This is a genomic window from Pantoea sp. UBA6567, from assembly GCF_002434165.1.
Classification (GTDB): Bacteria; Pseudomonadota; Gammaproteobacteria; order Enterobacterales; family Enterobacteriaceae; genus Pantoea; species Pantoea eucrina.
In genome coordinates this window covers 1,409,800-1,464,890 of sequence record NZ_DJJN01000006.1, presented here as the reverse complement: position 1 = coordinate 1,464,890, position 55,091 = coordinate 1,409,800, and the positions used below count along the sequence as shown (strand labels likewise).

Genomic DNA, 55,091 nt, shown 5'->3' with positions numbered 1-55,091 from the left:
GAGGTGGGTGAAGCCACGGCAGCTAACCTCGCCCGTCACTTTGGCGAGCTGGAGCGGGTGATGAATGCCGATCTCGATGCGCTGATTGCCGTGCCGGATGTGGGTAAGGTTGTTGCCGCTCACGTCCGCAATTTTATGGAAGAAGAGAGCAACCGTGAGGTGATCCGCGAGCTGACAGAAGAGATCGGCATTCACTGGCCTGCCGTCGCGGTAATCAAAGCAGAAGAGATCGACAGTCCCTTTGCCGGTAAAACGGTGGTGCTTACCGGCTCTCTGTCGCAGATGAATCGCGATGATGCGAAAGCGCGTCTTGCCGCGCTGGGCGCTAAAGTCAGCGGCAGCGTATCAAAGAAAACCGATCTGCTGATCGCTGGCGAAGCGGCGGGCTCCAAGCTGGCTAAGGCGCAGGAGCTGGGTATTCCGGTTATTGACGAAGCGGAGTTGATCCGCCTGCTGGACGCATAATATGGAGAAACAGCAGCTGCTGGCTATCGCCAGCACGGTGATGCCGTTTGGTAAATATCAGGGCCGGCTGCTGATCGATCTGCCGGAAGAGTACCTGCTCTGGTTTGCGCGCAAAAATGCGTTTCCGGCGGGTACACTGGGCGAGCTGATGCAGCTGACGCTGGCGATTAAAATAGAGGGGCTGCAGGGGCTGATCGCACCGCTCAGGCGCCCCCCGCAATAAAAAAGCCCGCTTGCGCGGGCCGGTTTTTATGACTTCTGCACCTCTGGCTGCTGTGCCAGCCGCTTTTCATTACCTGCTTTATAGCGCTGGGCAATGAACGAGCAGATCATCAGCTGTACCTGATGAAAAATCATCAGCGGCAGCACAATAATGCCCACCGCACTGGCCGGGAAAAGAATATTAGCCATCGGCACGCCGTTCGCCAGGCTCTTTTTCGAACCGCAGAACAGCACCACAATCTCATCAGCCCGGCTGAAACCAAACAGCCGTGAAGCACCGATATTGATTGCCAGCGCAATCAGCAGCAGCAGCAGGCTGCCTGCCAGAATCCACAGCAGGGTATCGACGCCCACGCGATGCCAGATGCCATTTACCACCGCTTCACTAAAGGCTGAATAGACAACCAGCAGAATCGAGGTTTGATCGGTTTTGCCAATCAGGCTGCGATGCTTTTCCACCCAGCCGCCGATCCAGCGGCGGGAGAGATGACCGACAACAAACGGCACCAGCAGCTGCATCACAATCTTACCAATCTGCTCCAGGCCGTTACCCGGCGCCGCACTGTGCACGTTCATTACCAGATTGACCAGCAGAGGGGAAATAAACACGCCCAGCAGGCTGGAGGCGGACGCAGCGCAGACCGCCGCCGCAACATTCCCGCCTGCCATAGAGGTAAAGGCGATAGAGGATTGTACGGTGGCAGGCAGAATGCAGAGGTAGAGGAAGCCGGTATAGATTTCAGGCCCGACGTTAACCGGGTGCCACCAGACCAGCAGCAGCCCGAGCGCCGGAAAAATCACAAACGTGCTGCACATAATCCACAGATGCAGACGCCAGTGGCTGCTGCCGGCAATAATCTTCTCGCGCGACAGTTTGGCACCGTGCATAAAGAAGAGCAGGGCGATAGCGGCAGTGGTGAGGTATTCAAAAAAGTCGACAAAACCGCCGCGTGCCGGCAGAAAGCTGGCCAGCAGTACGGTAATGATGAGTTTGATCATCATTGGATCGAGTCGTAAAAAGCCCATTGTTAACGTCCGGTTAAAAGAAAAAGTCTGGCAGAGATTGTGCGCTAAGCGCGTTTAGAAATAAAATTGATTTATTGCATTAATCTATGAGCAGAATCGATGAATTATACGTTACGCCAGCTGCGTACTTTTGTTGCTGTTGCCCGACAGGGAAGCTTTAGCCAGGCGGGGCAGCTGATAGGGTTAAGCCAGTCGGCGGTAAGCCATAGCGTGAAAGAGCTGGAGGCGGAAATAGGCGTGCGCCTGCTGGACCGCACGACGCGTGAAGTATTACTCACCGGGGCAGGGCAGCAGCTGGCAACCCGGCTGACGCGCCTGCTGGAAGAGCTGAATACCACGCTGCTGGATGTGCGCAGTTACGGCGAGCAGCGCAGCGGGACCGTACGGGTTGCGGCCAGTCAGACGCCCTCTGCGCATCTGATGCCGCAATGTCTGGCCAGCACGCAGCAGCACTATCCCGATATCCGCGTGATCCTGCACGACAGGGTGCAGCAGGCAGTGTTGCACAGCGTGCGTAATGCGGAAGTTGATTTCGGGATTGTGATTGGCCCGCTGGGTGACGCAGAGTTTGACGCCGAAGAGATCCTGCAGGAGCCTTTCCTGCTGCTCTGTCACCAGAATGATGCGCTGGCGCAAACCGAGAGCGTTACCTGGGCGATGCTGACAGATCGCAATATGGTACTGCAGGACTACGCCTCAGGCAGCCGGATGCTGGTGGACGCGATACTGCAGCAGCTCGCTGTCAGGGTGAATGTGGTACAGGAGATTGGTCATCCGGCGACCCTCTATCCGATGGTGGAAGCGGGCATCGGCATCAGCATTTTACCGGCGCTGGCGCTGCCGCTGCCTTCGGGACGTAAGCTGGTGGTACGCCGGCTTTATCCGGAGATGAACCGCAGTCTGATGCTGATCAAACGTAAAAACCGTTCGCTTACGCCCGCTGCGGAGGCGGTCTGGCAGGAAGTGCGTCAGCAGGCTGAGCTGCTGACGCAGACTCGCTCACTCTATCCGGCGTTTTAGATATAGACGTCGAGCTGGTTGTCTGGCGTTGGCCGGTTAATGCCATCCGCCCGGGCGCTCACCGGCTGTTCAGTCTGCTGCTGCTGTTCTGCCTTTTCCGCTTCGCGCTGCTGAATCTGAGCAATCTGTGCATAGAGCATCTGGATCTGGCTCTCCAGCATCTGCTGCTGTTCTGATTTTTGCTCCTGCGTCAGCGTATGATTGTCCGCCAGAGATTTGAGCTGGCTGGTAATAGCGGCGATCTGTTTATTAATAGCGGCAATCTCAGAGGCTGCCCCGCCTCCGCTGCTGCCCCCGGCCCCGATAGTGCTAATACCTGATATTGTCGTCATCATTTTCTCCTTGCCATAAACTCTGAAGGTTATCGGCAGCAGAAGTAAAGGCTTCAGGCGTGCAACCTGGAATGTTGAGGGCCGCGCTGATTTCAGGGCCGCATAAATGCGACCCCTACAGGTGCGAGCAGAGCGGCTTATTTGTAGGGGCGGCATTAATGCCGCCCAAAAGAAACAAAAAAAGCGCCCATAGGGCGCTTTTTTCTGAATTTGGTGGGTCGTGCAGGATTCGAACCTGCGACCAATTGATTAAAAGTCAACTGCTCTACCAACTGAGCTAACGACCCGAAGTGGTGGGTGATGACGGGTTCGAACCGCCGACCCCCTCCTTGTAAGGGAGATGCTCTACCAACTGAGCTAATCACCCACTTCGGTACTTCTTTAACAGGCTGTCTGGCTAAGATATGGTGGGTGATGACGGGTTCGAACCGCCGACCCCCTCCTTGTAAGGGAGATGCTCTACCAACTGAGCTAATCACCCATATCTTATCTCTTACTACCTGTTCACTGCGGGCCACCTTAAGAGTGGTGGGTGATGACGGGTTCGAACCGCCGACCCCCTCCTTGTAAGGGAGATGCTCTACCAACTGAGCTAATCACCCCCGCTGTGTGGAGTCGCATTATAGGGATCCTTCGAAGTGAGTCAACGCTTTTTAAAATTAAAATGTTTGTTCGCTTTAAAAATAGTCACCCTGAAGGGGTTTTAGCCAATGTGCTGGTTTTATTAGCAGAAAAAGCCGTTTGCGCTGCGGCAGCGGCGGTGAGAGTGATTGAGGAATCATCTCCACCTGCTAGAATGTGCGCACTGTTTTTTCGCGTTAACCCGTTTTTTTGTCATCCAGACAAGAAAACCTGCGCATCTAAGGCAATGCTGAATGAAAATTAAAACCCGCTTCGCCCCCAGCCCGACCGGCTATCTGCACGTTGGAGGCGCCCGCACCGCGCTTTACTCCTGGCTTTTTGCACGTCATTACGAAGGCGAGTTTGTCCTGCGTATTGAGGACACTGACCTGGAGCGCTCCACGCCGGAAGCGATCGAAGCCATTATGGATGGTATGAACTGGCTGAGCCTTGACTGGGATGAAGGTCCTTACTATCAGACCAAACGTTTTGACCGCTATAACGACGTCATTGATGAGATGCTGGAAGCGGGCACCGCCTACAGGTGCTACTGCTCCCGCGAGCGTCTTGATGCACTGCGTGAAGAGCAGATGGCTAACGGTGAAAAGCCACGCTATGACGGTCGCTGCCGCGACAGCCATGAACATCACGCTGCTGATGAGCCGTGCGTGGTCCGTTTCCGTAATCCGCAGGATGGCTCTGTCATCTTTGACGATCAGATCCGCGGCCCGATTGAATTCAGCAATCAGGAGCTGGACGACCTGATCATTCGTCGTACCGATGGTTCACCGACCTACAACTTCTGCGTAGTGGTGGATGACTGGGACATGGGGATCACGCACGTTATCCGTGGTGAAGATCACATCAATAACACACCGCGTCAGATCAACATCCTGAAAGCGATTGGCGCGCAGGTTCCTGTCTATGCGCACGTCTCCATGATCCTCGGTGATGATGGTAAAAAACTCTCCAAGCGTCACGGCGCGGTAGGCGTGATGCAGTATCGCGACGATGGCTATCTGCCGGAGGCGCTGCTTAATTATCTGGTTCGTCTGGGCTGGTCTCATGGCGATCAGGAGATCTTCAGCATTCCTGAGATGAAATCGCTGTTTACGCTGGATGCGGTCAGTAAATCAGCCAGCGCTTTCAACACTGAAAAACTGCAGTGGCTGAATCACCACTATATTACTACGCTGCCGCCAGAGTATGTGGCGACGCATCTGCAGTGGCACATTGAACAGCAGCAGATCGATACCCGCACCGGGCCTGAACTGGCAAAACTGGTGACGCTGCTGGGCGACCGCTGCAAAACGCTGGTGGAGATTGCCGCTTCCTGCCGCTACTTCTATGAAGAGTTTGACGCCTTTGATGCGGATGCCGCGAAGAAGCATCTGCGTCCGGTTGCGCGTCAGCCGCTGGAGAGGGTGCGTGACAAGCTGGCTGCACTGAGCGACAGCGACTGGAATGCAGAGCAGATTCACCATGCGATTCAGAGCGCGGCGGATGAACTTGAGCTGGGTATGGGGAAAGTGGGCATGCCGCTGCGTGTTGCCGTTACCGGAGCAGGGCAGTCGCCGGCGCTGGATGTGACCGTGGAAGCGATTGGCCGCAGCCGCAGCGTTGCGCGGATTGATAAAGCGCTGGCATTTATTGCTGAGCGCGAAGCTAACGCCTGATAGCTTATCGCTCTCGCACGCCGCGGGAGCGTTATCAGGTACAACAAAAAAGCCGGAAGCAATTGCCTCCGGCTTTTTTATGCATCCTGAATACCCAGCCTTTCCAGAACACCGCGGATCCCTTCACGCAGTAACAGGGCGGCGAGCTGGTCCTGTTCTGTCTGCGTCATTTGCTGGACAGAATTTATTAATAACGCAGGTAACGTATTCTGCTGAGCGGCGTAATTCGCTGCCGGTTCACTCGCGTGGCGGGTGGACTGAATAAAGCTTTTCACCCGCTCATCGATATAGATCAAACGCGCTTTGCCGCCCTGTACGCCGGGCTTAGGCGTGGTGGTCCAGTTTTCGCGTTTGATCCATTTGTTCACCGTCTGCCGACTGTAGCCCGTTTCAAGCGCGAGCTCTTCGGGGGTTAGCCATTCCTTTTTCACGATGCTGTCCCTGTTGAATACATTAGCTCTACATATTACAACAAAACGTTACTGGGAAAAGTAATCCGGACAGAAAATGCTTTTTACGACCAATAAAAGACATTAATAGGTTACGAGGCTTCGCGAGCAACTGCCTGTTCAGGGCGGAACGCCAGGAAATAGGTCAGACCGACGAAGATAGCTCCCCCTACGGCGTTGCCAAGGAACACGGCAATTACGTTAGGCGCAAACTCGGCCCAGCTCATCTGACCCGCAAAGATAGCCGCCGGCACAATAAACATGTTCGCCACGACGTGCTGGAAACCAATGGCCACGAACGCCATCACCGGGAACCACATCCCCATGATTTTGCCCACCATATCTTTACTGGCAAACGCCAGCCATACCGCCAGGCAGACCAGCCAGTTACAGCCCACGCCAGAGATAAAGGCATGCAGGAAATCGGCGCTGACTTTAGCGTGCGCAATCGCAACGGTTTTTTTCAGGTAGTCACCTTCCGTCATGCCCAGCATATGCCCAAAGAACCAGGCGACGGCGACGCTACCAATAAAGTTCGCAATCGTAACCCAGAACCAGTTACGCAGGACGCTCAAAGCGCTGATACGGCGGGCAAACCACGCCACCGGCAGCGTCATCATATTGCCCGTCAGCAGCTCACCGCCAGCCAGCACGGTCAGAATCAGACCGACCGGGAATACGGCAGCGCCCAGGAAGCTGGAGAATGAGCCCCATTCAGCAGGCAGCTGGTTAATGACGTGCAGATCAAGCAGAAAGCCGGTAGCGATAAAGGCACCGGCCATAAAGCCAAGGATTAATAAGGTTGAAACGGGCAGGCGGCTTTTAGCCACGCCAGCCTGAATCGCCAGCTGGGCGATCTCTTTAGGAGTATGTAGTGACATAATTCTCTTTTTCTTTTATTAAACAAAGGGATGATTTTACCGGTTATTAAGGAGCTAACCCTGGCAGGTCAACCGGTTAATTAGCGTGCGAAGTTTTACACGGACCATTAACGAAAACAAGCCTGGCGCTAACATCTTTAACCTGAATTTAACCCGCCAGCGCGCTGCTTTTTGGCCACCATCAGCAGCAGGAGGAGCATAAGTGGCGAAAAAAAGGTCACTACAACACGGGTTTGCCGTCTTTTTCAGCGATTGCACACAGAACGAGAATTTGCCGTTGACACACTCAGAGCGGTTTCATATTATGCCGTCCGTCGGGTCTGCCCGGCAGTTTTTTCGGTACGGGGCTATAGCTCAGCTGGGAGAGCGCTTGCATGGCATGCAAGAGGTCAGCGGTTCGATCCCGCTTAGCTCCACCAAACCGCTCCCAACGGTTTGAACCGAAAGAATAATTCCAGATGTGGGGGTATAGCTCAGCTGGGAGAGCGCTTGCATGGCATGCAAGAGGTCAGCGGTTCGATCCCGCTTATCTCCACCAAATCTTCGTTGTTGCTCTGAATATCTTCCCGTTACTGCGATAAATCTCTTCCTGAATGACCTTTTTCTGTCAGTTCTGCTCCCTGCAACGCACGCTTTATAGCGGCAGCTATTCCGTTGATGAAAATCAGTGATGTGCAGAAAGCGCAGAGAAAAGCGGGAAGCGTGGTGCTGAAGGCGTAACGGCTGAGCAGGAGAGCAGGGCGAGCCGAAGCCCGCCCTGATAATCAGAAAGCGAGTACCAGACCGGCAATGGCAGCTGAGAGCACGCTGACCAGCGTTGAACCGTAGAGCAGTTTCAGGCCAAAGCGTGATACCACGTTGCCCTGTTCTTCATGCAGTCCTTTAATCGCGCCAGCCACAATCCCGATGGATGAAAAGTTAGCGAACGATACCAGGAACACCGAAAGAATGCCCTCTGCGTTAGGTGACAGCTGGCCTGCAACTTTCTGCAGATCCATCATCGCCACAAATTCGTTAGAGACCAGTTTGGTGGCCATGATACTGCCTACCTGCAGCGCTTCATGAGCCGGAACACCCATCACCCAGGCAAACGGATAGAATACATAGCCCAGCACGCCCTGGAAGCTGATACCAAAAATCAGGTCAAACAGCGCATTCAGACCGGAGATCAGGGCAATAAAGCCAATCAGCATAGCCGCAACGATAATCGCCACTTTAAATCCGGCAAGAATATATTCACCCAGCATCTCAAAGAAGCTCTGACCTTTATGCAGATCCTGCAGCTGCAGATCTTCTTCGTTCTCTACGCGGTAAGGGTTGATCAGCGACAGAACGATAAAGGTACTGAACATATTCAGCACCAGTGCGGCAACCACATACTTTGGCTGCAGCATGGTCATGTAGGCGCCAACAATGGACATCGATACGGTCGACATAGCGGTGGCCGCCATGGTGTACATACGACGCTGCGACATTTTGCCGAGAATATCTTTATACGCGATGAAGTTTTCTGACTGTCCCAGAATCAGAGAACTGACGGCGTTAAAAGACTCCAGCTTGCCCATGCCGTTCACTTTTGACAGCACGGTTCCGATACCGCGGATGATCCACGGCAGAATGCGGAAATGCTGCAAAATACCGATCAGCGCAGAAATAAAGACGATAGGGCATAAAACATTAAGGAAGAAGAAGGCGAGTCCCTTTTCGTTCATGCCGCCAAACACAAAATTGGTGCCTTCACCTGCATATTTCAGCAGGTAATCAAACATGCTGGCAAAGCCCTTAACAAAGCCCAGTCCCGCCTCAGAGGTCAGGAAAAACCACGCCAGCAGGAGTTCAATCACTAAAAGCTGTGCGATATAGCGAAAGCGAATACTTTTACGGTCGTGACTGACCAGCAGGGCCAGCACGCCGACGACCACCAGTGCTAAAAGGAAATGCAAAATATGGGACATATCGGCTCCAAATTTGAGGAGGGTTGTATTTTGCTGCGTATTCTATGTAACACGTTACTTAAAAACGAGATCAAACCCGCATTATAAGTATTCAGTATCGCAATTTTTTGCGGATAACTCTGCCTGCTCACATCACCGTAACAAACCGCTCACACAATTTATCCACACAGAGATTGTTTATAATTTGTTCCGGGCGTAGAGTAAATCCGTTCTATGCTTTGTCAGAGGCCGATCTTTGCGTTGATGTATAGCATTGGCTATACTTTATAGCACTATCTATTACTGCGATAAATATAACCAGATTTCACTTGCCTGTAAGGCCCCTTAAACTCAGCGGGTCTACACGCGTCAGGACAGGATCACACTATGTCAGAAAGCCGCACCGTAGAGCGCGCCGCCCGCGGAGCCAGAAAACTTAAGCTCGCCCTGCTGGGGCCTGCGTTTATCGCCGCTATCGGTTATATCGATCCGGGTAACTTTGCCACCAACATTCAGGCAGGAGCCGCCTATGGCTATAAGCTGCTGTGGGTGGTGGTCTGGGCAAACGTCATGGCGATGCTGATCCAGCTGATGTCAGCCAAGCTGGGGATCGCAACCGGTAAAAACCTGGCGGAGCACATACGCGACCGTTTCCCGCGTCCCGCCGTCTGGTTTTACTGGGTGCAGGCCGAAATCATCGCGATGGCGACCGACCTGGCAGAGTTTATCGGTGCCGCGCTGGGCTTTAAGCTGCTGCTTGGCATCTCACTGCTGCAGGGCGCCGTACTGACCGGCATTGCGACCTTTTTGATCCTGATGCTGCAAAGCCGCGGACAGAAACCGCTGGAGCGGGTGATTGGTGGCCTGCTGCTGTTTGTTGCCGCGGCCTATATCGTTGAGCTCTTTTTCTCCCAGCCCAGCGTCAGCCAGCTCGTTACCGGGATGGCCCTGCCTTCGTTACCGGGGTCTGACGCGGTATTTCTGGCAGCCGGTGTACTGGGTGCCACCATTATGCCGCACGTTATCTATCTGCATTCAGCGCTGACCCAGCACGGTAATAAAGGCACCAAAGCCGAACGCTACTCCTCCACCAAACTGGATGTGGCGATTGCGATGACCATTGCCGGCTTCGTGAACCTGGCAATGATGGCCACGGCGGCGGCGGCGTTTCACTTCAGCGGACACACCTCCATTGTCGATCTTGACCAGGCGTATCTGACGCTGGAGCCGCTGCTCGGGCAGGCCGCAGCGATTGTATTTGGATTGAGCCTGGTGGCGGCCGGACTCTCCTCCACGGTGGTCGGCACCCTGGCAGGGCAGGTGGTGATGCAGGGCTTTATCCGGTTTCATATTCCGCTGTGGGTCCGGCGGGTAATTACTATGCTGCCCTCATTTATTGTTATCTGGGCTGGCTGGGACCCGACGCGCATTCTGGTGATGAGTCAGGTGCTGCTGAGTTTTGGTATTGCGCTGGCGCTGATCCCGCTGCTGGCGTTTACCGGGAATCGTGAGCTGATGGGGGATGAACTGGTCAACTCCCGACTGATGCAGAACACCGGCCGCCTGATTGTGATGCTGGTCGTGGCACTGAACATCTATTTACTGGTGGGAGAAGCGCTCGGCTGGTAGCGTAAAAACCGGCGCGAAGGCGCCGGGAGAAGGTTTAGTGATGGTGGTCATGAGGATGCGGCGGGCCACCGTGTCGCCAGTGCGCGCGACGTTCCCGTTCATGATGACGATCCTGTTCACGCCAGCGCTCCCGCTCATGCCGGCGTCGTTCATGTTCGCGGTCTCGCTCCCACGCTTTATGACGCTTCCACTCTTCATGGCGCCACCAGCGATGTTCATTATACTGGTAGCGGTCGTTCCACCAGCGCGGTTCGCGCCAGTTCCCGCCATCCCAGTAATAGCCGCGACGGTCACGTTCTCCCAGCTGTAAACTGACGCCGGGGGCAAGATCGATGGTAGCGCTGGTAGCATGGGCTGTGTGTGGCACCAGCGGCGATAATGTTGCCAGCAAAACGGCAACGAAAAGTGCAGATTTCATGTTATCTCCTTGCGACAGCTTATCACTGCTATCGTCAGACCAGTGTGCCACATCGGACCAGCTTAGCCTTGAGAGTTAGTCTGAAAAAGTACGACGGCAGCAGAATATGCGGTTAGTTAACCGCCCCTGCTGCCGTAAAAGAGAGCGGTTACATCAGGATCCGATCGATCGCCTGCAGCTCTTCAGGAGTCAGCGCCGGCTGGCTTAGCATCGCTACTGCGTCGTCGATCTGCGCAATTTTGCTGGCGCCAATCAGCACTGAAGTGATGCGCGGATCGCGTAACACCCAGCTCAGCGCCATCTGCGCCAGCTTCTGCCCGCGCTGCTGCGCCAGCACCTGCAGCTGCCGGACTTTTTCCATTTTCTCTGCGGTAAGCTGGTCCTCATTCAGGAATTTACTGCCGCTGGCAGCACGCGAATCCTGCGGGATGCCCGCTAAATAGCGATCGGTCAGTATGCCGCCCGCCAGCGGTGAAAAGGCGATGCAGCCGGTTCCCTGTTCGCCCAGCATATCCAGCAGGCCCTGTTCCGGGCCGCGTTCAAACAGCGAATAGCGCGGCTGATGAATCAGACAGGGCGTACCGAGCTCACGCAGCAGCGCTATAGCGCGTGCGGCCTGCTCAGCCGGATAGTTAGAGAGCGCAACATGGAGCGCTTTGCCCTGACGGACGCAGTGATCGAGCGCGCGCATCGTCTCTTCCAGCGGCGTATGCGGGTCGGGACGATGGTGATAAAAAATATCCACATACTCCAGCCCCATGCGTTTCAGGCTCTGATCGAGGCTGGCGATCAGGTATTTACGCGACCCCCAGTCACCATAAGGGCCGTCCCACATGGTGTATCCCGCTTTGGTAGAGATCACCAGCTCATCGCGCAGGCCGGAGAAATCTTCCCGCAAAATACGACCGAAGTTGCTCTCTGCAGAACCGGGCGGAGGACCATAGTTATTGGCCAGATCGAAATGAGTAATGCCGCAGTTAAAGGCGTGGCGCAGCAGTTCGCGACTGGTATCGACGCGCGTCGCGTCGCCAAAGTTGTGCCAGAGCCCCAGTGAAATAGCGGGCAGTTTCAGCCCGCTCTGGCCACTGCGGCGATAGTGCATCTGCTGATAACGATCGGGATGAGGAAAAAGAGGCATGGCTTAGAGTTATCCTGCAATAGAAATGAGTATTCCGGCCAGTTAGTGTATGCGTTTACACTGCGCTAAAAAGCGTGAAAGATCCCATTCTGCAGAGAGATATCACGCCGTAACGAATGCTTGCCATTCAGCCCGGCGCAATCGCGGTTAAAAAGTCGCTTCCTTTCAAAGCCATCGCTGATACTCCAGAACATTCCCCCTGGAAGGAGCATCTGATGAAGAGATTCACCGTAAGCGACTATCTATTACAGAGGCTGGATGAGGCGGGCATCCGTCACCTGTTTGGCGTGCCGGGCGACTACAATCTGCAGTTTCTCGATAGCGTGATCGCGCATCCGGCGATCGCCTGGGTCGGCTGTGCCAACGAGCTTAACGCCGCCTATGCCGCTGACGGCTATGGCCGCTGTCAGGGCGCGGCAGCGCTGCTGACCACCTTTGGCGTGGGTGAGCTGAGCGCGATTAACGGCATCGCCGGCAGCTATGCCGAGTATGTGCCGGTGATCCAGATTGTCGGTGCGCCGGCGCTGACGGTGCAGCAGCAGGGGGAGTGCGTGCACCATTCGCTGGGCGACGGTGATTTTCACCATTTTCTGCGCATGGCGCAGGAGGTCAACGCCGCGACAGCGGTGCTTACCGCAGAGAACGCCGCGGCAGAAATCGATCGCGTGGTAAGCACCGCACTGCATGAGCACCGGCCGGGCTATCTGCTGCTGGCGGTGGATGTGGCCGCGGCAGCGATAACCCCGCCGTCAGCCCGCGCTGAGCCGCACAGCGAAAACGCAGATGCCGCTGCAGCCTTTGCGGCGGCGGCTGAGCGTCTGCTGGCACCGGCACAGCGCGTGGCGCTGCTGGCTGATTTTCTCGCCGCACGCTGGGGGGCTGCCGCACAGCTGGCCGGACTGCGTGAGCTGCGCGCGATCCCGTCAGCGACGCTGCTGATGGGCAAAGGCGTGCTGAATGAACAGCAGTCTGGTTTTGTCGGCACTTACGCGGCGGCGGGCAGCAGCATGGCTATCCGCAGGGCGATTGAGGAGACGGATGTGACGCTGTGCGCAGGGGTGCGCTTTACCGACACGCTGACCGCGGGCTTTACCCAGCAGCTCTCCCCTGAACGCGTTATCGATATCCAGCCGTTTCACAGCTGTGTGGCGGGCGAGCGCTTTGCGCTGCCAATGAAGGCGGCGCTGGCGGCGCTGCAGCCGGTTTATCAGCGTCACTGCCAGCGCTGGCCGACCGGAGAGAGCATGCAGTGCGAGGAAAATCATCAGATTGCTGCAGGGATAATCACTCAGCAGGCATTCTGGCAGGCAATGCAGCACTTCCTGCTGCCGGGTGATATTATCCTTGCCGATCAGGGTACGGCGGCATTTGGCGCAGCGGACCTGCAGCTGCCGGAGGGGGCGCAGCTGCTGGTACAGCCGCTGTGGGGATCGATTGGCTATACGCTGCCGGCGGCGTTTGGTGCGCAGACGGCGCGGCCCGACAGCCGGGTGATCCTGATCATTGGCGATGGCTCAGCACAGCTGACTATTCAGGAGCTGGGCTCCATGCAGCGTGACGGCCAGCGCCCGGTGATTTTCCTGCTCAATAACGACGGCTATACCGTAGAGCGCGCCATTCACGGTCCGGAACAGCGTTATAATGACATTGCGCGCTGGAACTGGACCGCACTGCCGCAGGCGATGAGCCTGGAAGGGGCGGCGCAGAGCTGGCGGGTCAGCGAAACCGCGCAGCTGGAGGCGGCGATGGCGGTGGTCAGCAAAACCGCGCGTTTGTCGCTGATTGAAGTGGTAATGGAAAAACAGGATCTGCCGCCGCTGCTGCGCAAAGTTACCGCCGCCCTGCATCAGCGTAATAGTGGTGCAGTTTAAGAAAGTTGCCTCTATACAGATGGCCTGACAATCGCCAGGCTGTGCATCACACTGGATTAACAGCGTCCGCCTCACCGGCGGGCGTTGTTGTTTTATTGGCAGGCTTCTATAGTGTTTGCCACTATTTATGACCCAAGCGGAGCAGCAGAAGAATGACAAAATACGCCCTGGTCGGCGATGTGGGCGGTACTAACGCTCGTCTCGCGCTGTGTGAGGTAGAGACCGGCGCCATCTCACACGCCAAAACATTCTCCACATCAGACTACGACAATCTTGAAGCCGTTATCCGTTTCTATCTGGCGGAACAGCAGCAGGCAGTGACTGATGGCTGTATCGCTATCGCCTGTCCGATCACCGAAGACTGGGTCGAGATGACCAACCACGACTGGGCATTCTCAACGCGCCAGATGAAACAGAATCTGGGCTTCAGCACGCTGGAAATTATCAACGACTTCACCGCCGTCTCTATGGCGATCCCGATGCTGACGGAAAACGAAGTGATCCAGTTTGGCGGCAAAGCGCCGGTTAAAGATAAGCCGATCGCTATCTACGGTGCGGGCACCGGACTGGGCGTCAGTCATCTGGTACATGTCAATCAGCGCTGGGTCAGTCTGCCGGGTGAGGGCGGCCACGTCGATTTCGCGCCGAACAGCGAAGAGGAAGATCAGATCCTCGAAGTGCTGCGTGCAGAGATGGGCCACGTTTCTGCCGAGCGCGTGCTGTCAGGAGCCGGACTGGTCAACCTTTACCGCGCGATTGTGAAATCTGACGCGCGCGAGCCGCAAAACCTCAAGCCCAAAGATGTGACCGAGCGGGCACTGCAGGACACCTGTATCGACTGCCGTCGCGCGCTGACGCTGTTCTGCGTGATCATGGGACGCTTTGGCGGCAACCTGGCGCTGAACCTCGGCACCTTTGGTGGCGTTTATATTGCGGGCGGCATCGTGCCGCGCTTCCTCGACTTTTTCAAAGCCTCCGGTTTTCGCGCGGCGTTTGAAGATAAGGGACGTTTCCGCGACTATCTGGTCGATATTCCGGTGTATATGATCACGCACGATCAGCCCGGCCTGCTGGGTGCCGGCGCGCATCTGCGTCAGGCGCTGGGCCGCGTGCTCTGACACAGCGGCGGACGGCGCGGGTCGTCCGCCTTACAGCCGCATCAGCTGCCGGAACGGTCTGGCTTTGCTGCGGCTTACCGGTACCTGCGCTTCCAGATCGCGCAGCTTCACCAGATAGGTATTATTAAACCACGGCTCTATCTCGCGAATTTTACTCAGGTTCACACAGTAAGAGCGATGACAGCGAAAAAACAGCGCCTCCGGCAGCCGGCTGCAGAACTCACTGATGGCCACTGACATCACGTAGGCTTCCCGCCGCGTATACACAAACGTCAGCTTCTCATGCGCTTCCACATAGTAAATATCGTTGATATCGGTAACGATGATGCGCTCATCTTTCTGCAGATTCACCGTCTGCGGCGCAACAGCCGGGCTGTTCTGCGGCGGCGGCGGCTGCGTGGTGGCCTCCAGCTTATTCAGCATGGTGATGATGCGCGCCTCATGATAGGGCTTGAGGATGTAGTCAAACGCGTCGAGTTCAAACGCCTCCACCGCATAATCTTTCCAGGCAGTGATAAAAACAATCAGGGGCTTGTGGGTAAACTGATGAATATTCTGCGCCAGCAGCATGCCATCGAGCGACGGAATATTAATATCGAGGAAAATCACGTCGACCCGGTGCGTCTGCAGATATTTCAGCACATCCAGCCCGTCATCAAAGCTTGCTTCAACCGTGATCTGACTATGCTGCTGAATCATCCAGCTGAGCTCCTGGCGCGCCAGAAATTCATCTTCCACTATTATGGCTTTCATACTGTTATTTCCGGTTGAACGCTGAGCGCGGCAGGAAGAGGCTGGCTGTTTTTCGGCAGGCTAAAGGCGATTTCCGTTCCCGGCTGGTGACGCATGATAATCAGCCCCTGGCCGGTCAGCAGTCTGACACGATGGTGAACGTTCAGCAGGCCAATTTTATTGCCCGGCACCTCATTGCGCGCAACGCGACGGATCACCTCGTCGCTGATCCCCGGTCCGGTGTCGCGTACGGCGATACGCACCCGATCGCCCAGATCTTTCACGCTGAGCGTCACCACGCCTTTGCCCCGGCATGGCTGAATGCCGTGCACAATAGCATTTTCCACCAGCGGCTGAATCAGCAGGCTGGGCAGAGTAAAGTGCAGATCGTCGTCGATATCGTAGATCATTGACAGCTTATCGCCGAAGCGCGCCTGCTCAATGGCAATATAATCTTTTACCTGCCACAGCTCTTTCTTGATATCGATCAGCTCATCCTCATTGAGTTCAAGGTTGTAGCGCAGGTAGCGCGACAGGTTGATAACCAGCTGACGGGCAGTATCGGGATTCATCCGGATTGAGGCAGAGATAGCGTTCAGGGCATTAAACAAAAAGTGAGGGTTAATTTTGCTCTGCAGGGCACGGAGTTCCGCCTTATTGGCCATTTCACGCAGCTGCTCAGCGCGCGATACCTCCAGCTGGGTCGAGATAATCTGCGACAGCCCGATAGCCATCTCTTTCAGCGAGCCGGTAATGCGATGCGCCCGGCGATAGTAAATTTTCAGCGTGCCGGTCACCTGACCCTGCTCCCAGAGCGGGATCACCAGCATCGAGTGAATATCGCGCGTGCGATGCGCTTCGTCGTTGTTTTTGATGATGATTTTTCCGCTGGCAATCGCCTGTGCGGTAGTGGGGCTGATGCCATCATCGCCATTATGGTAGTTCTGTTCACCATAGCCGACATACGCCTGAATCTGCTGCGTATTGGTAATTGCAACCGCATCAGCGTGGATGTCGCGCCGGATAATATCGCACACTTCGCGCAGCGCATCGCTGTTTACCTGCCGAAACAGCGGCAGCGTTTTATTCGCTATCTCCAGCGCAAGTTTGGCCTGCCGGGCGGCAATCGCCTCTTTTTCTCCCTCCACGCTCTGCACCAGCAGCACAATCAATCCGATACTGGAGGCACCCAGAATCATCGGCAGGGCGATTTCCGAGACAATCGTCAGGCCGAGCGCTGCAGGCTTTGCCCATAACAGGATCAGCAGCATAGTCAGCGCCTCGCACAGCATGCCGCCCACTATGCCGGCCCCCCAGCGCTGCTCTTTGCTGACCCGGCGATTAATTACGCCAGAGGCGATACCGGCCACAATGCTGGTGATCAGGCAGGGTACTGACGTGACGCCATCTATGTCGATCAGGAAGCGGTGCAGCCCGGCAATGACGCCGGTCGTCACGCCCACCCAGGGGCCAAACAGAATGCCGCCCGCCATCACCGCAATGACGCGGACATTCAGCAGCGAGCCATCCACCGCCACGCCGGACCAGGTGCTGAACAGCGCAAACAGCGAGAAAATCAGGGTGACGATCGCTTTCTCGCTCAGCGTGTGTTCATCTTTCTGCAGCAGCTGGCGCAATACCCGGGTGCGGGTGAGAAAAAAGAGGCAGATGAGCATCAGCGCTGCGCGATCGAATACCGCCAGCAGCATGTCAAAATGGAAGGGCACAGGCATTTCCGGGACAGAATATCGGTGGCGTCATAATAAAAAATGCGCGCGCAATGCGCCAGCATAGCGCTCCGGGTTTAACGGGCCGCATAAATGCGGCCCGTGCGGAGGCGCGTAGGGGCGCCATTAATGGCGCCCTGGCTGTCGCTGCGGCAGTTTGCTATGTTGCACTATTCCCCGTAGCGGAGCGCCGCCATGCAACTTCAGACCCCGCGATTAACCCTGAGCCGGTTGCAGCCGGAGGACTGGCAGATCTTCAAAGCGGTACATGAAGACGCTGCCACCATGACCTGGGTAAGCGAAATTCCCGATGAAAACGACATTCGTCAGCGTTTCAATGAACGCCTGGCGCCGTGGCAGCCCGCCAGCTTTCATATGCTGTGCCTGGTGGCGCGCCTGCAAACAAATCAGGAACCGATAGGCCTGTTTGGCTGCAGCGCCGAGTGGCACCCTTATCGCCAGGCGGAAGTTGGCTATATGCTGCGCCATAGCCACATCGGGCAGGGCTACGGTAGCGAAGCGCTGGCGGCGCTGGTTCACTTTCTGTTCAGCGCAGAATTTCATAAGCTGAAAGCGCTGGTGATTGAGGGTAACTGGCCATCCCGACGTATTCTGGAAAAGAATAATTTTATGCTGGAGGGGACTCTGCGGGATAATTATCTGCTAAACGGAGAGTGGGTAAACGATTGGGTGTTTGGCTGCCTGAATCCCGAAAAATAAAAAAATTTTCTGCTGCTCTCGACAGCGCAGGTCACAGCGCGTTATGTTCGGGGTGAGGTCACAGCAAGTGATCCGCGTCGCTCGGACGGTCCGGGCGCTCACGTAATCCTGAGGACATCATGGCTGATAACAGCATACCCCGTCGTTTCTCGCGTATAGAACGCCTTCCCCCATACGTATTCAACATCACCGCTGAACTGAAGATGGCTGCGCGTCGGCGCGGCGAAGATATTATCGACTTTTCAATGGGGAATCCGGATGGCGCTACGCCGCCGCATATTGTGGAAAAGCTCTGTCAGGTGGCGCAGCGTGAAGATACGCACGGCTACTCCACCTCAAAAGGTATTCCGCGCCTGCGCCGGGCGATTTCGCGCTGGTACGCTGAGCGCTATCAGGTGGATATCGATCCGGAGTCAGAAGCGATTGTGACTATCGGCTCCAAAGAGGGACTGGCGCACCTGATGCTCGCCACGCTCGATCATGGTGACACCGTGCTGGTGCCCAACCCCAGCTATCCTATCCATATTTATGGCGCGGTGATCGCCGGGGCGCAGGTTCGCTCCGTGCCGCTGGTCGCGGGCGTGGATTTCTTTACTGAGCTGGAGCGTGCAATTCGCGAAAGCTATCCAAAGCCGAAAATGATGATCCTCGGCTTCCCTTCTAATCCCACCGCTCAGTGCGTCGAACTCGACTTTTTTGAACGGGTTATTGCGCTGGCAAAACAGTATAACGTGCTGGTGATCCACGATCTCGCCTACGCTGACATCACCTACGACGGCTGGAAAGCGCCCTCAATCATGCAGGTGCCGGGTGCGCGCGACGTGGCGGTAGAGTTCTTTACGCTCTCCAAAAGCTACAATATGGCGGGATGGCGTATCGGTTTCATGACAGGAAACAAAGAGCTGGTAGCGGCGCTGGCACGCATCAAAAGCTATCACGATTACGGGACATTCACGCCGCTACAGGTGGCAGCCATTGCCGCGCTGGAGGGCGATCAGCAGTGCGTGCGCGATATCGCTGAGCAGTATAAGCGCCGGCGTGATGTGCTGGTAAAAGGGCTGCATGAAGCGGGCTGGATGGTGGATCTGCCTAAGGCATCGATGTACGTCTGGGCAAAAATCCCGGAACGCTACGCGCATCTTGGCTCGCTGGAGTTTGCCAAACTGCTGCTGCAGGAGGCCAAAGTCTGCGTGTCGCCGGGCATCGGTTTTGGTGAATATGGTGATACACACGTGCGCTTTGCGCTGATTGAAAACAGCGATCGCATTCGTCAGGCGGTGCGGGGAATTAAGGCGATGTTCCGCGCCGACGGTATCTTACCGGGAGCGGTAAAAGAAGCAGAAGAGACGCGTTAAGCGTGCGTCGGGGCGACTGGTATGGTCGCCCCGTCCGGTACTCAGAGCATCAGCACAAAGGTGCCGACCCAAAGCAACACGAAAAAAGAGATGCCCATCAAAGCGTATTTCACAACATAACTCCTCTGTGCGGTTACCGTGATGGCGATCCCAGACCAGCGTAACCCGAACAGAATAAGAGAAAGGTGGAGTTCATTAACGCTACACGCTTTCTACTCAGGTGGTCCCGGCCAGACCGGAACAGGATCGGGCGCTAATTTACGCGGAATCGATCCAGAAATAAATAGGCCGGTTCTGAGATATTGCTCACAATTTATTGGGTCTGAATGTGCGGGATCGCCGACATGCCGACGCGCAGCTGCGCCAGATCGGGCTGACCCGCATCAAGCACAATCTTTACCGGCAGACGCTGAACCACTTTAGTGTAGTTACCCGTTGCATTATCAGGTGAAATTGCCGAGAAGGTTGCCCCTGTTGCCGGCGCAATGCTGTCGATACGCCCGGTAAAGGTTTTATCCGGTAGCGCATCAACAGTAACGCTGACCTTTTGCCCTGGCCGCACGTCGGTCAGCTGGGTTTCCAGATAGTTAGCCGTAATGTAGAGCTGCTGCAGCGGCACCACTGCCAGCAGGCGGCTGCCGGCACTGACATAGGCGCCCGGACGTACGGTACGCTGGCCGACCGTGCCCTCTACCGGCGCAACAATACGGGTATAAGAGAGATTAAGCTGCGCCTGGTCGACATTCGCCTGCGCGACTGCGACATCCGCCTCCGCCTGACGCACGGCCGCCTGCAGGACATTAACCTGCTTAAGCGCCGCGTCCAGCGCCGCCTCACTCTGTCGTGCCGTCGCCGAAGCGGAACGCTGGTTAGTATCCGCTTTTTGCTGATCGTCAGCCGCAATGGTGCCACTTTTATAAAGCTGATTATAACGTGCGGCGTTCTGGCCGGCGTAGCGGGCCGCTGCCTCACTGGCCGCCAGCGTCGCTTTTGCCTGATTAATCGTCGCCTGCTGCTGCGCCAGCTGCGCCTGGGTGCTTAGCCGCTTAGCCTCGCTGACCTGCAGCGAAGCGCGCGCGGTTTCCAGCGCCACGCGAAAATCGCGATCGTCAAGCGTTGCCAGCAGATCGCCCGCCCGGACGTGCTGGTTATCCTGCACGCTGACCCGGGCGATATAGCCTGAAACTTTGGGGGCGACCAGCGTGTAATCCGCATTAACCCAGGCATCATCGGTGCGATGATCGTTGGTGGTCATGGCACGCCAGAGGAGAAAGGCGAGCGCGAGCAGCAGCACTAACAGGGCGCTTAGCAGCGCCGTTCTTTTTACAGCAGAGAGTTGCATATCAGTTTTCCCGACGTGGCGTAACAGGTTGAATCAATGTTTGAGGCGGCCAGACGCGGTGCGCCAGACAGAGCGTCAGCAGCAGCAGCAGGGCGCCAAAGGTGGTCAGCATCAGCCAGGCGTCGCTCAGGCTGAGTACCAGCGCCTGATGTTTCAGCAGGGCGGCAAATCCGCTCAGGTTCTGCACGCTACTGGCGCTGCCGTCCGGCAGCAGGGGAGTGCTGCTGCCTGCCTGCGCGCTGCTGGTCGCGGTCATCAGCCAGCTACGGCTGGCCGCCTGATCTACCAGTACATGCGAATGGAACTGTTCGCGATGGCTGATAAACCACTCCACCAGCGTGCTGGCCGCAATGCTGGAAAAACCGCGTACGGTGTTGAACATGGCAGAGGCAAAAGGGCCCTCCGGCGGCGCCACAACGCTGGTGGCACTCATCAGCACCGGCAGGATCACCATCGGCTGTCCGAACGCCTGCAGGATCTGCATCAGCCAGAAATTCTGCCGCGCCCAGTCAGTGGTAATCTGCGTTCCCAGCAGGCAGGCGGTGACCAGCAGCAGCACGCCGCAGCACAACACCCAGCGGCAATCGACCCGGCGAATGTTCAGCAAAGCGGCGATCAGCGGGGCAATCAGCAGCTGCGGCAGGCCCACGGTCAGCGCCAGCGGCGCAAACTGCAGCGTGCGAAATCCCTCTACCTGACCAAAATAGAGCGAAGGCAGCGCTGAACCGGAGAGTGCCAGAATCAGCACCGCCATCAGCGCCAGCAGGCCGTGCGCCAGGTTGGAACGGCGCAGCATCTGCAGCCTGAACAGCGGCAGCGGATGAAACCACTCGTTAATCAGAAACACCGTCAGCAGCGCCAGCGCACCCAGCAGCATGGCGGTAAACAGCGGTGAGCTGAGCCAGTCCAGCCGTTCCCCCTGAGTCAGGGCCAGAATCAGCAGCGCCATGCCGGCGCAGCCGGTAAGCATGCCAAACAGGTCGATCTGCCGAAAGCGCTCCAGGCGCAGCGGATCCTGCGGCAGTCCCCAGGCAATCAGCGTCATTGCCAGCAGCATGGCCGGGACTACCTGCCAGAACACAAACGTCCAGCCCACTTCATCGGTCCAGAACGCCGCCAGCGAGGCCGCCATATTGGGGCCAAAGGTGGCGGTGAGCGCATAGGCGCCCAGGCCATAGAGTTTGATCGGCGGCGGCAGAAAGCGCAGCGCCACTGTCATCAGCAAGGGCGGCAGCGCGCCGCCAAAGATACCCTGCAGCACGCGCAGCGCAATAAACAGCGTCGCATCCTGCGTCAGCGGCAGCACCAGGCCGCACAGCATAAAGCCGGCAGAAACCACCAGGGCAAAGCGGCGCAGAGAAAAGGTGACGGCGAACCAGGGCGCGATCATCATTGCGGCGACTTCAGCCGCCTGATAGCCGGAGACAATCCAGCTGCCGCGATCGTGACTGATACCGATAGCGGCGCGGATATCTGCCAGCGCAATATCCGTGACCCGATCGTTGAGTCCTGACGTCAGCGCCGCGATCAGCACGCCCGCCAGCCCGAGAGCCAGGCGCAGTGTAAACGGGTGCGGAGCTGGCGGAGCAGCGGGCGAAGCGGTCATAGCAGAACTCTCATGAAATTATGATGCAGTGTATTACGATGTGATACAGGCCGCGCATCTTACATGCCGGTATGATGTATTGCAATGTGATACGCAGGTACAAAAGTGCGATCATTCGCGCTACAGTAAAGCAGGCTCATAAGGAACGCATTATGGTGGGATCTGCCTCAGGCCGTGAGGATGAAAAAGCGGGTGGCATTCAGGTCATTGCGCGTGCGGCAAAAATTTTACATGCGCTGGGTGAACATCCCGGCGGCATGAGTCTGGGCGAAATTGCGCAGGTGGTGAACCTGCCACGCTCCACGGTACAGCGCATCGTGGCGGCGCTCGACAGCGCTCAACTGGTGCGCAGTAGCGGGGCAGGGGGCCTCAGGCTGGGGCCAGCTCTGCTGAAACTGATCTCCAGCGTCCATACAGATGTGGTGGAGCTGGCGCGTCCGCTGCTGGAACAGCTCTCAGCAACGGTTAATGAAACCGTCTCGCTGGCGCGCGCCAGCGGGACGCAGCTGGCGATCGTTCATTATGTCGTGGCGCCGCGCGAGCTGCGGGTCGTACCGCGGATGGGGCTTAATCTGCCGCTCTACAGTACCTCCGGCGGCCGGGCGCTGCTGGCGCTGGAGAGCGATGAAGATGTACAGCTGCTGGTGGGCGATGCCTGGCAGGAACTCACGGATAAAACGGTAAAAACGCTGCCGCAGCTGATGGCGCTGATTGCTGAAGTACGCAGCAGTGGCCTGGCGATCGATCGCGGTGAAACGCTTGAAGGGATCACCACCCTGGCGGTCGCCATTGACACACTGTTCGGACGTTTCTCTATCTCGCTGCTGGTTCCCGGCGCGCGCTTTGCGCAACATGAAGCGCGCTATCGCAAAGAGATCATCACCTGTAAAGAGGCGCTGCTGCGCGAAATTGGCAAAATAACCGCTGTGGAGAAGAGGTAACGACTCATGAAAATGTTGTTAATGGCTATCGATAACTCACCGGTCGCGGAGAAAGTGATTGCGCTGACCCTTGAACAGGCGCTGGCGCTCAACGCCCCGGTCACGGTGCTGTGCTGTATCGATCCCGCCTATTCAGCCTGCAGCCAGCCTATCGAAATTGACGCCGGTGAAGATCCGGATGATTTTGTCGCGGCAAAAGATGAGCAGAACACCGCCGAGATGGTGGTGCGTCATGCGCTGGCTCCGCTGCTGCGGGCGGGTGTGAATGCCAGAGGCGTCATCCTGGCGGGTGAAGCCGCTGAAACCATTGTGGCGCAGGCTGCGGCACTGCGCGCCAGTATGATTATCATGGGACGCCGGCACCTCTCGCCGCTTAACCGGCTGCTGAAAGGCTCGGTCAGCGCGGCAGTGATCGAACGCGCGACCTGTCCGGTTCTGCTGGACGTGCGTAAGGATTAACGCCGTACTATGACGCTGCTTTTTATTTCGGTGCTGGCCGCTTTTGCACTGCTGGCGCTGGTGATTGTGATGCTGGTACGCACCACGGCGCTGCGAGCCTGGCAGGGGGTGCTGCTGTTTATCCTGCCGCTTGTGGCAGCTAATCTGATCTGGTTTAGCTGGCTGCATCCGCGTCAGGCAGAGAAGATACAGATGGAGGCGGTTGCGCAGCGGCTCAGCGCGGCGCCAGGCTATCGCCTGCTTAGGGTTCAGGAGCCGGAGCTGTGGCAATTACTGAATCGTGAACTGCGGCATAAGCTGCAGCAGGGCGTTTCCGCCGAACAGGCGCTGGGCGACCTGCGGGGCTGGCTGACTGATATCGTCAATAAACGTATGACCCGCGCCAGCGATGATGCAGTGATCGCCTATGTTCAGGTGTCGGTGGAAGAGATGCAGGCGCTGCAGCAGCAGAGTCCGCAGCGCTGTTTTCAGTTCCTCTATCCGCAGGTCAGCGGCGGCATCAATCTGCAGGAGGTGCTCACTCCGGCACTCTATCAGCGCGACGGTCATGCGCTTGAAGCCCTGCTGCTGAGCAGCCAGGGGGCAGAGCAGCAGACCGACCAGACGCTGGCCCGCCGCGATCTGCGTGAGATAGTTGACAGGCTTTATGGAAAATGGGGCAATAAACTTCAGCAGCTTAATCAGCCGGCTGATACCGCCGTCGATCGCAGCGCGCTGTGTGCTATGTCTATCGATCTCTACAGCGCCATTCTCGCATTGCCTGCTAAGCGCGCCGCCGGCCTTTTACGTAATATGGTGCACAGCAACGGCTAACCGGTGAAAAAAAGCCCGCTCAGCGCGGGCACAAAGGTCACTTTGTTACATCTTCTTATTATTGATATTACCTGGTGTGGAGCAGACATCGTGTGGTCTGACTGCACTATCGCAGTTGTCATATGATAAGAAAAGCCGTTTGGTTTTATTGATTCAATTGGCAAAAACACTGGTCTTAACACTGTTTCGCGCGTTTTCCTATAGGCGCGCGGTGGCATCGTTGTTTACACTTCGACGCCTGAAGAGGACACCTGAATGAAAAATATCGTTACCGGCGCGTTAGCGCTCATTATGCTGGCGGGCTGCAGCGTTAATCAGCCTGGCGGATTTGAACGTGTAGATGAAGATAATACGTCCAACACCGTTCAATATCGTTACGACCCGCATAGCCTTAATCGGGATGCCATGAATGTTGACCTGGCAAATTACTGCAGCGAGCGGGGTTTTGATAAAGTGGATTCGCTGCCTGCTCAGGACAGTCATCTGCCAGGATTAAAGAAAGCCTGGTATCAGTGTAATTACGCGATTAAAAGCTAAAAAAAGGGCGGGATATATTCCCGCCCTGCTTATTTATTTTTTTATTAGTGCTGTGTGCGCTTTGCCCGATTATCCGTGACGATGCCCGTGGTGGCCATGATGCCAGCCGCGGTCATGACCCCAGCCAGCGCCGCGGCCACGGTCGTGCTCAATAATACATCCGCTGAGCAAACTGACCATAACCGCTATCGACGTTAACGAAATAAGCTTTTTCATGGAAAGACCTCCTCTTTTCCAGTGAGGTCAGATTACGCCGGAATAGTGGAGTGAAGATGCAGCAAATGTAGAGTTATTTAGATAAATATTGCCAGATGTGTCTAAATAAAAGATCGGGAAAGCGGGTTTTTCTATTTGAATCAGAATAAGCTGAATAGCAGGCTATATTAGCGCGATAATTCTGAAAGACAATAATTCGCGCCTGCGGATGAAAAATAAAAATGCGAGCGCTCAGGATAACAGCGCTCGCCTGTAAGTTAATTATGCAGTGCAGGCCTGTTAATTGCCTGACGGCGCGGCTGACGAACGCTCAGTGAAAGCAGCAGCGAAATAACCAGCAGCGTCATGATCAGACTAAAGGTAACGGTAAAGCCACCGAACAGGGAGGCGACCAGCGAGCCGAGCACGCTGCCAATACCAAACCCGAGGTAGATCAGCCCGTAATTTTTTGTCAGGTTGTTCAGGCCAAAGAAGTCGCTGATCAGCGCCGGGAAAACGGTGATTGTGCCACCGAAGCTGAAGGCTACGCAGGCCAGCGAGACAAAAAAAGTGGTTTCGTTCATACGGGTAAACAGCAAAATACTCATGCCCGCGAGCGCAATACATTGCGCCAGTGAGATCACCCGGATACGGGCCATTTTGTCTGACAGTACCCCCAGCGTTAACCGGCCGCTAAGGTTGGCAATGGCGATAACCGTTACGGCACTGGCGGCTATCTGCGGCGTAAGGTGCACCATTCCTTCGCCGATATCTTTCGCTACGCCGATCACATACAGGCCGCTCATACAGGCGGTGAGGAACATCAGCGCCAGCATCCAGTATTGCGGCAGGCGAACCGCCTGTGCCAGCGTAAAGTCGCGTCCGGCATGCTGTGGATTGTTGCTGGCAGCGCGCACTGGCGCATCGCGCATCAGCAGCGCGCCGCAGAACATCATGCTCATCGCCAGCACGCCCCAGATCATGAAGGTGTTCTCCAGGCCAACAGCATCCAGCAGGGTGCCGCAGATAAATTTGAAGCCGAGACTCCCCAGACCGTAGGCGCCGATTGAACAGGCGGAGATAAGGCCTTTGCGCTCAGGAAACCACTTTACACAATTGGATAGCGTCATCAGGTAGCCCGCACCATCTGCCAGGCCCACCAGAATACCGGCGCTCAGATAAAGCATCATCAGGTTATCAGCCTGCGCGGTCAGCCAGAATCCGGCTGCCATCAGGATGCCGGCTCCGATAGTCACATTACGCACGCCAAAACGCTCCTGCAGCTTGCCTGCCAGCGAGGAGGCGATAGCCAGCCCCAGGCTGAGCAACCCAAAGGAGAAAGCAACCTGACTGACTGATTCGTGCAGTTTATGCGCCAGCGCGCCGTTAAAGAGGCTCCAGGTATACACTGACCCCAGCGCAAGCTGGGTAATGACAGTGCCGATCAGAGTCAGTATGCGGGTGCGCTGGTAGTGCGCCGTTGAGGCTGTGGTCATGGTGATTCTCCCGTCCGGGAATATGGAGTCTGCTGGCAGCTTAGCGCGCACGCGCGTAGCCGCGGCCGGATCCCGCTTCAGCGGTCAGAGAAACAGAATGAAATGCCGTTTTTCCGGTATGAATGGCAGCAGCGTGACAATTCACGTCCCGGTATGTCCTGCGATAAGCATATGTAACCAGGTATGTTAAGCGAGGCGATTTTGCTGCAGAGTCCGGGATGTTTGCCAGGCTTATATTTCAACCAACGGGAGGAAATATGAAAGACCGAGCATATGAATCCGTATCCAGTGGAGATGAAGTCTGCTGTCTTATCGGTCAGGCGGTGATCGAATTGAGCGATGAACATCAGCCTGTCAACAAAGCCACGCTGTCGTTAAAGCTGCTGGCTATGGCCGATCGTGACAGGGATGATGAGCGGGTAATGCTTTACTGGATCGCCAGAAAAGCCCTTAATCAGCCGCAGCAGCTTCAGTCCGGCGCAGGTGGCTGGCGTTAGAGGATGAGCAGAGCGGGCTGCACGCCCGCTTCTGCTGTCAGGCCAGCCGCAGTGCGCGGCGCACCGGCCAGCGCATAAACATCACCAGGTTGCCCAGCAAAATCAGCGTCAGTCCCGCCACGGCATTAGCGTGCCACTGATAGCCTTCATAAATTGTCGAGAGCGTCAGCGCAACCAGCGGAAAAAGTAGCGTACTGTAGGCCGCCTGACTGGCACCGATGCGACCCACCAGCGTGAAGTAAGCGCCAAATCCAATCACAGAACCAAACAGCGCCAGATAACTCATCGCGCCCAGCCACTGCAGATTGCGCGGCAGCTGCAGCGCATCGCCATTAAGCCATGCCATTACCGCCATGATCAGCGCGCCGTAGAGCATGGCGTAACTGTTAGTGGTGAGAATATCGCGCTGGCGGCGCTGATGCCGGGCTGAAATCATATTACCCAGCGAAAAGCCAAAGGTGCCCAGCGCACTCAGGCCCGCGCCCCATAACAGCTGCGGCGAGGGGTGCGCCGCGCGAATATCGCTCCAGAAGAGCGCGACGATACCGCCCATACCGAGCAGCGCGGCAGGCACCAGGCGCAGCGGCGGACGCTGGCCAAAAAAGAGCCAGCCGTTGAGCGCGTTAAAGATCACCGCCATGGAAAAAATCACCGACTCCAGACCGGTGCTGATCCAGGCTGCTGCATAATAAAAGCAGACAAAGTTGAAGCCAAAAACACAGCCTCCCTGCAGCAGACAAAACAGATGATCGCGCCTGTCCAGCGATCGCAGACGGCGGCACAGCGTCAGCAGCGCCAGCATCAGCAGCGAGGCGAAGAGAAAGCGCCAGAAAACAGCCACATAGACCGGCGTGGTGGCTGCGTCCTGCTGCAGAAAGATCGCCAGCCAGGTGGTGCCCCAGATCAGCACCACGCTCAGATACAGCACTACATTCATCGTTAATACTCCGGCAGAGACAGGACGACAGTATCCGCGCAGGCGCGGGCGGGCGCTTGCACCCGATTGCGCAGCACTTGCAAAAACTTGCGCTTTTTTCATTCTCACACCGACTGCCGCGCTGTTTTCCATCGTCCGGACGGGTAAACTGCTGGTTAACCGCTGCCGATGTGATGTGCGCAATGTCCGATTACCAGACCTTTACTATGCTAAAAAACCGAAAGGCTCAGCTGCGTGATAGCGTACCGCTTTCAGGCGGGATCCGGCTGGCAGCCTGGTTTAATAGCGGCGACCGCGTAACCAACCACAGCGATCACCATACCCTGAGCCTCTATATCGAAGAGGGGTATGATACCTGGCATAAAACCGCGCACGGGTGGCGCAACGGTGGCGCCCCGGATCGTTTCTGCCTGATGCCGTCCGGTATGGAGTCCACCTGGGATCTGCGGGCCGACCTCGCATTCGTGCACCTCTACTGCACCGATACCCATTTACGCCAGCTTGGCGAACAGATCTGGGATCGCACGCCAGCCAGTCTGAATCTGCAGGAGAAGATTTTTGCTGATGACGATCGCATTACGCAGCTCTATCGCCATTTTTTGCTCAGCGTCAGCTGGCAGCAGCCCGCCAATCAGCTGATGCTGAGCAGCGCATCGACGCTGCTGCTGACGCATCTGCTGCATCGCTACAGCGATGTGCAGTGGCAGCTGCCCGCCGTGCGGGGCGGCCTGGCACCCGCCGTGCTGCGCCGGATCATTGCCCTGATTGATGCGCAGCTCGATCAGCCGCTGACGCTGGCGCGGCTGGCCGCAGAAGCTGCGCTCAGCGAATATCATTTTGCGCGTATGTTTCGCAGCAGCACCGGCAGCGCGCCGCACCAATATGTGATGCAGCGCCGCATGGCGGTGGCGAAAGAGCTGCTGATGCACAGCACCCTGCCGCTAACGGAGATTGCACTGCGCTGCGGTTTTCACTCCGCCAGCCATTTCAGTAACCGGTTCCGCCAGCTGCACGGCGTGGCGCCCTCCGCGTGGCGGCAGGACTTTAGCCGGTAAAAAGCGCGTCGTCAGGGAAGCACTTCACCCCGCACGATAACTTTGCCCGGCTTGCTGTCGCTTTCGTTAATACGCCGGAGCGCCAGATTCAGCGCCTGCCAGGCGATGCTCTGCAGATCGTGCGCGATGCAGGGAAAGTGAAAGCCATAAATATCCGCCTGCGTGACCTCATCAATGCTGAACAGCTTTACCTGCTGCTGCAGACTGAGTTTGTGTTCGATACAGGCTTTGATAATGCCGAGTGAGATCTGATTGTTACACCCCACGAAGTAATCAGGGGCGGGGTGCTGTTTCAGCCAGCGCCGGGTCTCCTGCCAGGCCGCATCCATAAAAAAGTCGGCATAGAGCACCTCAAGCGAAGCAGCTTTTCCCTGCAGCGCGGCCTGCAGGCCGAGCACGCGCTCACGCGCAACGTTCGACTTTTCCGGGCCGGAGACCACGACAATACGCTGCGCCCCCTGTTCCGCCAGCCAGCGACCGGTCTGCAGGCCGCAGTCGAGGTTATCAATATAGACGCCGCTGCAGTGGGAAACCTGCAGCTCGCGGTCGATCAGCACCACCGGTATATTCAGCGTCTCCAGCCGTCTCATATAGGCCGGGTGATAGTGGAGATCGTTGGAGATCACCGACAGAATAATGGCATCAACGTTATACCCAATCAGCTTATCGATAATACGGTTCTCATTCTCCTGCGACTCACAGGAGTCAAAAACCAGCGTATCGTAGCCCAGCTTGTTCGCCTCCAGCGTCATCAGACGCGTCAGGCCGCCAAAGAAGGGGTTTGCCATATCGGGGTTGACGATCCCGATGGTTTTACTGCTTTTCGCCCGCAGGCTGCGCGCAGCCGTATTCATCACATAGCCCAACTGCTCTGCGGTAGCGTGAATGCGCTGCAGCGTCTCCGGATGCACTTTCTCCGGCTGTGAAAAAGCGCGCGAGGCGGTAATTTTGCTTACGTTTGCCTGGGCAGCAACGCTTGCCAGCGTTGCCTTGCGTCCCCGTCCTGCTGCCAAGTCTGGCTCCTTAATCAACCCTGTCATTTTGTATCATGAGTCAATCATGGCAGATCGTACCGCGTTAAGCGATCTCGCTGCGCTAGGCGAGTCGCCTGACGCGCGGGTCGGTGAAAATATCCAGATCGTCGCGACTTTCTGACGAAAATTCAGAGATAACGGCCCCGTGTTCGCCCGCCTGAAACCAGTGCCGCGTATCGGGTTTAATGGTGTACTGTTCGCCCGGACGCAGCAGGATATAGCGGCTGCAGGTATAGGCGGTTTCACTGCCGGCAGGCACCTGACAGCGCGGAGTGCCGGTCGCATCGTTTGGCGTAAGCTGTTCATCATCGACAAACAGATAGACCTCGCCCCAGCGGCAGCGAAAGGTTTCCTGCTTGCCTGGCGTGCCGTTAAACGGCGGATGCCGATGTTCAGGACAGGTCTGGCGGGGAAACAGCACCAGTTCTTTAGCGCAATAGCGCGGTTCGTTGATATAGGTTAACAGCTGCAAACCTGAGGCGGGGTAATCGTCCAGGCCGAAAGTAGCAATCTCAATCTTCTTCTGCTCTGCAGGGGTGAGAACAATATTCGCCTGCTCTAAAAAGGTCAGGGTGCGCTGAATCGCCTGCGGATAATCGGTCATACGGTTTCTCCTGTAATGATATCGATACCATTAAAGCGTGTTCCGCTTGTGATCTTCTGTGATCCCGATCCGCAATTCGCTGCGACAGGGCTAAATTGCGCTACTGCAGATCGATATTATTCAGCTTGCATCACAGTTTTCATGTTTTTTTTAGGTCAGTATCGCCGCATTGAAATGATATCGATACCATTAAAATGAATCCGGGGGCGTAAATGAAAGCGTTAGTTCTGACTCAGGCAGGCCACATTACGATTGAAGATCGGGAATTTGATGAAGTGCTGGGTGATAACGATGTCAAAATTAAAATTCACTCGGTAGGGATTTGCGGCAGCGATGTTCACTACTACAAACATGGCCGGATTGGTCCGTTTGTGGTGGAGGCACCGATGGTGCTGGGTCATGAAGCCGCTGGCATTGTGCTGGAGACCGGTAAAAACGTGACGCACCTGAAGGCGGGCGATCGCGTCTGTATGGAGCCAGGGATCCCGGATATGCACTCCGATCAGTCGCGCGCCGGTCTCTACAATCTCGATCCCGCCGTGCGCTTCTGGGCAACGCCGCCGGTACATGGCTGCCTGCGTGAAACGGTCATTCATCCTGCGGCGTTCACGTTTAAGCTGCCGGAAAATGTCAGCTTCCGCGAAGGGGCCATGGTGGAGCCGCTGGCGGTGGCGATGCAGGCCGCGACCAAAGCCGGCATCAAACCCGGCGATATCGGCCTGGTGCTGGGGGCCGGTCCGATCGGCGTGGTCACGGCGCTGGCGGCGCTGGCAGGCGGCTGTTCCGATGTCATCATCTGCGACATGTTTGATGAAAAGCTTGCCGTGGCGGCAGCGTATGAAGGGCTGCACGCCGTTAACATCAAAACCGGCGATCTGGCCGGTAAAGTCTCAGAACTGACCAGCGGTAACGGCGCGGATGTGGTGTTTGAGTGCAGCGGAGCCAAACCTGCTATTGCCACGCTGGCGGAACACGCGGCGCCGGGTGCTACCGTCATTCTGGTGGGCATGCCGGTGGACGCCGCGCCAATGGATATTGTTGCGGCACAGGCCAAAGAGCTGACCTTCAAAACGATTTTTCGCTACGCCAATATGTATCCCCGCACGCTGCGCCTGTTAAGCAGCGGCAAGCTGCGGGTAGAGCCGCTGATCAGCCACACCTATAAATTCGCCGACAGCGTTGAAGCGTTTGACCGCGCAGCCGCGGGCCATGCGGCGGATATCAAAATCATGCTGGAGATGGAGTAACGCATGGCGCTCTATGCAGGCATAGATTGCGGCACGCAGGGAACGCGCGTGGTTATCGTGGAGAGCGAGCGGGGGACGATCGTCGGCGAAGGCAGCGCGCCGCACCGGCTGCAGAGCGGGGCGGATGGCGCCCGTGAACAGCATGCCAGCGACTGGATCGACGCGCTGGTCACGGCATTCCATCAGGCAGCCTCAGACGCCGCTATTGATACACAGCAGATTACTGCGCTCAGCGTCTCCGGCCAGCAGCACGGCTTTGTGGCGCTGGATGAAGCCGGAGCGGTGCTGCATCCGGTAAAGCTGTGGTGCGATACCGCCACCGATGCACAGAACAGCTGGCTGCTGCAGCAGCTGGGAGGGGTTAGCGGTGCGCTGGCACAGCCCGGGATTGTTCCGGCTACCGGCTACACCGCCTCAAAAATTCTCTGGCTGAAGCAGCAGCATCCGGCGCTGTGGGCGCGTTTACATACCGTGTTGTTGCCGCACGATTATCTTAACTTCTGGCTGACCGGCGAACGGGTTATGGAGTATGGCGACGCCTCCGGCACCGGACTGCTGGATATCCGCAGCCGCAGCTGGGATCGGCATACGGTGGAGCTTATCGATCCTGACGGCCGGCTGTGGCAGGCGCTGCCGCCGCTGGCTGCCGCGCAAAAGTGTATCGGCACCCTGCAGCCGGAAGCGGCGCAGCGGCTGGGACTACGCCGCACGGTGCGGGTCGCGACAGGCGGCGGCGATAATATGATGGCCGCCATCGGGTCCGGCAATATTGCGCCTGGCACGGTGACGCTCAGCCTGGGAACATCCGGCACGCTGTTCGCCTGCAGCGAGACGCCGGTGACTGACGAAAACGGCCTGATTGCCAGCTTCTGCTCCAGCACTAATTGCTGGCTGCCGCTGATCTGCACCATGAATGTCACCTCGGCGACCACGCTGATCCAGACGCTGCTGGCAGAGGATCTTACCGGCTTTAATCAGCTGCTGAACCAGGCAGAGCCGGGGGCTGAGGGCGTTGAGATGCTGCCGTTTTTTAATGGCGAGCGCACGCCGGCGCTGCCCCACGCGCAGGCGAGTCTGCACAACCTGAACGCCTTGAATTTTACCCGCGCTAACCTCTGCCGCGCCGCCGTGGAGAGTGCCACATACGGATTACGTTACGGACTTGATCTGTTCCGGCAGCAGGGCATCAGCGCGCAGGAGATCCGCCTTACCGGCGGCGGCGCGCGCAGCGCTGGCTGGCGACAAATTGTGGCTGACGTCATGAACTGCCCGGTGGTCTCTTTGCGTATTCCGGAAACCGCCGCGCTGGGTGCGGCAATTCAGGCGATGTGGGCCAGCGCGCTGCTGGATAACCCGGCACAGCAGCCGGATGCGTTACTGCAGTCGCTGTGCCAGCGCTTTGTCACGCCGGATGAAAGTACCCGCGCCGTGCCCGATGCCGCGCGCCATCAGACCTATGAAACGCACTATCAGCGCTATCTGAAGCGTCTCAGCACGACTTATCCGGAGGTGGCATTGTGACCAGAAATAACCAGGAGATGCTGCTGGAAGTCACGGGGATCCGCAAAGCGTTTGGTCCGGTTGTGGCGCTGAAAAACGCCGAATTTGCGCTGCGCCCCGGCTCCATTCACGCGCTGTGCGGCGGCAACGGTGCCGGAAAGTCGACCTTTCTCAGCATCTTAATGGGGTTTATCCAGCCCGACGCCGGAGAGATATTTATTCGCGGCAGGCGCTGCAGCTTTGCCCATCCGCGGGACGCGCTGGCCGCCGGTATCGCGATTGTTCAGCAGGAGCTGAGCGCAATTCCGGACCTGACGGTGGCTGAAAATATCTGGCTGGGACGCGAACCGCGCCGCTTTGGTTTTGTTGACTTTGCCACGCTCAATCAGCGTACTCGCGCGCTGCTGGCAGAGCTCGATTTTGACATCTCTGCTACTGAAAAGATGCGTAACCTCAGCGTTGCCGGGCAGCAGCTGGTGGAGATCGCCAAAGCGCTCTCGCACGCGAATGCTGACATCATCATCATGGATGAGCCAACCTCAGCGATTGGCGAGGAGGATGCGCAAAAAATCTTTCAGACCCTGACCCGGCTGGCGCAAAAGGGCAAAGGCATTATTTATGTCTCCCATCGCCTCTCCGAGATTTTCCAGATTGCCGACAGCTATACCATCTTTCGCGATGGCGCCTGGGTGCAGGAGGGCATGCTGGCCGATATCACGCGCGAGCAGCTGATTGAGCAGATTATTGGCGGAGAATATGAGAGTGAATTTGCCAAGTTTAATCAGCCGGGTAATGAGGTGATGATGGAGGTAAAAAACCTGCGCTGGCGCAATAAAATCAACGATATCAGCCTGCACCTGAAGCGGGGCGAAATCCTCGGCATTTACGGGCTGGTTGGCTCCGGGCGCAGCGAGTTTCTCGATTTACTGTTTGGGATTGAACACGCAGACAGCGGAACCATTCGCCTCGGCGAGGTGGTGCTGGGCCGCCACTCACCGAAAGAGTCGATCCGGCACGGCATCGCTTATGTCACAGAAGATCGCAAAGCAACCGGGCTGGTGCTCTGCCGTTCGATTCGCGAAAACATCAACATCGCCTCATTTGGCGCTATCTCCCGCGCCGGTTTTATCAGTGAGAAGCAGGAGCAGCAGCGCAGCCTGGAGATGATCAAACGCTTTAACGTCAGAACGCCGGATGCCGAACAGCTGGTGGGCAACCTCAGCGGCGGTAATCAGCAGAAAGTCGTGCTGGGACGCTGGGCGTTACTGGACCCGGAAGTACTGCTGCTGGATGAGCCTACCCGCGGTATTGATGTCGGCGCGAAAAAAGAGATTTACCGCTTTATGTCTGAGTTTGCGTTGAAAAACAAGGGGATCGTGATGGTCTCCTCAGAGCTGTCAGAGATCATCGGCATGAGCGATCGCATTCTGGTTTTTCGCGACGGACAGCTGGCGGGAGAGCTGAGTGCGGCTCAGGCAACGCAGAGTGAACTGATGAAGCTGGCGGTTTAACAGAGAGATCACGTTATGAACACCACACATTCCATGCCTTCCGGCATCTCATTTTTTACGCGCAACAAAAGACGTATGCACAAATACGGCATCATCATCGCGTTCTTTGTGCTTTGCCTGATTGTGGCTGCCGTCGGCGAGCTGCAGGTCGCTAATGGCGCCTGGAGCAGTAACTATTTTCTCAGTAATGAAAATATGCTGATTGTGCTGCGCCAGGTCTCTATCAACGGCATTTTAGCGATCGGCATGACCTTTGTGATTATCACTGCCGGCGTCGATCTGTCGGTAGGATCGGTGCTGGCGCTGAGCGGCATTGTTGCTGCACGTTTCGCCACGAACAACAGCGGTATGGCAATTGGGGATACGGCACATGCGGTGATGGTGCCAATGATTATCGCGCTGGGAATTGGCATTGTCTGCGGCCTGATCAACGGTACCGTGCTGGCGCGTTACCGGCTGCAGCCGTTTATCGTCACTATGGGCATGCTCTCCGCTGCGCGCGGACTCACGATGCTGACCACCGGCGGCAACCCGGTTTCGCAGCTTAACAGCGATTTTCGCTGGCTCGGCAACGGCTACATAGCCGGCATACCCGTACCGGTCATTATCTTTGTCGTACTGTTTGGTCTCGCGTGGCTGCTGCTCAATAAAACTTTGCTCGGGCGCTACGTCTATGCCGTTGGCGGCAACCCGAAAAGTGCCCGCACGTCAGGGATCAGCGTCGTCGGAATAAAAGTCATGGTCTACACCCTGTGCGCCGCGCTGGCCGGAATCGCCGGGCTGATCCTCACCGCACGCACCGGATCGGCACAGACCAACGCGGGCGCAGGCTATGAACTTGATGCGATTGCTGCGGTAGTGATTGGCGGCACCAGTATGGCTGGCGGTGTCGGTACGCTTGTCGGCACCTTTTTTGGCGTGCTGATCATCGGCGTAATGAATAACGGCCTGGATTTACTGGGGGTGCAGTCTTACTACCAGCAGATCATCAAAGGCGCTCTGATTGTAGTGGCTGTACTGCTCGACCCGTCGCGTAAACAACAGCGCGATTAACCTCTGAATAGATAAACCCTGCCAGGAGAGAACAATGAAAATAAGATCTATCGCTCTGTTAACCTCAGCCCTGACGCTGGGCGCGATTAGCATAGCGCAGGCTGCCCCCGTAAAAATCGCTGTGCTGATGTATGGCAATAAGGCGGAATTCGTTCAGCTGATGGAGCGCTACGGTAAAGCGCATCCGGCAGTAAAAAGTGGCGAAGCCGTGCTCACCTTTTATGATGGTCGTTATGACGCGTCGGTGCAGAATGACCAGGCGGCGACCGCTATCCAGACGCGTGCCGACGCGATTATCGTGAACCCGATGGATTATGAAGCCAACATCGATATTGTGACCAATGCTAAAGAGGCTAAAATTCCGGTGGTGGTCACCAACGCCCGCCTGAATACGGAAGAGATGACGTCCGAAGTTGTCTCTAATGATGAGCTGGGCGGCTATCTGGAAGCCAAAGCGGTACTGGATAAGCTGCAGTGCAAAACCAAAAAGGTCAATGTCGTCATTATTGAAGGGCCGAAGGGCGGCAGCGGTGAGATCCAGCGCGGCAAAGGCAATGATAAAGCGATAGCGGAGTGTGGTCCGGGCCAGGTTACCGTACTGGAGAGAAAAACGGCCAACTGGTCACGCGCTGAAGCACAGCCGCTGATGGAGAACTGGCTGCAGAAGCATCGCGGCAAAATCAACGGGGTGATTGGGCAAAACGATGAGATGGCGCTGGGAGCCATTGAAGCGATTAAGGGCGCCGGGCTGAACGTGAACGACTTCGCCATTGCGGGTGTGGATGGGGTGTCTGATGCGATTCATGCCGTTCAGGCGGGTGAAATGGTTTCTATTCTGCAGGATGCGAAAGGCCAGATGCAGGGCGCTATTGATGTCGCGCTGCGTGCGGTAAAAGGCGCAGGCTATCAGCCGCAGTCTGACATCTGGCAGCAGTATGCCAAAGATCTCGCCTGGGATGGTGGCACGAAAAAACACTATTACATTCCGTGGACCACGGTTACTGCGGATAATGCGCAGCAGCTGCTGGACGCGCGTAAGTAATCAACGCGACGGCGGGCAGGCTGTCTGCCAGCAGACAGCCTGCCAAAGCCGTTTACTCGTTGCCCCACTCATTCAGAAAGTTCGCCACATCATCAATGCGCGCGTCAGCAATTCCCGCCTCGCGCGCCATCTCATGCTGCGCTTCTTCACTGATCTCCTGATGGTTATTCAGGCGGGTGATCAGCAGCTGGAAGTAGTGCGCCAGCGGGTCGCGCTCGGCTTCGCTCACCGGTTTTTCACACTCTTCAGCGTAGGCGTCAGCGATATCGTAATACTTCAGATCAATCTCATGTTTCATAGTGCGCTCCGGAAACGGGAAGGGGTCAGATGCCAGCGGCATCATTTAACGTAAATCATACCACTCCTGCCAGCTTTTTCCCGCCTGCCGGAAAAGGCAGAGACATCGCGCTATTATTGTCATCATGAACCTGGTACCGGGCCAGTATTATCAGCATGCCGGCAACATAATAAACAGACACAGGGCTAAGTGGCATAACATCGTATTCTAAAGTTTTAATAGCGATGTTATCGTGGTGTTGCGCTGATGTACTTTATATACGTGGATACTGTTTTATGGCGAAATTAATGACCTCCCTGACGCTCTGTTCAGGGCGAATGACGCACGGGGAACGACGCGTCGCCCAGCGGCTTGAATCGCATCTCGGCGATGATTGTCTTATCTGGTATGACATTCCGGTCGGGCGCCAGTACAGGCATCCCGATTTTGTTATTATCGATCCTGCCAACGGGCTTATTTTCCTTGAGGTCAAAGACTGGAAGCTAAGTACATTTCAGCATGCGGACCCGCAGACGGTAACGCTGAGACATGCTCAGGGCGAAACGCAGGCGCAAAATCCGCTGCTGCAGGTCAGGGAGTATGCCTGTGCGACCGTTGACCTGTTATCTCAGGATCCGAAACTGCAGCAAAAAACAGGCCTGTATAAAGGAAAGCTGAATATCGCCTGGGCTTATGGTGTGGTGTTTACTAATATTACCCGTCAGCAGCTGACATCACTCTCAGCCGATGGCGTGGTTGAATCTATATTTCCACAGGCGCTGACGATTTGTCAGGATGAAATGACCGAGTCTGTCTCTGTTTCTGCGTTTCGCGCTAAAGTTTCCGGACTCTTTACCACCCGTTTCAGGCCTGCAATAACGCCGGCTGTGCGGGATATTCTGCGCCGGCATCTTTTTCCGGAGATCGCCATTACGGTAAAAAATAAGCGCAGTAATATTTACCGGGTAATGGATCTGCAGCAGGAGGTGCTGGCACGCAATCTCGGCGAAGGGCATCGTGTTATTCATGGCGTAGCCGGTTCCGGTAAAACGCTGATTTTACTCTACCGCTGTTTATACCTTTCCGAGACCACCACACGCCCTGTGCTGGTGCTCTGTTTTAATATCATTCTGGCTAACTATATCCGTGAATGCATCGCGGCCAGAGGACTATCGCATAAAGTACACGTCTATCATTTTCATGACTGGTGCGCGACGGCAGCCCGGACCTTTAAGCTGAAGATGAGCGGGGAAGGGCGCTATTATGATAACTGCTTTGCGGCGCTGGAAAATGCGGTTGATAGCGGCACTGTCGGGGATGCGGGGTATGATGCGGTGCTGGTGGATGAAGGACATGACTTCGACCGGCGCTGGCTTTCACTGATAGCCCGGCTGTTTGATAACACCCGCCGCTCGCTGCTGCTGATGTACGACGACGCCCAGTCTCTGTACCGGCGCGAGAAAGCGCTGAACTTTTCGCTGGCGAGCGTGGGTATTCAGGCTCAGGGGCGCACCTCTATTCTTCGGGTGAATTATCGCAATCCGCGGCGCATTCTCAATTTTGCCTACGCTTTTTCACGCGACTACTTTGACCGGCACCATAATCAGGAGCTTCCGCTGGTGCTGCCGGAAGCCTGCGGCGAAGAGAACAGCGACATTCCCGATATCGAACAGTGTCAGTCTGCAACAGATGAAGCGCGTCGCGTTGTGGCGTGGCTGCGAGAGAAGTATGCGGCGGCAGGCCGCTGGGGCGATATGGCTGTGCTCTGTCCTACGCATTTTTCAGCAGACAAACTCATCGACCTGCTGCAGCAGCATGCGATCCCCGCCGCCGTCAGCTTCACCACGGAAGATAAAAAACGCTATTCGCATCGGGAGGATGTGGTTCATCTGCTGACCTTTCAGAGCAGCAAAGGGCTTGAATTCCCTTACGTTGCCGTGATCAATGCATCATTTGTTCATAAAGGGGCTGAAGATGAGTCTGAAGCTATCCCGGCGCTGTATGTGGCGTTTACGCGCGCAACCCAGGCGTTACTGGTCACCTGCTACAAAGAAAATAGCATCAGTCAGCAGCTGTCGAAATTTGCCGGTATGGATCTGCAGGATGAGGGAGAGATGTCTGTGGCGTCCCCTGCAGGAATCGAACCTGCAACTAGCCCTTAGGAGGGGCTCGTTATATCCATTTAACTAAGGAGACATCCGGAAACGCAGTATACCCGTATGTCTCCCGGATGTTAACCGGGCGCGGCGTGATTGCTCATTCTGTCAGCAGCGCCGCGCCCGGAAGAGCGGTTACTCCGTCTGCTCTCCGGCAGCGTTCTTCGCTTCTGCTTTCTCACGGCGTTTGTGATCTGCCCGCGCCTTCGCTTTGGCCTCTTCGCTCATGTCGTTGCGGATCTGCGCATGGCTGATCAGGGCAAAAATCAGCGTGCCGCCGGTGATGTTACCGAGCAGCGTGGGCAGCGCAAACGGCCAGAAAAACTCCTGCCACGGCACCGTTCCCGCAAAGACCAGATAGAGTACTTCGACCGAGCCGACCACGATATGCGCCAGATCGCCCAGCGCCACCAGCCACGTCATCATAATGATGATCAGCAGTTTGGCATTCTCCGCATGCGGGATCATCCAGACCATAGTGGCGATGATCCAGCCGGAGATCACGGCATTAGCGAACATCTCGCCCGGCGAATTTTCCATCACCTTTTCACTGATGGCCGTAAACGCCTGGCGCGTCGCCTCATCAAAAATGGGCATGTAGTTAAAGGCCAGCGCCGCCAGCCCGGTACCAATCAGATTGCCCAGCAGCACCAGCCCCCACAGGCGCAGCAGCAGCATAAAATTGCTGCCGGTGGGCTTATGCATGACCGGCAGGACCGCCGTCACGGTGTTCTCGGTAAACAGCTGCTGCCGCGCGAGGATCACAATCACAAAGCCAAAGGTGTAGCCGAGGTTCTCCAGCAGAAAGGCGCCGGGGACCCCTTCAAGGTGAACCTGAAAAATCCCTTTCGCCATCAGCGAAGCGCCCATTGAGAGGCCTGCGGCGATGGCTGACCACAGCAGCGCCATGCCGTCACGCTCTAGCTCTTTCTCCCCGTCCTGCCGTATCTCTTCATGAATCGCCGCTGCCCGCGAGGGCAGGGCCTCTTCATCAACTTCAATCTCAGTGCCTTGCTCTTTTTCTTCGCTGTCTACGTCATTGTCGTGTTCAGCATTTGATGGCGATGGCTTCATGTTTGCTCCTGGTGATAGTGCCAATGCGTAATAAGCGTAGACGGTTTTAGCAAGCCTGAAATGTTACGAAGAATTTCTTTAAGCGTAACAAAATTTTAACCGCGCGGCTTTTTTATACAGTTTTCGGATCTGAAGGCGTGAAACAGCGGTGCGCAGCGAAATGAGAGCACGGTCACACTCTTCGGCGCACTGCAACAGTGTGGTATTATCGCCGCCTCATTTTTTGCGGTGATGCGCCCCTCTATGTTCGAAGTCATTAATCTCTCATGCGTTCGCGATGAGCGAATGCTGTTCCATGGGCTGAGCTTCCATGTCCGGCCGGGTGACCTCGTGCAGATAGAAGGGCCGAACGGCGCCGGTAAAACTTCACTGCTGCGTCTGCTGGCCGGGCTTAGCCGGGCAGAAGAGGGCGAAGTGCGCTGGCAGGGCGAAACGCTGCAGCGTCAGCGTGAAATATGGCAACAAAACCTGCTTTATCTTGGCCATCAGCCTGGCGTAAAAGCGGTACTCTCTCCGCTGGAAAATCTGCGTTTCTGGCACGGCGACAGCAGCCAGACGGCGCTGTATGCGGCGCTGGAGCAGGTCAGCCTGACCGGCTATGAAGAGGTGCCGGTGGCGCAGCTCTCTGCGGGTCAGCAGCGGCGCGTCGCGCTGGCGCGCCTCTGGCTCAGCTCAGCCCGACTGTGGATCCTGGATGAACCGCTGACCGCCATTGATAAAGCCGGTGTGGAAGCACTCATGGCGCGTTTTAACCAGCACGCCAGCCAGGGCGGGGCGGTGATCCTCACCACGCATCAGGAACTGCCCGCCGCCGCGCTGCGTAAAATACGCCTGAGCGGGGAGTGGCAATAATGCTGCTGCGTATTCTCCGGCGTGAACTGAAAATTGCGTTTCGCAGCGGGGCTGAAGTGATCAACCCGCTGTGGTTCTTTCTGATTGTCATTACGCTGTTTCCGCTCGGCATCGGTCCGGAGCCGCAGCAGCTGGCGCGCATTGCGCCCGGCGTGGTCTGGGTCGCCGCTCTGCTGGCTTCGCTGCTGGCGCTGGAGCGCCTGTTCCGTGACGATTTCCTTGATGGATCGCTGGAGCAGCTGCTGCTGTTGCCGGCGCCGCTGCCGGTCACGGTGCTGGGTAAAGTGATTGCTCACTGGCTGGTCACCGGCCTGCCGCTGATCCTGCTGTCGCCGCTGGCGGCACTGCTGCTGTCGCTGGATATGGCCGGCTGGCGCGCGCTGGCGCTGACGCTGCTGCTGGGTACGCCGACGCTGAGCTTTCTTGGTGCTATCGGCACCGGCCTGACAACGGGATTGCGGCGTGGCGGCGTGCTGCTCAGCCTGCTGGTGCTGCCGCTGACCATTCCGGTTCTGATTTTTGCCAGTGCGGCTATCGACGCCGCCGGGCAGGGGCTGCCAGTTGGCGGCTATCTGGCGGTTCTGGGCGCGATGCTGGCGGTAAGTGCGACGCTGTCGCCGTTTGCCACCGCTGCAGCGCTGCGGATCAGCCTGCAGTAGCGCGCTTCCTCAGAGAAGCCGTTCCCTCTTTATTATTAGTGTGAGCAATGCAAATGTGGAAATGGATACATCAGTGGGCAAGGCCGGAACGCCTTTACCAGCTATGCGGGCGACTTATTCCCGGCATGGCGATTGCCGCAGCCGGCGCGCTGCTGCTTGGCTGGGGATGGGGATTTGGCTTCGCCCCGGCTGATTACCAGCAGGGCAATAGCTTCCGGATTATGTACCTGCACGTGCCCGCTGCCATGTGGTCAATGGGGATCTACGCCGCCATGGCGATTGCCGCCTTTACCGGTCTGGTGTGGCAGCTGAAGATGGCTGACCTGGCCGCCGCCGCGATGGCGCCGGTGGGAGCCGCCTTTACCTTTATTGCGCTGATTACCGGCTCCGCATGGGGCAAACCGATGTGGGGAACCTGGTGGATCTGGGATGCGCGCCTCACCTCAGAGCTGGTGCTGCTGTTCCTTTATATGGGCGCGATGGCGCTCTGGCTCGCCTTTGACGATCGCCGCACGGCGGGCCGCGCCGCCGGTATCCTGATCCTCGTCGGCGTGGTGAACCTGCCGATTATTCATTTTTCTGTGCAGTGGTGGAACACGCTGCATCAGGGCTCATCCGGTCTGCTGCAGCAGGCAATCGATCCCTCTATGCGCACGCCGCTGCGCTGGTCGATTCTCGGCTATCTGCTGCTGTTTATCACGCTGACGCTGATGCGGCTGCGTAACCTGATTTTACTGACCGAACGGCATCGTCCGTGGGCTATCGCGCTGGCACAGCAGGGAGCAAAAGCATGAGTCCGGCCTTCACCTCATGGAGTGAATTCTTTGCTATGGGCGGCTACGCCTTTTTTGTCTGGCTGTCGGTTGCCTGCACCCTGATCCCGCTACTGGGCCTGGTGCTGCATACGCTGCTGCAGCGGCGGCGTCTGCTGGCGGAGATCCGTCAGCGTCAGGCGCGGGAGCAGCGTGTGCGTGCGGCACAGACTAAACAGCGCGCGCGCGCTGCCGGGGAGGCAGGATGAATCTCCGTCGTCGCAACCGTCTTTTGGTGGTGCTGGCTATTCTTACCGGCCTTGGCCTGGCGACCGCGCTGGTGATGTATGCTCTGCGCTCAAACATCGATCTGTTCTATACGCCGGGCGAGATTATCAACGGCAAAGGCGACGCGCAGCTGAAGCCGGAAGCGGGGCAGCGTCTGCGCGTGGGTGGCATGGTGATGCCAGGCAGCGTGAGGCGCGATCCGCAGTCGCTGGCGGTAACCTTCAGCCTGTATGACGCCAGAGGCGTGGTCAGCGTCAGCTATAACGGCATCCTGCCCGATCTCTTCCGCGAAGGGCAGGGGGTAGTGGCGCAGGGCGTACTGCAGGCGGGTAATGTTATCAGCGCCCGGGAAGTGCTGGCTAAGCACGACGAAAAATACACGCCGCCGGAAATTCAGGATGCAATGAATACCAATCATACCCGCGCCGCAGTGCGCTATCAGCCGGCGGGTAATCAGCCATGATGCCGGAAATCGGAACTTTTCTGCTCTGTCTGGCGCTGGGCCTGGCGCTGCTGCTGAGTATTTACCCGCTATGGGGCGCCGCGCGTCAGGATGCGCGGCTAATGACGCTCGCGCGACCGCTGACCTGGGGCATGTTTTTAGCCATTGCCGCCGCCTTTATGGTGCTGGTGCACGCATTTGTGGTGAACGATTTCACCGTTGCATACGTTGCGACAAATTCAAATACGCTGCTGCCGGTCTATTACCGCGTCGCCGCGACCTGGGGTGCGCATGAAGGATCGCTGCTGCTGTGGGTACTGCTGCTCAGCAGCTGGTCGCTGGCGGTGGCAATTTTCAGCCGCGAGATGCCGCGCGATGCGCTGGCGCGCGTGCTGGCGGTAATGGGGATGATCAACGCCGGCTTTCTGCTGTTTATCCTGCTGACCTCCAACCCGTTTGCCCGCACGCTGCCTGATTTCCCCATCGACGGCGGCGATCTTAACCCGATGCTGCAGGATATCGGCCTGATCTTCCATCCGCCGCTGCTCTATATGGGCTATGTCGGTTTTTCGGTCGCCTTTGCCTTTGCCATCGCCTCGCTGATGACCGGACGGCTGGATACCGCCTGGGCGCGCTGGTCGCGCCCCTGGACCACCGCCGCATGGGTGTTTCTGACCATCGGTATCGTGCTGGGATCGGCGTGGGCCTATTATGAGCTGGGCTGGGGCGGCTGGTGGTTCTGGGACCCGGTGGAAAACGCCTCGTTTATGCCGTGGCTGGCCGGAACCGCGCTGATGCACTCGCTGGCGGTAACGGAAAAGCGCGGCAGCTTCAAAGCCTGGACCGTGCTGCTGGCGATCGCGACGTTTTCGCTCAGCCTGCTCGGCACCTTTCTGGTGCGCTCCGGCGTGCTGGTCTCGGTGCACGCCTTTGCCTCCGATCCGGCGCGCGGGATGTTTATTCTCGCTTTTCTGATCATCGTGATTGGCAGCTCGCTGCTGCTCTATGCGCTGCGCGGCGGGCAGGTACGCAGCCGCGTGCAGAGTGAAATCTGGTCGCGGGAATCGTTTCTGCTGGGCAATAACGTGCTGCTGATTGCGGCAATGCTGGTGGTCCTGCTCGGTACGCTGCTGCCGCTGGTGCACAAGCAGCTGGGGCTGGGCAGTATCTCAGTGGGAGAACCTTTCTTTAATACGCTGTTCAGCTGGCTGATGGCGCCGTTTGCGCTGCTGCTCGGTATTGGTCCGCTGGTGCGCTGGCGGCGTGATGAGCCGCAAAAGCTGTGGAAGCGGCTGAGTGCCGGGCTGGTGGTTACCCTGCTGCTCTCTGTTCTGCTGCCGTGGCTGCTGGAAGATCGCATTGAAGCGATGACGGTAACCGGGCTGCTGATGGCGATCTGGGTCACGCTGCTGACGCTGATGGAGCTGCATGAGCGCGCGACTCACCGGCATAGCCTGCTGAAAGGGCTGTGGCATCTGTCGCGCAGCCACTGGGGCATGGTGCTGGGGCATCTGGGCGTAGCGGTAACGGTAGTAGGCATCGCGTTCAGCACCCAGTACAGCGTTGAGCGCGATGTGCGCATGAAGGCGGGCGACAGCATCGATATTCATCGCTATCACTTTGTGTTCCGCGACGTGCATAACCTGCAGGGGCCTAACTACAGCGGCGGCGTGGCGATCATCGATGTCACCCGCGATGGCAAACCGGAAGCGGTACTGCGGGCGGAAAAACGCTTTTATACCGCTGCCCGCACCATGATGACCGAAGCGGCGATCAGCGGCGGATTTACCCGCGATCTCTATGCCGCACTCGGCGAGGAGCTGGATAACGGCGCCTGGGCCGTACGCCTCTACTACAAACCCTTTGTCCGCTGGATCTGGTTTGGCGGCCTGTTTATGGCGGCAGGCGGCCTGCTCTGCCTGCTGGATCCGCGTTATCGCGCGCGGAAAAAAGTTGCGCGTGAGGAGCGGGCATGAGCAAAAAAATTCTTTTTATTCCCCTGGCGCTGTTTCTGCTGCTGGCGGCAGCGCTGCTGTGGCAGCTGTCGCGTAATGCACAGGGTGACGATCCCTCCCGGCTTGAGTCAGCCCTGACGGGCAAACCGGTGCCACAGTTCAGACTGGAAGCGCTGGATCAGCCAGGCAAAATCTACAGCCAGCAGATCCTTACCGATGGTCAGCCGCTGCTGCTCAACGTCTGGGCAACCTGGTGTCCGACCTGCCGCGCTGAGCATCACTATCTGAACCGGCTGGCGGAGCAGGGCGTGCGTGTGGTTGGCCTCAACTATAAAGATGACCGTACGAAAGCGATAAACTGGCTTAATACGCTGGGCAACCCTTACGCGCTGAGCCTCTACGACGGCAGCGGCATGCTGGGGCTTGACCTCGGTGTCTACGGTGCGCCGGAAACCTTTCTCATTGATGGCCACGGCATCATTCGTTATCGCCACGCCGGTGATATGAACGAGCGCGTCTGGAATGAAGAAGTTAAACCGCTATGGGAAAAATATAGCCGGGAGGCGGGGGCATGAGCAGGCTGCTTATTGCGCTGACGGCGCTGCTGCTTACGCTCAGCGTCCGGGCCACCACCACAGATAGCCTGCAGTTTACCTCGCTGCAGCAGGAGGATCAGTACCGGGCGATCACCGCCTCACTGCGCTGCCCGAAATGCCAGAACAACAGCATTGCAGATTCAAACGCCATGATTGCCGCTGACATGCGCCTGAAAGTCTATGAGCTGATGCAGCAGGGCAAGAGCCGGCAGCAGATAGTGGATTACATGGTGGCGCGCTACGGTCACTTTGTCACTTACGATCCGCCGCTGACGCCCGCGACGCTGATTTTATGGGCCGGTCCGGCGCTGTTTGTGCTGCTGGGCGGCGGGGTGATCCTGCTGCGTAACCGCCGCGCGCGTGAAACGACTGAACTGAATGACGATGAACAACAGCGCCTGGCGGCGATTCTGGAACGTAACGGGAAGCCGTAATGATTGTATTTTGCATGACTCTGATCGTCTTACTGGCGGCTGCGGTAGCGCTGTTTCTGGCTGCGGGATGGCGCCAGCGTGAATACCATGCTGACGAACGCGACCGTCTTAACACCGCCTTTTACCAGCAGCGCCTGCGCGAGCTGCAGCGTGATGAAACGGAAGGCGTGGTAGCCAACCGGGCGGAGATGGAGCGCGATCTGCAGCAGATGCTGCTGACTGACGTCACTGACGGGCAGCACGTCCCGGGGCGGCAGAGCAGCCGCTGGGTACTGCTGCCGGGGGTCGTGCTGCTGCTGCTGGTATCGACCGGGGTCTATCTGCAAACCGGCGGCTACGCTCAGCTGGCCGGCTGGATCGCCGTTCAGCGTGACTATCCGGCGCTGCGCGCCCGCGTAATGGATCCGGATGCGCAGCCGCTGACGATGGAGGAGCTGGCGCGCCTGCAGCTGGGACTGCGCACGGCGCTGCAGCAGACACCCGGCAGCGCCGATGAGTGGGCGATGCTGGGGCGGCTTGGTATGGTGCTGAACAATGCTACCGCTGCCGGACAGGCGTTTGAGCGCGCGCTGCAGCGTGCGCCTGACAGCCTGGAGCTGCAGCAGGATTACGCCGAAGTCCTGACGCGTTCCGGCGATCCACAGGATAACCGGCAGGCGAGCGTGCTGCTGCATGCGCTGCTCAAGCGCGACAGCGCGAATCTGCGTACGCTTAGCCTGCTGGCGTTCAACGCATCCGGACAGCAGAACTATACTGAAGCGCTCGACGCGTGGCGCGCCATGCTGGCGTTGCTGCCTGCCGGCGATCCGCGCATAACGCTGATTCAGCGCAGCATTGAGCAGGCGAAAACCGCTGCCGGGCAGCAGGCGGTTGCGCTGAGCCTGACGGTCAAGCTGTCGCCGCCGGCAGAAAAAATGTTGCCGCCGGACGGAGTGTTGTATATTTCTGTATCTGACGGTGTTTCACCGGTGCCCGTGGCCGTTAAGCGCCTGCCGCTTAGCCACTTTCCGCTATCGCTTACGCTGGATGACAGCAACGCTATGATGCCCGATCGCCTGCTTTCGGCGCAGCATCAGGTTCAGGTCAGAGTGCGTATTGCCCGCGACGGCAGCGCAAATCCTCAGGCCGGGGACTGGTTCGGGCTCAGTGCTATTACCTCGTGGGAGGGTCACCAGCCGCTGACTGTTGAGATCAATCAGCAGCAGCCCTGAAGCGCTACATTTATCATCCGCACAGGGAGAAGAACATGAATAACCGCCTGACCAGTCTGGCACTGGCCAGTTTACTTCTGGTGGGATGCGCCAGCTCAAAACCGGCGGATGACGCCGCCCCGGCGCAGCGCAGCGATCCGCTGGAAGGTTTTAACCGTACGATGTTCAATTTTAATTACAACGTACTTGATCCTTATGTGGTGCGCCCGGTGGCGGTAGCCTGGCGCGACTATGTGCCGGTACCGGCGCGTACCGGCATGAGTAATTTTCTCGGCAACCTGAATGAACCCGCCAGCATGGTTAACTCCATTCTGGTAGGCGAGCCGCGTCAGGCCGGGATCCACTTCACGCGTTTCTTCCTGAATACCGTACTGGGTCTGGGCGGCTTTATCGACGTCGCAGGCAAAGCGAACCCGGCGCTGGCGCGCGAGGTGCCGCATCGCTTTGGCAGTACGCTGGGGCGTTATGGTGTCGGCTACGGTCCGTATGTGGTGCTGCCCGGCTACGGCAGTTTCACCGTGCGGCAGGATGGCGGTGACTATGTGGATACGCTCTATCCGGTACTCAGCTGGCTGACCTGGCCGATGTCGATCGGTAAGTGGGCGCTGGAGGGAGTAGAGACGCGTGCTCAGCTGCTGGACTCTGACGGGCTGCTGAAACAGCAGCAGGATCCTTACTCTTTTATCCGCAATGCCTATTTCCAGCGTAACGATTTTCTGGCTAACGGCGGCAAGCTGAAGCCGGAAGAGAATCCAAACGCCAGCGCGATACAAAACGATTTGCAGGATATCGACGCGCCGTAAAAAAAGGGCAACCCACCGGGTTGCCCTTATTACTTGTGCGGCAGGCGCGATCAGAACTTATAGTTAAAGCTTGCGCCGTAAAGCCAGGCTTTGCCTTCTGAGTTGAAGGTATAAGGGGCTTCATTAACGGTAACGTGCTGACCATGCATATAAGATACGCCGACATCCACTGACGCTTCAGGCGTAAAGGCGTAAGACGCACCGGCGCTCAGCCACAGACGATCCTGATCCGGAATAGAGATAGAGCGTTTATCGGCCGGAACCGGGCTGTCATCGAAGGCGATACCGGTACGGAAGGTCCAGCGATCGTCATAGAAGTAGGTGGTACCCAGCGCAATGCGATAGGCATCTTTAAAGCTCTCATCTTTCTGGAACAGCGTCTGGCCGCGGCTGCCAGTCGCTTTCAGCTCCTGGAACTGGCTCCAGCTGGTATAGGCAAGGCTGTAGTGCACTGCCCACTGCGGCGCAACTTTATGCCAGCCGGACACTTCCCACATTTCCGGCAGGTTCAGGGTCAGGTAGCCGGGCACCGTTGAGCCGCCGGTACCGCCAAACGCCGCCGGGATATCGTTTTTATAATTGCCGTCAAAGTCGACTTTTACTTCAGAGCGGTAGGTAAAGCCGAAACGGTTATTTTTATCCACTTCATACAGCACGCCGGCGTTCCAGCCATAGCCCCACTCATTGCCTTTAAGGTGTGCGACCTGCAGATCGGACGGGAAGCCCACTGCCGGGCCAGCTTCACCGGCATAACGCTCAATTTTGGCGCGGGCATAAACCGCATCAAAGCCAACGCCAACGCTCAGGTGCTCGTTCAGACGATAGGCGGTGCTGAGATTAAGGTTAGCGGTCATCAGATCGGTTTTACCGCCATAGCCTCCTGCGGCATAACCATTATTAAATTCAGTGGCCAGGCCATAGTTTGAGGTCGCGGATGCGCCCACCCACCACCGATCGGTAAGCGGCTGAACGTAGTGAATATTTGGCACCCACTGATTAGGCGCAATGTTATTCGCGTCCAGGCTGTTGCCGGTGAGCGGACTGCGTCCGCTAATATCTACTTCAGGATCGATATAGACTGCGCCGATGGAGAACATCGGGCTATCCATCAGTGCCATGGTAGCGGGGTTGCGACTGGCCGATGCTGCTGTGTCACCCATCGCGCCTTCGCCTGAATAAGCGCGACCTAATCCAATTGCTGAGAATTCGTTAAGTTGAAAGCCTGCGGCGTAAACCTGGGAGGAGACGAGCGCCACTGCAGCTGCCACAGCTGACTTTGCAAACAGGTTCTTATGGTTCATGACCACAACCTCATCAAAATTATTATTAAACGTTGTCACGTCGCGTAACAAAGGACGGCGGATTGTAGGGACTGAGACTAAACAGACATATCAGACCAGTGCGACGAGTATAGGTCTGACCTGTGTGTAAGTTGCAATAATGTTTTTCAAATATTACAGACTTGATCGATAAAATCAGATCTGCTTAACAATTTCTTTATACTGCGCCGTCAGCATACCGGCTCAGGTTTGTTTTGGATCAAATTTTATTGTGATATTCGTCACTTAGCGACGCAATGATAGAGGAAAATGGCCCGCAGGCGTACACTTTATGACAGAACATCCCCTTAGATCGCCCGCTTTTTCAGCCGGAGAAACCTCATGAGTCAGACCATTAATAAATGCAGTGCCCGCGAGACCGCTGCCTGCTGCTGTGTGGATACGGGCATTGTGATTGATAACAGCGACTGCAGTGCCCGCTGGTCAGCGCTGTTTCCCGATCGCGCAGCTGCCGAAGCGATGCTGTTAACGCTGACGGAGAAAGCGCAGCAAACTGCCTCTGAACCCTGTGAGATTACGTCGCAATTTACCTCAGAGCCGGAAGGTATACGCCTGAACGCTGAATTTACCTTTGCCTGTCAGGCTGAAGCGCTGATTTTTCAGCTCGCCCTGCGTTAATTCTGCATCGCCGTCAATCCGCGACGGCGAATCGCTATTTTCGTGTTTTTCCTCGCACTTTTTTCTCTTTGCTATTGGCGAGCCGTCGCCGGATGGTTAACACTGACGATCAGGTCAGACCTCTCTGGCAATGGTGTCAGATCGTCGGTTACAGGGGGAAAAGCATGAGCAGAGCGCAGCCGTTGCTGACGCGTCAGGGCGAACGTATCGCTATTACTCACGGGCTGCGTACGCCTTTTGTCCGGCAGGCGAGCGATTTCCACGGCATTCCGGCGCTGGAGCTGGGGCGTATGGTGGTCAGCGAACTGCTGGTGCGCAGCGAACTGCCGGTTGAGGTAATCGATCAGTTGGTGTTTGGTCAGGTGATACAGATGCCGGAAGCGCCAAATATTGCGCGCGAAATTGTGCTGAGCAGCGGGCTGAGCGTGCACACGGACGCCTACAGCGTCAGTCGCGCCTGTGCAACCAGCTTTCAGGCCGTCGCTAACGTAGCGGAGAGCCTGATGGCGGGCACCATCGATGCCGGAATTGCCGGCGGCGCAGACTCCTCCTCCGTGTTACCGATTGGCGTCAGCAAAACGCTGGCGCGTGCGCTGGTCGATCTTAACCGTGCGCGGACAGTGGGCAAAAAGCTGCAGATCCTGCGGCGTCTGCGCCCGCGCGATCTGCTGCCGGTGCCGCCTGCCGTGGCGGAGTATTCAACCGGACTGCGCATGGGAGATACGGCTGAGCAGATGGCTAAAACCTGGGGTATTACGCGTGAGCAGCAGGATGCGCTTGCCCTGCGCTCACATCAGCGTGCCGCACAGGCCTGGCAGAGCGGCGTACTGCAGCAGGAGGTCATGCCCGCCTTTGTGCCGCCGTGGAAAGCGCCGGTTGAGCAGGACAACACCATCCGCTTTAACGCCAGCGCGGCCGATTATGCCCGACTGCGGCCTGCGTTTGACCGGCGTCACGGCTCGGTAACCGCAGCAAACAGTACGCCGCTGACGGACGGCGCGGCAGCCCTCATCCTGATGCGTGAAGGGCGCGCCCGCGAACTGGGAATAGCGCCGCTGGGCTACCTGCGCAGCTACGCGTTTACCGCCATCGATGTGCAGACCGACATGCTGCTGGGCCCGGCTTACGCCTCGCCGCTGGCGCTGGATCGCGCTGGCGTCACGCTGGGTGATTTAACGCTGATTGACATGCATGAAGCCTTTGCCGCCCAGACGTTAGCCAACCTGAAGCTGTTCAGCGATGCGCGCTTTGCGCGTGAGGTGCTCAACCGGCCGCAGGCGCTGGGCGAGGTTGATGATGACCGCTTTAATGTGCTGGGCGGCTCCATCGCCTACGGGCATCCGTTTGCCGCCACCGGTGCCCGCATGATCGCCCAGACGCTGCATGAACTGCGGCGGCGCGGTGGCGGACTGGGACTGGTAACCGCCTGCGCGGCGGGCGGTTTGGGCACTGCAATGGTTCTGGAGGCTGAATAATGCAGCATACCGCGTTTGAGTTAACCCTGCGCCCGGATCATGTTGGTGTGATCACCATTGATGTGCCGGGTGAAAAAATGAATACACTGCGCGCTGAGTTTGCCGCGCAGATCCGCGCGGTGATCGCCGCAGCCCGTCAGCATCCGCAGCTGGCGGGTCTGGTACTGATTTCCGGCAAAGCGGACAATTTTATTGCGGGTGCTGATATCAGCATGATCGACCGCTGCCACTCATCAGCTGAAGCGCAGGCGCTGGCGAAGCAGGGGCAGGAGGTGATGGCGGAGATTGCAGCGCTGCCGTTTCCGGTTGTGGCGGCGATACACGGCGCCTGTCTGGGGGGCGGTCTGGAGCTGGCGCTGGCGTGCGACGCCCGCATCTGTTCGCTGGATGAGAAGACCCGGCTTGGTCTGCCTGAAGTTCAGCTGGGCCTGCTGCCTGGTTCCGGCGGCACACAGCGGTTGCCGCAATTGATTGGCGCAGAGCAGGCGCTGTCGCTGATACTCAGCGGTAAAGCCCTGCGCGCCCGGCAGGCGCTTAAGCTGGGCCTGGTCGATGATGCGGTGCCGCCGGCCATTTTACTGGCAACGGCGGTGGCGCGCGTTCATAAAGGAAAGGGCGCGGCGCGGACGTTGCCACAGCGGGCGCGCCTGATGCAGAGCTTTGCGGGGCGCCCGTTGCTGTTTGCGCTGGCAAAGCGTCAGACGGATAAAAAAACTCAGGGTAACTATCCGGCGACCGGGCGCATTCTGCAGGTGGTGCGCATCGGGCTGGAGCAGGGTAGCCAGGCGGGACATGAGGCTGAAGCGCAGGCGTTTGGCGAGCTGGCGCTAACGCCGGAATCGGCAGCGCTGCGCAGCCTGTTTTTCGCGTCCACCGCGCTGAAAAAAGCCGCCGCCGCAGAGGGCGAAGTGCGCACGCTGCAGCAGGTGGGCGTACTGGGTGGTGGGCTGATGGGCGGAGGGATTGCCAGCGTGACGGCGCTGAAAGCGGAACTGCCGGTGCGTATCAAAGATATCCAGCTCAGCGGAATCAATCACGCGCTGCGCTACAGCTGGGATCTGCTGACAAAAAAAGTCAGGCGGCGTCAGCTGAAACCCGCAGAGCGTCAGCAGCAGATGGCGCGCATCAGCGGCGGTACCGACTATCAGGGCTTCAGCCGGCGCGATGTGGTCATTGAAGCGGTATTTGAAGATCTGGCACTGAAGCAGCAGATGGTGGCGGAAATGGAGCAGCACTGTCAGCCCGACACCATTTTCGCCTCGAATACATCCTCGCTCGCTATCAGCGCTATCGCCGCGCAGGCGCAGCGGCCGCAAAATATCATCGGGCTGCACTACTTCAGTCCGGTAGATAAAATGCCGCTGGTTGAGGTGATCCCGCATGCGGCAACGTCAGCGGAAACGCTGGCGACCACGCTGCGGCTGGCGCAAAAGCAAGGTAAAACTGCAGTAGTGGTAGCGGATCGCCCAGGCTTCTACGTTAACCGTATTCTCGCCCCCTATATCAACGAAGCGCTGCGCTGTCTGCTGGACGGGGAACCGGTCGAACATATTGACCAGGCTCTGGTAAAAGCGGGTTTTCCGGTAGGGCCATTGCAGCTGCTTGATGAAGTCGGTATCGACACTGGCAGTAAAATCAGCCCGCTGCTTGAGCAGGCTTATGGCGCGCGCTTTGCCGCACCGCAGGCCGCGGTTGATGCTATTCTCGCTGACGACCGCAAAGGACGAAAAAACCGGAAAGGGTTTTATCACTATGAGAAGAGACGCTGGCCCGGCGCGCGTAAAGCGGATCGCAGCCTCTATACGCTGCTCGCTCTGAAACCTGAGGCGCGTCAGAGTGAGCAGCAGATTGCTGAACGCTGCATGCTGATGCTGTTAAATGAGGCCGCGCGCTGTCTGGATGAGTCGGTGATCCGTTCGGCACGCGATGGCGACGTTGCTGCGGTATTCGGCATCGGCTTTCCACCTTTTCTTGGCGGACCGTTCCGTTATATGGATCGATACGGCAGCGCTGCGCTTGTGGAGAGACTTACGGCCCTCGCCCAGCAGCATGGCGATCGCTTTGCCCCGTGCGAGGCGCTGCTGAAGCGGGCAGAAAGCGGCGCGCATTTTTACATTTAATCACATTCAGCAAGAGCGGTGCATATTCAGCCGCTTAGCAGAGAAGATGCAGTACAGGTCAGCCGGTACCGATTTAGCGGGCGCTTATTTAATAAGCAACCGGTTGACTATACTGAAGCCATTGGGGTAAAACACAGCCTTCATTCGCAGAATGAAGCGTCTGGTGCCGTGGTACCGGACGATATCGACCAACAACAGCGGTGCTTTATGCAAGTTTTTATCATGCGTCATGGCGATGCAGCTCTGGAAGCCGCGAGCGATTCTGCTCGCCCCCTTACGCTGTGCGGCTGTAACGAATCACGTCAGATGGCGAGCTGGCTCAACAGCCAGACGCCGGATATCGGAAGGGTGCTGGTCAGCCCCTATCTGCGCGCCGGGCAGACGCTCGCCACCGTGCGCGAGGCACTGGATTTGCCGCAAAACCAGGACGTTCTTTCTGAACTGACGCCGGGCGGCGATCCGGGACAGGTCGCATTGCATTTGCAGGCGCTGGCGGTGCAGGGCGTGAAAGCCGTGCTGGTGATTTCGCATCTGCCGCTGGTAGGATACCTGGTTTCTGAGCTGTGCCCGCAGGAAGCGCCGCCCATGTTCGCCACGTCGGCTATCGCCTGTATCGATTTTAATGCCGACGAGAGTGAAGGTAAGCTTTTGTGGCAGGTGAGTCCGGCCAGGCTTGCTAAAGCTATCTGATTCCCCTTCATAATTCAGGCTGCAGCTGCGTTGGCTGCGCGCCTTCACCCCGGTCACTTACTGATGTAAGCTCCCGGGGATTCATTTGCTTGCCGCCTTGCTGCAACCTGAATTATTTCGGGGAATACGCGCGTACAGGCTGCAGC

The 55,091-nt window shown here is 57.4% G+C and carries 56 protein-coding genes and 7 tRNA genes (1 of these 63 running past the window's edge); 38 read left to right on the top strand and 25 right to left on the bottom strand.

The features are described from left to right. Both ligA and B4M48_RS12975 read left to right on the top strand, forming a co-directional pair. A protein-coding gene (gene ligA / locus B4M48_RS12980) for an NAD-dependent DNA ligase LigA (RefSeq protein ID WP_071668083.1) crosses the window boundary here: on the top strand, nt 1-465 show its 3' portion. Its footprint begins 1,554 nt before the window's first position; only the last 465 of its 2,019 coding nucleotides appear in the window; the start codon falls outside the window, past its left edge; it ends in the stop codon at nt 463-465. Between the two features lies 1 nt (nt 466). Beyond that, nucleotides 467-688, top strand: coding sequence for a DUF3820 family protein (locus tag B4M48_RS12975; protein WP_071668082.1), 222 nt, complete (start codon nt 467-469; stop codon nt 686-688). A gap of 26 nt (nt 689-714) precedes the next feature. Here the strand turns inward: B4M48_RS12975 and B4M48_RS12970 are convergent, their stop codons facing one another. After that, complete coding sequence (locus B4M48_RS12970; protein WP_039379433.1) at nt 715-1,713, bottom strand: bile acid:sodium symporter family protein; 999 nt, start codon at nt 1,711-1,713, stop codon at nt 715-717. 99 nt (nt 1,714-1,812) lie between these two features. Between B4M48_RS12970 and B4M48_RS12965 the strand changes: the two genes are divergently transcribed. Next, entirely contained in the window at nt 1,813-2,733 is a 921-nt protein-coding gene (locus B4M48_RS12965) for a LysR family transcriptional regulator (RefSeq protein ID WP_071668080.1), read from the top strand. On the opposite strand, the gene B4M48_RS12960 is transcribed toward B4M48_RS12965, so the two are convergent. The 5 genes from B4M48_RS12960 to B4M48_RS12940 form a co-directional block, all read right to left on the bottom strand. Then, a complete protein-coding gene (locus tag B4M48_RS12960) occupies nt 2,730-3,065 on the bottom strand; it encodes a FlxA-like family protein (protein ID WP_039379428.1) in 336 nt (111 codons plus the stop codon). The two genes, B4M48_RS12965 and B4M48_RS12960, sit on opposite strands and share 4 nt — an antisense overlap. 211 nt (nt 3,066-3,276) lie before the next feature. Next, a tRNA-Lys gene (locus B4M48_RS12955) sits at nt 3,277-3,352 on the bottom strand. 4 nt (nt 3,353-3,356) lie between these two features. Then, nucleotides 3,357-3,432 (bottom strand) — tRNA-Val (locus B4M48_RS12950). Nucleotides 3,433-3,470: 38 nt separating this feature from the next. After that, nucleotides 3,471-3,546: transfer RNA gene (locus B4M48_RS12945), tRNA-Val, on the bottom strand. Between the two features lie 45 nt (nt 3,547-3,591). Continuing rightward, nucleotides 3,592-3,667: transfer RNA gene (locus tag B4M48_RS12940), tRNA-Val, on the bottom strand. Between the two features lie 5 nt (nt 3,668-3,672). Between B4M48_RS12940 and B4M48_RS12935 the strand changes: the two genes are divergently transcribed. After that, nucleotides 3,673-3,951: a hypothetical protein gene (locus B4M48_RS12935; protein WP_139239658.1), complete on the top strand. Its 279-nt coding sequence runs from the start codon at nt 3,673-3,675 to the stop codon at nt 3,949-3,951. Beyond that, nucleotides 3,941-5,362: a glutamate--tRNA ligase gene (gene gltX / locus B4M48_RS12930; RefSeq protein ID WP_071668079.1), complete on the top strand. Its 1,422-nt coding sequence runs from the start codon at nt 3,941-3,943 to the stop codon at nt 5,360-5,362. Before B4M48_RS12935 ends, gltX begins: the two co-directional genes overlap by 11 nt. Before the next feature lie 77 nt (nt 5,363-5,439). Here gltX and B4M48_RS12925 read toward each other — a convergent pair whose 3' ends face one another. Further along, nucleotides 5,440-5,793, bottom strand: a complete 354-nt coding sequence (locus tag B4M48_RS12925) for a YfeC-like transcriptional regulator (protein WP_071668078.1) — start codon at nt 5,791-5,793, stop codon at nt 5,440-5,442. 110 nt (nt 5,794-5,903) lie between these two features. Next, nucleotides 5,904-6,692: a formate/nitrite transporter family protein gene (locus B4M48_RS12920; RefSeq protein ID WP_071668077.1), complete on the bottom strand. Its 789-nt coding sequence runs from the start codon at nt 6,690-6,692 to the stop codon at nt 5,904-5,906. A gap of 343 nt (nt 6,693-7,035) precedes the next feature. On the opposite strand from B4M48_RS12920, the gene B4M48_RS12915 reads away from it, so the two are divergent. Together B4M48_RS12915 and B4M48_RS12910 are read left to right on the top strand one after the other, a co-directional pair. Continuing rightward, nucleotides 7,036-7,111, top strand: a tRNA-Ala gene (locus B4M48_RS12915). A gap of 43 nt (nt 7,112-7,154) precedes the next feature. After that, a tRNA-Ala gene (locus B4M48_RS12910) sits at nt 7,155-7,230 on the top strand. A gap of 226 nt (nt 7,231-7,456) precedes the next feature. On the opposite strand, the gene B4M48_RS12905 is transcribed toward B4M48_RS12910, so the two are convergent. Next, complete coding sequence (locus B4M48_RS12905; RefSeq protein WP_039379419.1) at nt 7,457-8,647, bottom strand: NupC/NupG family nucleoside CNT transporter; 1,191 nt, start codon at nt 8,645-8,647, stop codon at nt 7,457-7,459. Between the two features lie 366 nt (nt 8,648-9,013). On the opposite strand from B4M48_RS12905, the gene B4M48_RS12900 reads away from it, so the two are divergent. Next, nucleotides 9,014-10,255 carry an Nramp family divalent metal transporter gene (locus tag B4M48_RS12900; RefSeq protein WP_288656863.1) on the top strand — a complete coding sequence of 414 codons (1,242 nt, stop codon included), beginning with the start codon at nt 9,014-9,016 and terminating at the stop codon, nt 10,253-10,255. Nucleotides 10,256-10,289: 34 nt separating this feature from the next. Here the strand turns inward: B4M48_RS12900 and B4M48_RS12895 are convergent, their stop codons facing one another. Together B4M48_RS12895 and B4M48_RS12890 are read right to left on the bottom strand one after the other, a co-directional pair. Continuing rightward, nucleotides 10,290-10,673 (bottom strand): DUF2502 domain-containing protein, encoded by a 384-nt coding sequence (locus B4M48_RS12895; RefSeq protein WP_052246436.1) that lies wholly within the window; start codon nt 10,671-10,673, stop codon nt 10,290-10,292. Nucleotides 10,674-10,821: 148 nt separating this feature from the next. Further along, the gene (locus tag B4M48_RS12890; RefSeq protein ID WP_288656861.1) at nt 10,822-11,811 is read right to left on the bottom strand and encodes an aldo/keto reductase; all 990 of its coding nucleotides are present in this window, start codon (nt 11,809-11,811) and stop codon (nt 10,822-10,824) included. A 215-nt stretch (nt 11,812-12,026) separates the two neighbouring features. Between B4M48_RS12890 and B4M48_RS12885 the strand changes: the two genes are divergently transcribed. Together B4M48_RS12885 and glk are read left to right on the top strand one after the other, a co-directional pair. Further along, entirely contained in the window at nt 12,027-13,682 is a 1,656-nt protein-coding gene (locus B4M48_RS12885; RefSeq protein ID WP_250341271.1) for an alpha-keto acid decarboxylase family protein, read from the top strand. Between the two features lie 152 nt (nt 13,683-13,834). After that, nucleotides 13,835-14,800: a glucokinase gene (gene glk / locus B4M48_RS12880; RefSeq protein WP_039379409.1), complete on the top strand. Its 966-nt coding sequence runs from the start codon at nt 13,835-13,837 to the stop codon at nt 14,798-14,800. A gap of 30 nt (nt 14,801-14,830) precedes the next feature. Here the strand turns inward: glk and B4M48_RS12875 are convergent, their stop codons facing one another. Further along, nucleotides 14,831-15,553 (bottom strand): LytR/AlgR family response regulator transcription factor, encoded by a 723-nt coding sequence (locus B4M48_RS12875; RefSeq protein WP_039379407.1) that lies wholly within the window; start codon nt 15,551-15,553, stop codon nt 14,831-14,833. Further along, nucleotides 15,550-17,241 (bottom strand): sensor histidine kinase, encoded by a 1,692-nt coding sequence (locus B4M48_RS12870; protein WP_288656973.1) that lies wholly within the window; start codon nt 17,239-17,241, stop codon nt 15,550-15,552. The genes B4M48_RS12875 and B4M48_RS12870 overlap by 4 nt, the downstream gene beginning before the upstream one ends. A gap of 213 nt (nt 17,242-17,454) precedes the next feature. Here B4M48_RS12870 and B4M48_RS12865 point away from each other — a divergent pair, with 213 nt between their 5' ends. Together B4M48_RS12865 and alaC are read left to right on the top strand one after the other, a co-directional pair. Next, nucleotides 17,455-17,979, top strand: coding sequence for a GNAT family N-acetyltransferase (locus B4M48_RS12865; RefSeq protein WP_039379402.1), 525 nt, complete (start codon nt 17,455-17,457; stop codon nt 17,977-17,979). Between the two features lie 119 nt (nt 17,980-18,098). Next, nucleotides 18,099-19,334 carry an alanine transaminase gene (gene alaC / locus B4M48_RS12860; RefSeq protein ID WP_039379399.1) on the top strand — a complete coding sequence of 412 codons (1,236 nt, stop codon included), beginning with the start codon at nt 18,099-18,101 and terminating at the stop codon, nt 19,332-19,334. A gap of 41 nt (nt 19,335-19,375) precedes the next feature. Here the strand turns inward: alaC and ypdK are convergent, their stop codons facing one another. The 3 genes from ypdK to B4M48_RS12845 all read right to left on the bottom strand — a co-directional run bounded on the left by ypdK (nt 19,376) and on the right by B4M48_RS12845 (nt 22,282). Next, nucleotides 19,376-19,447 carry a membrane protein YpdK gene (gene ypdK / locus B4M48_RS12855; RefSeq protein ID WP_006120362.1) on the bottom strand — a complete coding sequence of 24 codons (72 nt, stop codon included), beginning with the start codon at nt 19,445-19,447 and terminating at the stop codon, nt 19,376-19,378. A 200-nt stretch (nt 19,448-19,647) separates the two neighbouring features. Then, nucleotides 19,648-20,676 (bottom strand): HlyD family secretion protein, encoded by a 1,029-nt coding sequence (locus B4M48_RS12850; RefSeq protein WP_283340917.1) that lies wholly within the window; start codon nt 20,674-20,676, stop codon nt 19,648-19,650. Between the two features lies 1 nt (nt 20,677). Continuing rightward, a complete protein-coding gene (locus B4M48_RS12845; RefSeq protein ID WP_071668072.1) occupies nt 20,678-22,282 on the bottom strand; it encodes an MFS transporter in 1,605 nt (534 codons plus the stop codon). 152 nt (nt 22,283-22,434) lie between these two features. Here B4M48_RS12845 and B4M48_RS12840 point away from each other — a divergent pair, with 152 nt between their 5' ends. From B4M48_RS12840 to B4M48_RS12825, 4 genes are all read left to right on the top strand, one after another. Further along, complete coding sequence (locus B4M48_RS12840; RefSeq protein ID WP_039379392.1) at nt 22,435-23,223, top strand: IclR family transcriptional regulator; 789 nt, start codon at nt 22,435-22,437, stop codon at nt 23,221-23,223. 6 nt (nt 23,224-23,229) lie between these two features. Continuing rightward, entirely contained in the window at nt 23,230-23,682 is a 453-nt protein-coding gene (locus tag B4M48_RS12835; protein WP_039379390.1) for a universal stress protein, read from the top strand. Nucleotides 23,683-23,691: 9 nt separating this feature from the next. After that, nucleotides 23,692-24,495, top strand: coding sequence for a hypothetical protein (locus B4M48_RS12830; protein ID WP_039379387.1), 804 nt, complete (start codon nt 23,692-23,694; stop codon nt 24,493-24,495). Nucleotides 24,496-24,750: 255 nt separating this feature from the next. Then, nucleotides 24,751-25,032: a hypothetical protein gene (locus B4M48_RS12825; RefSeq protein WP_039379385.1), complete on the top strand. Its 282-nt coding sequence runs from the start codon at nt 24,751-24,753 to the stop codon at nt 25,030-25,032. A 69-nt stretch (nt 25,033-25,101) separates the two neighbouring features. Here the strand turns inward: B4M48_RS12825 and B4M48_RS12820 are convergent, their stop codons facing one another. Beyond that, nucleotides 25,102-25,248: a hypothetical protein gene (locus B4M48_RS12820; RefSeq protein ID WP_166714036.1), complete on the bottom strand. Its 147-nt coding sequence runs from the start codon at nt 25,246-25,248 to the stop codon at nt 25,102-25,104. A 257-nt stretch (nt 25,249-25,505) separates the two neighbouring features. After that, nucleotides 25,506-26,723, bottom strand: coding sequence for an L-lactate MFS transporter (locus tag B4M48_RS12815; protein WP_039379382.1), 1,218 nt, complete (start codon nt 26,721-26,723; stop codon nt 25,506-25,508). Nucleotides 26,724-26,980: 257 nt separating this feature from the next. Here B4M48_RS12815 and B4M48_RS12810 point away from each other — a divergent pair, with 257 nt between their 5' ends. Further along, nucleotides 26,981-27,220 (top strand): hypothetical protein, encoded by a 240-nt coding sequence (locus B4M48_RS12810; protein ID WP_039379380.1) that lies wholly within the window; start codon nt 26,981-26,983, stop codon nt 27,218-27,220. Nucleotides 27,221-27,257: 37 nt separating this feature from the next. Here the strand turns inward: B4M48_RS12810 and B4M48_RS12805 are convergent, their stop codons facing one another. Then, nucleotides 27,258-28,157 (bottom strand): DMT family transporter, encoded by a 900-nt coding sequence (locus B4M48_RS12805; RefSeq protein WP_039379378.1) that lies wholly within the window; start codon nt 28,155-28,157, stop codon nt 27,258-27,260. Between the two features lie 182 nt (nt 28,158-28,339). Between B4M48_RS12805 and B4M48_RS12800 the strand changes: the two genes are divergently transcribed. Beyond that, nucleotides 28,340-29,212 (top strand): helix-turn-helix domain-containing protein, encoded by an 873-nt coding sequence (locus B4M48_RS12800; protein WP_039385598.1) that lies wholly within the window; start codon nt 28,340-28,342, stop codon nt 29,210-29,212. 11 nt (nt 29,213-29,223) lie between these two features. Here the strand turns inward: B4M48_RS12800 and B4M48_RS12795 are convergent, their stop codons facing one another. Beyond that, a complete protein-coding gene (locus B4M48_RS12795; protein WP_288656854.1) occupies nt 29,224-30,225 on the bottom strand; it encodes a LacI family DNA-binding transcriptional regulator in 1,002 nt (333 codons plus the stop codon). Between the two features lie 82 nt (nt 30,226-30,307). After that, nucleotides 30,308-30,850 (bottom strand): D-lyxose/D-mannose family sugar isomerase, encoded by a 543-nt coding sequence (locus B4M48_RS12790; RefSeq protein ID WP_094112061.1) that lies wholly within the window; start codon nt 30,848-30,850, stop codon nt 30,308-30,310. A gap of 212 nt (nt 30,851-31,062) precedes the next feature. Here B4M48_RS12790 and B4M48_RS12785 point away from each other — a divergent pair, with 212 nt between their 5' ends. The 5 genes from B4M48_RS12785 to B4M48_RS12765 are packed head-to-tail and all read left to right on the top strand — an operon-like array spanning nt 31,063 to nt 37,203. Then, nucleotides 31,063-32,097 (top strand): NAD(P)-dependent alcohol dehydrogenase, encoded by a 1,035-nt coding sequence (locus B4M48_RS12785; protein ID WP_071668070.1) that lies wholly within the window; start codon nt 31,063-31,065, stop codon nt 32,095-32,097. Nucleotides 32,098-32,100: 3 nt separating this feature from the next. After that, nucleotides 32,101-33,618, top strand: coding sequence for a xylulokinase (xylB, locus tag B4M48_RS12780; RefSeq protein WP_071668069.1), 1,518 nt, complete (start codon nt 32,101-32,103; stop codon nt 33,616-33,618). A 17-nt stretch (nt 33,619-33,635) separates the two neighbouring features. Next, a complete protein-coding gene (locus B4M48_RS12775; protein ID WP_071668099.1) occupies nt 33,636-35,108 on the top strand; it encodes a sugar ABC transporter ATP-binding protein in 1,473 nt (490 codons plus the stop codon). Nucleotides 35,109-35,141: 33 nt separating this feature from the next. Next, a complete protein-coding gene (locus tag B4M48_RS12770; RefSeq protein ID WP_369826788.1) occupies nt 35,142-36,161 on the top strand; it encodes an ABC transporter permease in 1,020 nt (339 codons plus the stop codon). A 34-nt stretch (nt 36,162-36,195) separates the two neighbouring features. Continuing rightward, entirely contained in the window at nt 36,196-37,203 is a 1,008-nt protein-coding gene (locus B4M48_RS12765) for a substrate-binding domain-containing protein (protein ID WP_039379361.1), read from the top strand. Between the two features lie 52 nt (nt 37,204-37,255). On the opposite strand, the gene B4M48_RS12760 is transcribed toward B4M48_RS12765, so the two are convergent. After that, the gene (locus B4M48_RS12760) at nt 37,256-37,501 is read right to left on the bottom strand and encodes a DUF2543 family protein (RefSeq protein ID WP_039385596.1); all 246 of its coding nucleotides are present in this window, start codon (nt 37,499-37,501) and stop codon (nt 37,256-37,258) included. A gap of 275 nt (nt 37,502-37,776) precedes the next feature. Here B4M48_RS12760 and B4M48_RS12755 point away from each other — a divergent pair, with 275 nt between their 5' ends. Beyond that, a complete protein-coding gene (locus B4M48_RS12755; RefSeq protein WP_071668098.1) occupies nt 37,777-39,642 on the top strand; it encodes a 3'-5' exonuclease in 1,866 nt (621 codons plus the stop codon). Here the strand turns inward: B4M48_RS12755 and B4M48_RS12750 are convergent. Beyond that, a tRNA-Arg gene (locus B4M48_RS12750) sits at nt 39,602-39,676 on the bottom strand. The two genes, B4M48_RS12755 and B4M48_RS12750, sit on opposite strands and share 41 nt — an antisense overlap. 95 nt (nt 39,677-39,771) lie before the next feature. Then, nucleotides 39,772-40,710, bottom strand: coding sequence for a formate/nitrite transporter family protein (locus tag B4M48_RS12745; RefSeq protein WP_071668068.1), 939 nt, complete (start codon nt 40,708-40,710; stop codon nt 39,772-39,774). Nucleotides 40,711-40,953: 243 nt separating this feature from the next. On the opposite strand from B4M48_RS12745, the gene ccmA reads away from it, so the two are divergent. From ccmA to mlaA, 10 genes are read left to right on the top strand one after another with little or no spacing between them, the layout of a single operon-like run. Then, nucleotides 40,954-41,562, top strand: coding sequence for a cytochrome c biogenesis heme-transporting ATPase CcmA (gene ccmA, locus B4M48_RS12740; RefSeq protein ID WP_039379169.1), 609 nt, complete (start codon nt 40,954-40,956; stop codon nt 41,560-41,562). Beyond that, a complete protein-coding gene (gene ccmB, locus B4M48_RS12735; protein ID WP_039379167.1) occupies nt 41,562-42,221 on the top strand; it encodes a heme exporter protein CcmB in 660 nt (219 codons plus the stop codon). The genes ccmA and ccmB overlap by 1 nt, the downstream gene beginning before the upstream one ends. A gap of 53 nt (nt 42,222-42,274) precedes the next feature. Beyond that, the gene (locus B4M48_RS12730; protein ID WP_039379166.1) at nt 42,275-43,015 is read left to right on the top strand and encodes a heme ABC transporter permease; all 741 of its coding nucleotides are present in this window, start codon (nt 42,275-42,277) and stop codon (nt 43,013-43,015) included. Then, a complete protein-coding gene (gene ccmD, locus B4M48_RS12725; RefSeq protein ID WP_039379165.1) occupies nt 43,012-43,242 on the top strand; it encodes a heme exporter protein CcmD in 231 nt (76 codons plus the stop codon). Before B4M48_RS12730 ends, ccmD begins: the two co-directional genes overlap by 4 nt. Continuing rightward, a complete protein-coding gene (gene ccmE / locus B4M48_RS12720; RefSeq protein WP_039379164.1) occupies nt 43,239-43,724 on the top strand; it encodes a cytochrome c maturation protein CcmE in 486 nt (161 codons plus the stop codon). Before ccmD ends, ccmE begins: the two co-directional genes overlap by 4 nt. After that, nucleotides 43,721-45,679, top strand: a complete 1,959-nt coding sequence (locus B4M48_RS12715) for a heme lyase CcmF/NrfE family subunit (RefSeq protein WP_039379162.1) — start codon at nt 43,721-43,723, stop codon at nt 45,677-45,679. Before ccmE ends, B4M48_RS12715 begins: the two co-directional genes overlap by 4 nt. After that, a complete protein-coding gene (locus tag B4M48_RS12710) occupies nt 45,676-46,233 on the top strand; it encodes a DsbE family thiol:disulfide interchange protein (RefSeq protein WP_039379161.1) in 558 nt (185 codons plus the stop codon). The genes B4M48_RS12715 and B4M48_RS12710 overlap by 4 nt, the downstream gene beginning before the upstream one ends. After that, nucleotides 46,230-46,688, top strand: a complete 459-nt coding sequence (locus tag B4M48_RS12705) for a cytochrome c-type biogenesis protein (protein ID WP_039379160.1) — start codon at nt 46,230-46,232, stop codon at nt 46,686-46,688. Before B4M48_RS12710 ends, B4M48_RS12705 begins: the two co-directional genes overlap by 4 nt. Then, nucleotides 46,688-47,899: a c-type cytochrome biogenesis protein CcmI gene (gene ccmI / locus B4M48_RS12700; protein WP_283340984.1), complete on the top strand. Its 1,212-nt coding sequence runs from the start codon at nt 46,688-46,690 to the stop codon at nt 47,897-47,899. The genes B4M48_RS12705 and ccmI overlap by 1 nt, the downstream gene beginning before the upstream one ends. Before the next feature lie 35 nt (nt 47,900-47,934). Continuing rightward, a complete protein-coding gene (gene mlaA, locus B4M48_RS12695) occupies nt 47,935-48,702 on the top strand; it encodes a phospholipid-binding lipoprotein MlaA (protein WP_039379156.1) in 768 nt (255 codons plus the stop codon). 50 nt (nt 48,703-48,752) lie between these two features. Here mlaA and fadL read toward each other — a convergent pair whose 3' ends face one another. After that, nucleotides 48,753-50,003, bottom strand: a complete 1,251-nt coding sequence (gene fadL, locus B4M48_RS12690; protein WP_071668097.1) for a long-chain fatty acid transporter FadL — start codon at nt 50,001-50,003, stop codon at nt 48,753-48,755. Nucleotides 50,004-50,363: 360 nt separating this feature from the next. Between fadL and B4M48_RS12685 the strand changes: the two genes are divergently transcribed. The 4 genes from B4M48_RS12685 to sixA all read left to right on the top strand — a co-directional run bounded on the left by B4M48_RS12685 (nt 50,364) and on the right by sixA (nt 54,945). After that, complete coding sequence (locus B4M48_RS12685) at nt 50,364-50,660, top strand: YfcZ/YiiS family protein (protein ID WP_082032635.1); 297 nt, start codon at nt 50,364-50,366, stop codon at nt 50,658-50,660. A gap of 164 nt (nt 50,661-50,824) precedes the next feature. Then, entirely contained in the window at nt 50,825-52,135 is a 1,311-nt protein-coding gene (gene fadI / locus B4M48_RS12680) for an acetyl-CoA C-acyltransferase FadI (protein WP_039379155.1), read from the top strand. Continuing rightward, nucleotides 52,135-54,255 carry a fatty acid oxidation complex subunit alpha FadJ gene (gene fadJ, locus B4M48_RS12675; RefSeq protein ID WP_288656849.1) on the top strand — a complete coding sequence of 707 codons (2,121 nt, stop codon included), beginning with the start codon at nt 52,135-52,137 and terminating at the stop codon, nt 54,253-54,255. Before fadI ends, fadJ begins: the two co-directional genes overlap by 1 nt. Before the next feature lie 207 nt (nt 54,256-54,462). Then, nucleotides 54,463-54,945, top strand: coding sequence for a phosphohistidine phosphatase SixA (gene sixA / locus B4M48_RS12670; RefSeq protein WP_288656847.1), 483 nt, complete (start codon nt 54,463-54,465; stop codon nt 54,943-54,945). Nucleotides 54,946-55,091 lie beyond the last annotated feature (146 nt).

What these genes read in the sequence shown, in the direction of transcription:
- B4M48_RS12830 (WP_039379387.1), top strand. Translation starts at nt 23,692, where the DNA reads ATGACGCTGCTTTTTATTTCGGTGCTGGCCGCTTTTGCACTGCTGGCG.
- B4M48_RS12895 (WP_052246436.1), bottom strand. Translation starts at nt 10,673, where the DNA reads ATGAAATCTGCACTTTTCGTTGCCGTTTTGCTGGCAACATTATCGCCG.
- fadL (WP_071668097.1), bottom strand. Translation starts at nt 50,003, where the DNA reads ATGAACCATAAGAACCTGTTTGCAAAGTCAGCTGTGGCAGCTGCAGTG.
- B4M48_RS12805 (WP_039379378.1), bottom strand. Translation starts at nt 28,157, where the DNA reads ATGAATGTAGTGCTGTATCTGAGCGTGGTGCTGATCTGGGGCACCACC.
- B4M48_RS12920 (WP_071668077.1), bottom strand. Translation starts at nt 6,692, where the DNA reads ATGTCACTACATACTCCTAAAGAGATCGCCCAGCTGGCGATTCAGGCT.
- B4M48_RS12870 (WP_288656973.1), bottom strand. Translation starts at nt 17,241, where the DNA reads ATGCTGCTGGCGGTATTCGATCGCGCAGCGCTGATGCTCATCTGCCTC.
- B4M48_RS12850 (WP_283340917.1), bottom strand. Translation starts at nt 20,676, where the DNA reads ATGCAACTCTCTGCTGTAAAAAGAACGGCGCTGCTAAGCGCCCTGTTA.
- xylB (WP_071668069.1), top strand. Translation starts at nt 32,101, where the DNA reads ATGGCGCTCTATGCAGGCATAGATTGCGGCACGCAGGGAACGCGCGTG.
- B4M48_RS12800 (WP_039385598.1), top strand. Translation starts at nt 28,340, where the DNA reads ATGTCCGATTACCAGACCTTTACTATGCTAAAAAACCGAAAGGCTCAG.
- B4M48_RS12965 (WP_071668080.1), top strand. Translation starts at nt 1,813, where the DNA reads ATGAATTATACGTTACGCCAGCTGCGTACTTTTGTTGCTGTTGCCCGA.
- alaC (WP_039379399.1), top strand. Translation starts at nt 18,099, where the DNA reads ATGGCTGATAACAGCATACCCCGTCGTTTCTCGCGTATAGAACGCCTT.
- glk (WP_039379409.1), top strand. Translation starts at nt 13,835, where the DNA reads ATGACAAAATACGCCCTGGTCGGCGATGTGGGCGGTACTAACGCTCGT.
- B4M48_RS12845 (WP_071668072.1), bottom strand. Translation starts at nt 22,282, where the DNA reads ATGACCGCTTCGCCCGCTGCTCCGCCAGCTCCGCACCCGTTTACACTG.
- B4M48_RS12865 (WP_039379402.1), top strand. Translation starts at nt 17,455, where the DNA reads ATGCAACTTCAGACCCCGCGATTAACCCTGAGCCGGTTGCAGCCGGAG.
- B4M48_RS12885 (WP_250341271.1), top strand. Translation starts at nt 12,027, where the DNA reads ATGAAGAGATTCACCGTAAGCGACTATCTATTACAGAGGCTGGATGAG.
- B4M48_RS12715 (WP_039379162.1), top strand. Translation starts at nt 43,721, where the DNA reads ATGATGCCGGAAATCGGAACTTTTCTGCTCTGTCTGGCGCTGGGCCTG.
- B4M48_RS12900 (WP_288656863.1), top strand. Translation starts at nt 9,014, where the DNA reads ATGTCAGAAAGCCGCACCGTAGAGCGCGCCGCCCGCGGAGCCAGAAAA.
- mlaA (WP_039379156.1), top strand. Translation starts at nt 47,935, where the DNA reads ATGAATAACCGCCTGACCAGTCTGGCACTGGCCAGTTTACTTCTGGTG.
- B4M48_RS12890 (WP_288656861.1), bottom strand. Translation starts at nt 11,811, where the DNA reads ATGCCTCTTTTTCCTCATCCCGATCGTTATCAGCAGATGCACTATCGC.
- ccmA (WP_039379169.1), top strand. Translation starts at nt 40,954, where the DNA reads ATGTTCGAAGTCATTAATCTCTCATGCGTTCGCGATGAGCGAATGCTG.
- B4M48_RS12975 (WP_071668082.1), top strand. Translation starts at nt 467, where the DNA reads ATGGAGAAACAGCAGCTGCTGGCTATCGCCAGCACGGTGATGCCGTTT.
- B4M48_RS12820 (WP_166714036.1), bottom strand. Translation starts at nt 25,248, where the DNA reads ATGAAAAAGCTTATTTCGTTAACGTCGATAGCGGTTATGGTCAGTTTG.
- ccmI (WP_283340984.1), top strand. Translation starts at nt 46,688, where the DNA reads ATGATTGTATTTTGCATGACTCTGATCGTCTTACTGGCGGCTGCGGTA.
- gltX (WP_071668079.1), top strand. Translation starts at nt 3,941, where the DNA reads ATGAAAATTAAAACCCGCTTCGCCCCCAGCCCGACCGGCTATCTGCAC.
- B4M48_RS12815 (WP_039379382.1), bottom strand. Translation starts at nt 26,723, where the DNA reads ATGACCACAGCCTCAACGGCGCACTACCAGCGCACCCGCATACTGACT.
- ccmB (WP_039379167.1), top strand. Translation starts at nt 41,562, where the DNA reads ATGCTGCTGCGTATTCTCCGGCGTGAACTGAAAATTGCGTTTCGCAGC.
- B4M48_RS12755 (WP_071668098.1), top strand. Translation starts at nt 37,777, where the DNA reads ATGGCGAAATTAATGACCTCCCTGACGCTCTGTTCAGGGCGAATGACG.
- ccmE (WP_039379164.1), top strand. Translation starts at nt 43,239, where the DNA reads ATGAATCTCCGTCGTCGCAACCGTCTTTTGGTGGTGCTGGCTATTCTT.
- B4M48_RS12840 (WP_039379392.1), top strand. Translation starts at nt 22,435, where the DNA reads ATGGTGGGATCTGCCTCAGGCCGTGAGGATGAAAAAGCGGGTGGCATT.
- B4M48_RS12970 (WP_039379433.1), bottom strand. Translation starts at nt 1,713, where the DNA reads ATGGGCTTTTTACGACTCGATCCAATGATGATCAAACTCATCATTACC.
- B4M48_RS12775 (WP_071668099.1), top strand. Translation starts at nt 33,636, where the DNA reads ATGCTGCTGGAAGTCACGGGGATCCGCAAAGCGTTTGGTCCGGTTGTG.
- B4M48_RS12710 (WP_039379161.1), top strand. Translation starts at nt 45,676, where the DNA reads ATGAGCAAAAAAATTCTTTTTATTCCCCTGGCGCTGTTTCTGCTGCTG.
- fadJ (WP_288656849.1), top strand. Translation starts at nt 52,135, where the DNA reads ATGCAGCATACCGCGTTTGAGTTAACCCTGCGCCCGGATCATGTTGGT.
- fadI (WP_039379155.1), top strand. Translation starts at nt 50,825, where the DNA reads ATGAGCAGAGCGCAGCCGTTGCTGACGCGTCAGGGCGAACGTATCGCT.
- B4M48_RS12760 (WP_039385596.1), bottom strand. Translation starts at nt 37,501, where the DNA reads ATGAAACATGAGATTGATCTGAAGTATTACGATATCGCTGACGCCTAC.
- B4M48_RS12790 (WP_094112061.1), bottom strand. Translation starts at nt 30,850, where the DNA reads ATGACCGATTATCCGCAGGCGATTCAGCGCACCCTGACCTTTTTAGAG.
- B4M48_RS12825 (WP_039379385.1), top strand. Translation starts at nt 24,751, where the DNA reads ATGAAAAATATCGTTACCGGCGCGTTAGCGCTCATTATGCTGGCGGGC.
- B4M48_RS12810 (WP_039379380.1), top strand. Translation starts at nt 26,981, where the DNA reads ATGAAAGACCGAGCATATGAATCCGTATCCAGTGGAGATGAAGTCTGC.
- B4M48_RS12960 (WP_039379428.1), bottom strand. Translation starts at nt 3,065, where the DNA reads ATGACGACAATATCAGGTATTAGCACTATCGGGGCCGGGGGCAGCAGC.
- B4M48_RS12765 (WP_039379361.1), top strand. Translation starts at nt 36,196, where the DNA reads ATGAAAATAAGATCTATCGCTCTGTTAACCTCAGCCCTGACGCTGGGC.
- B4M48_RS12685 (WP_082032635.1), top strand. Translation starts at nt 50,364, where the DNA reads ATGAGTCAGACCATTAATAAATGCAGTGCCCGCGAGACCGCTGCCTGC.
- sixA (WP_288656847.1), top strand. Translation starts at nt 54,463, where the DNA reads ATGCAAGTTTTTATCATGCGTCATGGCGATGCAGCTCTGGAAGCCGCG.
- B4M48_RS12905 (WP_039379419.1), bottom strand. Translation starts at nt 8,647, where the DNA reads ATGTCCCATATTTTGCATTTCCTTTTAGCACTGGTGGTCGTCGGCGTG.
- B4M48_RS12785 (WP_071668070.1), top strand. Translation starts at nt 31,063, where the DNA reads ATGAAAGCGTTAGTTCTGACTCAGGCAGGCCACATTACGATTGAAGAT.
- B4M48_RS12770 (WP_369826788.1), top strand. Translation starts at nt 35,142, where the DNA reads ATGCCTTCCGGCATCTCATTTTTTACGCGCAACAAAAGACGTATGCAC.
- B4M48_RS12730 (WP_039379166.1), top strand. Translation starts at nt 42,275, where the DNA reads ATGTGGAAATGGATACATCAGTGGGCAAGGCCGGAACGCCTTTACCAG.
- B4M48_RS12875 (WP_039379407.1), bottom strand. Translation starts at nt 15,553, where the DNA reads ATGAAAGCCATAATAGTGGAAGATGAATTTCTGGCGCGCCAGGAGCTC.
- B4M48_RS12835 (WP_039379390.1), top strand. Translation starts at nt 23,230, where the DNA reads ATGAAAATGTTGTTAATGGCTATCGATAACTCACCGGTCGCGGAGAAA.
- B4M48_RS12745 (WP_071668068.1), bottom strand. Translation starts at nt 40,710, where the DNA reads ATGAAGCCATCGCCATCAAATGCTGAACACGACAATGACGTAGACAGC.
- ccmD (WP_039379165.1), top strand. Translation starts at nt 43,012, where the DNA reads ATGAGTCCGGCCTTCACCTCATGGAGTGAATTCTTTGCTATGGGCGGC.
- B4M48_RS12705 (WP_039379160.1), top strand. Translation starts at nt 46,230, where the DNA reads ATGAGCAGGCTGCTTATTGCGCTGACGGCGCTGCTGCTTACGCTCAGC.